The organism is Paraburkholderia kururiensis JCM 10599 = LMG 19447 (assembly GCF_003986935.1).
Classification (GTDB): Bacteria; Pseudomonadota; Gammaproteobacteria; order Burkholderiales; family Burkholderiaceae; genus Paraburkholderia; species Paraburkholderia kururiensis.
Map to the genome: position 1 here is coordinate 1 of NZ_RJZE01000033.1, position 57,671 is coordinate 57,671.

48 protein-coding genes (1 of these 48 running past the window's edge) are annotated in these 57,671 nt (G+C 63.4%); 28 read left to right on the top strand and 20 right to left on the bottom strand.

All coding sequences use genetic code 11. The features are described 5' to 3' along the window. The 5 genes from PKKP23_RS29885 to PKKP23_RS29905 all read right to left on the bottom strand — a co-directional run. A partial coding sequence (locus PKKP23_RS29885; protein WP_126879538.1) for a hypothetical protein occupies positions 1–560 on the bottom strand: 560 nt, incomplete at its 3' end. A 187-nt stretch (positions 561–747) separates the two neighbouring features. Continuing rightward, the gene (locus PKKP23_RS29890) at positions 748–1,050 is read right to left on the bottom strand and encodes a hypothetical protein (protein WP_126879539.1); all 303 of its coding nucleotides are present in this window, start codon (positions 1,048–1,050) and stop codon (positions 748–750) included. A 12-nt stretch (positions 1,051–1,062) separates the two neighbouring features. After that, positions 1,063–1,926 (bottom strand): hypothetical protein, encoded by an 864-nt coding sequence (locus PKKP23_RS29895; protein ID WP_126879540.1) that lies wholly within the window; start codon positions 1,924–1,926, stop codon positions 1,063–1,065. Positions 1,927–2,187: 261 nt separating this feature from the next. Next, the gene (locus PKKP23_RS29900) at positions 2,188–11,106 is read right to left on the bottom strand and encodes a hemagglutinin repeat-containing protein (protein WP_240659189.1); all 8,919 of its coding nucleotides are present in this window, start codon (positions 11,104–11,106) and stop codon (positions 2,188–2,190) included. A gap of 478 nt (positions 11,107–11,584) precedes the next feature. After that, complete coding sequence (locus tag PKKP23_RS29905) at positions 11,585–12,112, bottom strand: hypothetical protein (RefSeq protein WP_126879541.1); 528 nt, start codon at positions 12,110–12,112, stop codon at positions 11,585–11,587. Between the two features lie 1,520 nt (positions 12,113–13,632). On the opposite strand from PKKP23_RS29905, the gene PKKP23_RS34665 reads away from it, so the two are divergent. The 3 genes from PKKP23_RS34665 to PKKP23_RS34675 all read left to right on the top strand — a co-directional run bounded on the left by PKKP23_RS34665 (position 13,633) and on the right by PKKP23_RS34675 (position 15,250). Continuing rightward, on the top strand, positions 13,633–13,869 hold the full coding sequence (locus PKKP23_RS34665; protein WP_240659191.1) for a hypothetical protein: 237 nt from the start codon (positions 13,633–13,635) through the stop codon (positions 13,867–13,869). A 32-nt stretch (positions 13,870–13,901) separates the two neighbouring features. Beyond that, positions 13,902–14,108 carry a phage integrase family protein gene (locus tag PKKP23_RS34670; protein WP_240659192.1) on the top strand — a complete coding sequence of 69 codons (207 nt, stop codon included), beginning with the start codon at positions 13,902–13,904 and terminating at the stop codon, positions 14,106–14,108. Positions 14,109–14,656: 548 nt separating this feature from the next. Further along, entirely contained in the window at positions 14,657–15,250 is a 594-nt protein-coding gene (locus tag PKKP23_RS34675) for a tyrosine-type recombinase/integrase (RefSeq protein ID WP_240659196.1), read from the top strand. 445 nt (positions 15,251–15,695) lie between these two features. Here the strand turns inward: PKKP23_RS34675 and PKKP23_RS29915 are convergent, their stop codons facing one another. Together PKKP23_RS29915 and PKKP23_RS29920 are read right to left on the bottom strand one after the other, a co-directional pair. After that, complete coding sequence (locus tag PKKP23_RS29915) at positions 15,696–16,664, bottom strand: ParB/RepB/Spo0J family partition protein (protein ID WP_126879542.1); 969 nt, start codon at positions 16,662–16,664, stop codon at positions 15,696–15,698. Further along, on the bottom strand, positions 16,661–17,869 hold the full coding sequence (locus tag PKKP23_RS29920) for a ParA family protein (RefSeq protein ID WP_126879543.1): 1,209 nt from the start codon (positions 17,867–17,869) through the stop codon (positions 16,661–16,663). The genes PKKP23_RS29915 and PKKP23_RS29920 overlap by 4 nt, the downstream gene beginning before the upstream one ends. A gap of 788 nt (positions 17,870–18,657) precedes the next feature. Between PKKP23_RS29920 and PKKP23_RS29925 the strand changes: the two genes are divergently transcribed. The 15 genes from PKKP23_RS29925 (at position 18,658) to PKKP23_RS29995 (ending at position 35,684) form a co-directional block, all read left to right on the top strand. Further along, complete coding sequence (locus PKKP23_RS29925) at positions 18,658–20,040, top strand: replication initiation protein (protein ID WP_126879544.1); 1,383 nt, start codon at positions 18,658–18,660, stop codon at positions 20,038–20,040. A gap of 768 nt (positions 20,041–20,808) precedes the next feature. After that, a complete protein-coding gene (locus tag PKKP23_RS29930) occupies positions 20,809–21,513 on the top strand; it encodes a VirB8 family type IV secretion system protein (RefSeq protein ID WP_126879545.1) in 705 nt (234 codons plus the stop codon). Further along, entirely contained in the window at positions 21,510–22,412 is a 903-nt protein-coding gene (locus PKKP23_RS29935; protein ID WP_126879546.1) for a TrbG/VirB9 family P-type conjugative transfer protein, read from the top strand. Before PKKP23_RS29930 ends, PKKP23_RS29935 begins: the two co-directional genes overlap by 4 nt. A 3-nt stretch (positions 22,413–22,415) precedes the next feature. Then, positions 22,416–23,693, top strand: a complete 1,278-nt coding sequence (locus PKKP23_RS29940) for a TraB/TrbI/VirB10 family type IV secretion system protein (protein ID WP_126879547.1) — start codon at positions 22,416–22,418, stop codon at positions 23,691–23,693. Continuing rightward, entirely contained in the window at positions 23,686–24,495 is an 810-nt protein-coding gene (locus PKKP23_RS29945) for a transglycosylase SLT domain-containing protein (RefSeq protein ID WP_126879548.1), read from the top strand. The genes PKKP23_RS29940 and PKKP23_RS29945 overlap by 8 nt, the downstream gene beginning before the upstream one ends. Then, positions 24,492–25,718: a TrbG/VirB9 family P-type conjugative transfer protein gene (locus PKKP23_RS29950; protein ID WP_126879549.1), complete on the top strand. Its 1,227-nt coding sequence runs from the start codon at positions 24,492–24,494 to the stop codon at positions 25,716–25,718. Before PKKP23_RS29945 ends, PKKP23_RS29950 begins: the two co-directional genes overlap by 4 nt. Further along, positions 25,715–26,134 carry a lytic transglycosylase domain-containing protein gene (locus PKKP23_RS29955; protein WP_126879550.1) on the top strand — a complete coding sequence of 140 codons (420 nt, stop codon included), beginning with the start codon at positions 25,715–25,717 and terminating at the stop codon, positions 26,132–26,134. The genes PKKP23_RS29950 and PKKP23_RS29955 overlap by 4 nt, the downstream gene beginning before the upstream one ends. Before the next feature lie 24 nt (positions 26,135–26,158). Further along, positions 26,159–26,776: a toxin co-regulated pilus biosynthesis Q family protein gene (locus PKKP23_RS29960; RefSeq protein WP_240659193.1), complete on the top strand. Its 618-nt coding sequence runs from the start codon at positions 26,159–26,161 to the stop codon at positions 26,774–26,776. Positions 26,777–26,778: 2 nt separating this feature from the next. Then, on the top strand, positions 26,779–28,395 hold the full coding sequence (locus PKKP23_RS29965) for a type II secretory pathway protein (RefSeq protein WP_126879551.1): 1,617 nt from the start codon (positions 26,779–26,781) through the stop codon (positions 28,393–28,395). An 8-nt stretch (positions 28,396–28,403) separates the two neighbouring features. After that, positions 28,404–29,705 carry a hypothetical protein gene (locus PKKP23_RS29970; RefSeq protein ID WP_126879552.1) on the top strand — a complete coding sequence of 434 codons (1,302 nt, stop codon included), beginning with the start codon at positions 28,404–28,406 and terminating at the stop codon, positions 29,703–29,705. Continuing rightward, positions 29,692–30,477, top strand: a complete 786-nt coding sequence (locus PKKP23_RS29975; protein ID WP_126879553.1) for a hypothetical protein — start codon at positions 29,692–29,694, stop codon at positions 30,475–30,477. The genes PKKP23_RS29970 and PKKP23_RS29975 overlap by 14 nt, the downstream gene beginning before the upstream one ends. Before the next feature lie 558 nt (positions 30,478–31,035). Then, positions 31,036–32,718 carry an ATPase, T2SS/T4P/T4SS family gene (locus tag PKKP23_RS29980; protein WP_338120183.1) on the top strand — a complete coding sequence of 561 codons (1,683 nt, stop codon included), beginning with the start codon at positions 31,036–31,038 and terminating at the stop codon, positions 32,716–32,718. Continuing rightward, a complete protein-coding gene (locus PKKP23_RS29985) occupies positions 32,715–33,851 on the top strand; it encodes a type II secretion system F family protein (RefSeq protein ID WP_126879555.1) in 1,137 nt (378 codons plus the stop codon). The genes PKKP23_RS29980 and PKKP23_RS29985 overlap by 4 nt, the downstream gene beginning before the upstream one ends. 126 nt (positions 33,852–33,977) lie before the next feature. Further along, on the top strand, positions 33,978–34,457 hold the full coding sequence (locus tag PKKP23_RS29990; RefSeq protein ID WP_240659194.1) for a type 4 pilus major pilin: 480 nt from the start codon (positions 33,978–33,980) through the stop codon (positions 34,455–34,457). 12 nt (positions 34,458–34,469) lie between these two features. Further along, the gene (locus tag PKKP23_RS29995; protein ID WP_126879557.1) at positions 34,470–35,684 is read left to right on the top strand and encodes a hypothetical protein; all 1,215 of its coding nucleotides are present in this window, start codon (positions 34,470–34,472) and stop codon (positions 35,682–35,684) included. A 774-nt stretch (positions 35,685–36,458) separates the two neighbouring features. Here the strand turns inward: PKKP23_RS29995 and PKKP23_RS30000 are convergent. The 5 genes from PKKP23_RS30000 to PKKP23_RS30025 all read right to left on the bottom strand — a co-directional run bounded on the left by PKKP23_RS30000 (position 36,459) and on the right by PKKP23_RS30025 (position 41,674). Continuing rightward, entirely contained in the window at positions 36,459–37,475 is a 1,017-nt protein-coding gene (locus PKKP23_RS30000) for a CAP domain-containing protein (RefSeq protein ID WP_126879558.1), read from the bottom strand. 196 nt (positions 37,476–37,671) lie between these two features. After that, entirely contained in the window at positions 37,672–38,037 is a 366-nt protein-coding gene (locus PKKP23_RS30005) for a hypothetical protein (protein ID WP_126879559.1), read from the bottom strand. A gap of 190 nt (positions 38,038–38,227) precedes the next feature. Then, positions 38,228–39,430 carry a FlhC family transcriptional regulator gene (locus PKKP23_RS30015; RefSeq protein WP_126879560.1) on the bottom strand — a complete coding sequence of 401 codons (1,203 nt, stop codon included), beginning with the start codon at positions 39,428–39,430 and terminating at the stop codon, positions 38,228–38,230. Positions 39,431–39,500: 70 nt separating this feature from the next. Continuing rightward, positions 39,501–40,745: a hypothetical protein gene (locus PKKP23_RS30020; RefSeq protein ID WP_126879561.1), complete on the bottom strand. Its 1,245-nt coding sequence runs from the start codon at positions 40,743–40,745 to the stop codon at positions 39,501–39,503. Positions 40,746–40,927: 182 nt separating this feature from the next. Beyond that, positions 40,928–41,674 carry a nuclease-related domain-containing protein gene (locus PKKP23_RS30025; RefSeq protein ID WP_161978163.1) on the bottom strand — a complete coding sequence of 249 codons (747 nt, stop codon included), beginning with the start codon at positions 41,672–41,674 and terminating at the stop codon, positions 40,928–40,930. A gap of 563 nt (positions 41,675–42,237) precedes the next feature. Between PKKP23_RS30025 and PKKP23_RS30030 the strand changes: the two genes are divergently transcribed. The 6 genes from PKKP23_RS30030 to PKKP23_RS30055 all read left to right on the top strand — a co-directional run bounded on the left by PKKP23_RS30030 (position 42,238) and on the right by PKKP23_RS30055 (position 46,237). Continuing rightward, positions 42,238–42,585 carry a hypothetical protein gene (locus tag PKKP23_RS30030; protein ID WP_126879563.1) on the top strand — a complete coding sequence of 116 codons (348 nt, stop codon included), beginning with the start codon at positions 42,238–42,240 and terminating at the stop codon, positions 42,583–42,585. Positions 42,586–42,696: 111 nt separating this feature from the next. Beyond that, positions 42,697–43,128 (top strand): hypothetical protein, encoded by a 432-nt coding sequence (locus tag PKKP23_RS30035; protein ID WP_126879564.1) that lies wholly within the window; start codon positions 42,697–42,699, stop codon positions 43,126–43,128. Between the two features lie 8 nt (positions 43,129–43,136). Then, positions 43,137–43,943, top strand: a complete 807-nt coding sequence (locus tag PKKP23_RS30040; RefSeq protein ID WP_126879565.1) for a hypothetical protein — start codon at positions 43,137–43,139, stop codon at positions 43,941–43,943. Between the two features lie 12 nt (positions 43,944–43,955). After that, positions 43,956–44,540 (top strand): single-stranded DNA-binding protein, encoded by a 585-nt coding sequence (locus tag PKKP23_RS30045; protein ID WP_126879566.1) that lies wholly within the window; start codon positions 43,956–43,958, stop codon positions 44,538–44,540. Positions 44,541–44,893: 353 nt separating this feature from the next. Further along, complete coding sequence (locus PKKP23_RS30050) at positions 44,894–45,931, top strand: primase-helicase zinc-binding domain-containing protein (protein ID WP_240659195.1); 1,038 nt, start codon at positions 44,894–44,896, stop codon at positions 45,929–45,931. Positions 45,932–46,030: 99 nt separating this feature from the next. Next, the gene (locus PKKP23_RS30055) at positions 46,031–46,237 is read left to right on the top strand and encodes a hypothetical protein (RefSeq protein WP_042303608.1); all 207 of its coding nucleotides are present in this window, start codon (positions 46,031–46,033) and stop codon (positions 46,235–46,237) included. A gap of 73 nt (positions 46,238–46,310) precedes the next feature. Here the strand turns inward: PKKP23_RS30055 and PKKP23_RS30060 are convergent, their stop codons facing one another. From PKKP23_RS30060 to PKKP23_RS30070, 4 genes are all read right to left on the bottom strand, one after another. Further along, a complete protein-coding gene (locus PKKP23_RS30060) occupies positions 46,311–46,562 on the bottom strand; it encodes a hypothetical protein (RefSeq protein ID WP_126879568.1) in 252 nt (83 codons plus the stop codon). Further along, complete coding sequence (locus tag PKKP23_RS33840; RefSeq protein ID WP_156125940.1) at positions 46,559–46,711, bottom strand: hypothetical protein; 153 nt, start codon at positions 46,709–46,711, stop codon at positions 46,559–46,561. The genes PKKP23_RS30060 and PKKP23_RS33840 overlap by 4 nt, the downstream gene beginning before the upstream one ends. Positions 46,712–46,814: 103 nt before the next feature. After that, positions 46,815–47,186 (bottom strand): hypothetical protein, encoded by a 372-nt coding sequence (locus PKKP23_RS30065; protein ID WP_126879569.1) that lies wholly within the window; start codon positions 47,184–47,186, stop codon positions 46,815–46,817. Beyond that, positions 47,183–48,193 carry a PRTRC system protein D gene (locus PKKP23_RS30070; protein ID WP_126879570.1) on the bottom strand — a complete coding sequence of 337 codons (1,011 nt, stop codon included), beginning with the start codon at positions 48,191–48,193 and terminating at the stop codon, positions 47,183–47,185. Before PKKP23_RS30070 ends, PKKP23_RS30065 begins: the two co-directional genes overlap by 4 nt. 1,152 nt (positions 48,194–49,345) lie before the next feature. Here PKKP23_RS30070 and PKKP23_RS30075 point away from each other — a divergent pair. After that, positions 49,346–50,476 carry a helix-turn-helix domain-containing protein gene (locus PKKP23_RS30075; RefSeq protein ID WP_126879571.1) on the top strand — a complete coding sequence of 377 codons (1,131 nt, stop codon included), beginning with the start codon at positions 49,346–49,348 and terminating at the stop codon, positions 50,474–50,476. A 281-nt stretch (positions 50,477–50,757) separates the two neighbouring features. Here PKKP23_RS30075 and PKKP23_RS30080 read toward each other — a convergent pair whose 3' ends face one another. The 4 genes from PKKP23_RS30080 to PKKP23_RS30095 form a co-directional block, all read right to left on the bottom strand. Beyond that, a complete protein-coding gene (locus PKKP23_RS30080) occupies positions 50,758–51,306 on the bottom strand; it encodes a DUF2199 domain-containing protein (RefSeq protein ID WP_161978164.1) in 549 nt (182 codons plus the stop codon). A 102-nt stretch (positions 51,307–51,408) separates the two neighbouring features. Next, the gene (locus PKKP23_RS30085; RefSeq protein ID WP_126879573.1) at positions 51,409–52,080 is read right to left on the bottom strand and encodes a Lar family restriction alleviation protein; all 672 of its coding nucleotides are present in this window, start codon (positions 52,078–52,080) and stop codon (positions 51,409–51,411) included. A gap of 350 nt (positions 52,081–52,430) precedes the next feature. Then, entirely contained in the window at positions 52,431–53,648 is a 1,218-nt protein-coding gene (locus tag PKKP23_RS30090; RefSeq protein WP_126879574.1) for a DUF1173 family protein, read from the bottom strand. Between the two features lie 25 nt (positions 53,649–53,673). Beyond that, positions 53,674–53,871 (bottom strand): hypothetical protein, encoded by a 198-nt coding sequence (locus PKKP23_RS30095; protein ID WP_126879575.1) that lies wholly within the window; start codon positions 53,869–53,871, stop codon positions 53,674–53,676. A 633-nt stretch (positions 53,872–54,504) separates the two neighbouring features. Between PKKP23_RS30095 and PKKP23_RS30100 the strand changes: the two genes are divergently transcribed. The 3 genes from PKKP23_RS30100 to PKKP23_RS30110 form a co-directional block, all read left to right on the top strand. After that, the gene (locus PKKP23_RS30100) at positions 54,505–55,515 is read left to right on the top strand and encodes an N-6 DNA methylase (RefSeq protein ID WP_126879576.1); all 1,011 of its coding nucleotides are present in this window, start codon (positions 54,505–54,507) and stop codon (positions 55,513–55,515) included. A 208-nt stretch (positions 55,516–55,723) separates the two neighbouring features. Then, a complete protein-coding gene (locus PKKP23_RS30105; protein ID WP_126879577.1) occupies positions 55,724–57,391 on the top strand; it encodes a PRTRC system ParB family protein in 1,668 nt (555 codons plus the stop codon). 81 nt (positions 57,392–57,472) lie between these two features. After that, positions 57,473–57,671, top strand: partial view of a PRTRC system protein E gene (locus PKKP23_RS30110; protein WP_126879578.1) — the beginning only. It continues 272 nt past the right edge of the window; the window shows 199 of its 471 coding nt (coding positions 1–199); it begins with the start codon at positions 57,473–57,475; its stop codon lies off the right edge, out of view.

Sequence of the window (57,671 nt, forward strand, 5' to 3'; positions counted from 1 at the left end):
TCATCGAGCCCGTTTGCGTCAATGTGGTGGATGGTGATTGAGCAGTTGTATGAGCGCCGGCCGCTTCGTTCCAGTGCGAGGAACACGTCGTAGTCCTGACCCGCCACAGGCGTAAAGCTCACGTCGGTGGCACTGCAGGACCAGTGGTCATAGTCCGTACCGCCCGCCGTGCTCATCGAAAGCGTGAGGGGCTTGCCAGCGTCGACCACGTATTCGCGGATCAGGTCCTTGAAGTGCAGGCCTTCGATGCGCATCGAAGGGCGCGGACTCGGCGGCATGCCGATCGTGACGCTGCGCGACGAGTACTTGTATCGGGAGAGAAAACCATCGTCCACATTGATGCGCAGCGGGTCGTTCTGCCACCTGGGCGTATAGCAGGTGCCCGGTCGGAATGACGCGGATTGCAGGTCGTTTCCCGTCAGGATGCGCATACGCGCCGACATGGTCGGATCGTAGCTCGGCGTTTCGGTAGTGACGTGGTGAGTGGGCGTACAGGCCGCGGTGGCAGCAACCATACCAACGATCGCCAGATGTATGGCATAAGGGGGTTTCTTCATCATCGCGGCCTTCGTGTTTTTCGTTTATTTTTGCGCCAGCTCATTTGCGCGCTCACATCCAGTGTGTGATTAGCCAACCTCGTAGACTGGGTCAAATCTTTGACTTTTCGTCCGGATGAAGTTGCCGACTGTGCAGATCTATTGTACTTGTCGGGACAAACGTGGCAGATCGTTACATCACGGTCCAAATTTAGTTTGCTTTGTCTCTTTCATCTTTGGAGTTCTGAATTGCAGTCCGGCCCAACACCGCGATTAAAGTAACTCCCAGCGATAACGCAACGAACAGGCCTATCGCAAAAAAAGTAAGAAATTGTGGGAACGTTGCGATGGTTCTTTTGTATCCAACTCCCACCAAACCCATTATCAATAGCCCAAGGTATATCGAAGATAATGTCGCGACGAACACCTTCCATGGACGGAATCGGCCGAGAACTTTGCCGATTATCGTGCCGAACAGTCCGCCTATAAGCCCGCTAAAGATTTCGCCAGACATCTTTGAATTCCCTCAGTCCTTTGACTCGCTTGATTTGACAGCCGCTTGGGCCGCCTTGCCGACTGGCTGACCCAAGGCGAGCTTGGTTCCTCGGATCACTATGCCAGGAATAGTGGTTACGTTTCTAATCGAATTCGGAACCCCCGCCCACCCGTACATCGACGTTGCGAAGATGTTGCTATATGCACCAAAGACGGACGCGGCGGCAAGCCCTACAACGGAGAATCGGTTGTTGAAGCTATCACTGAAATTAGCCCCATGAAAGTACGTATCCGCTGCTGCGCCAACACCGGCCACACCTGTGTACGTTACTCCAGTCCCCAGTGCTCCTGTTGCGGCCGCTGCCGTAAGAGAATAGCCCGCCTGCGCGGCTTTATAAGCAGCGAACAAGTCTTGTGCGTACGAAGCCGCCGCTGCGCCGCCTGCAACGATTTCCGGTCCGACCCCAGCGGTCACAACACCACCAGCTATGGCCAGCCCCACCTGGGGGGTTGCCGTCGACCCCGGCAATGCTTTCTGCTCCGGTGTCAGCGAATGATCGGCATTGCCATACAAGAACGGACTGTTGTATTCGGCGGAAGTAGCCCGGAACATGCTGCCGCCATTCTGGCTGATGAACGCCGTCGCATATCTGTTTCCGTCCGGCGCAGGGCCCGCGCTCGCTGCCGCATCAACCAGCCGATAGCCGCTTGCCAGCAGCATCTGCTGCGCCTGGTCTGCCGTGATGCTTTGTCCAGTCTGGTCCTGGTAGAACTGCGCGAATTTTCGCGCGTTATCCTTCGCCCACTGCCGCTCATCCGGGTGCAATTGCCGGTTGAAGGCATCTGCGCCAAGCGTGCCATTCGCGCCATTCATCGCCCCCGACGTATCACGCATCTACATTTCATCTACCAAACCTCCTAAGATCAAGGACTCGAACATTTTTCCTGTACCCCCAGCCGAACACAACACCGCCGAGGAGCAACGTGAGCTCAATCATATTTAGCACGATGGAATTAGAAACGCGCCCACTGCGAATCAAGATCATTAGGTACAAGCTCAATGCGATAAGAACGAATGCAGCATATTTGTACACTCTTTTTTCGATGGTAGTTAGTTCGTCCCTGTTATCGAAGCCGTCCATCTTGAATCCCCTATTCACTTAGCTGGCACTACATACGGTTGCGCAGCAGCTGTTCCGAAACCGAACAAGGTCTGAACTGCATGTCCTTGAGGAAGAGCAGCGCCAACCCCTGCATTCGTTGAATCGTAAACGACAGTGGGCAGACTGGGTGGACTGTACAGGTAATTTAACGATTTAAGCGTCGCCGAGCCGATGACTGCGGCCACGTCGAATGGTGGCGGCGCCCAAATTGCAGCAATTCCCAATCCAGTTGATCCCAAATCAGTGATAGTCGCTGGCGACGGAAGAGACAGCGAGCCATACGCAATCCCACAGTTCCCGTTCGGGCAGATCGAACCTGCGGACGTCCTCATCGGAATGCCCTGTGCACCGTACTGCGATCGTGCACCCACTGGCGACGCCGTGTATTGCTGCACCAGCGGCACGTCCGCGCCGTTGGTATTTTGCAGGATGAAGGTCTGCAAGGTCGGGTTAGCGGGGCCGGGAACCTGCGTCCATATTGTCTTCCCCGTGTTCTGGTCAACCCCGGCGTTCACCCACGTTGAGCCGTCGTTCGGTTTCGCGCCTTCCACCGTGGCCGCCGCGCCACTTTCGGTTATGCCGTTCGCCTGATAGCCCATCTGCGCGAGCTGGTTGGCGATGTCCGTCGCCGTCACCGGCGATCCGTCCGCATTCGTGATGCCCTTGGCATTGGCCGCGGCTGCCAGTTGCTGCGCGAGGGTCTTCTCCTGCGGGTGCAGCTGCCGATTGTAAAGATCCTCATTCGACGCTGCAAAGGCTCCGGCATTTCCGCCGACGAGTGCTCCCGCCGCACCGGCCACAACGTTCGCAACCACGTTACCGACGATCTTGTCGGCGGCGGCATTGCCGGTTGACGCTGCATCGGCAACAGCGCGGCTCAGATCGTTCAGCGTGGGGGCCAGGGCAGCCGATACGCCGGCACCCGCTGCCCCGCCTGCTGCGGCCATCACACTGCCACCACCCAGCCCGCCAATGACTGCACCCGCAACGATGTGCATGCCAACGCGATAGTCGCCGCCTTCCGCCCAGTGCGACGCATCTTCCCTGTACTGCGCAGCCAGATCCGTTTCACCCAGCAGGTTGGCCGCCTTCGCCCCGTCCTTCAGGGACGCTTCACGATAGGACGCGTATGTTCCGATGTCCTTCGCCACCGCCTGACCCGCCGCATTGGCCGCGTTCATCACGTCGGCCTGGTTCGTCAGCAGGTTGTTCACGTCCGGCAGCTTCGACACCGTGCCGTTCGTGTCCGTCGTGTCCCGGTTCAGGCTGGCGATGTCCTGTTTCTGGTTCGCCGTGTCGGTGACCGTGATGGTTCCGGCGCTCACCGCGCTCTTTGTCGTCGCGCTGGAACTGCCGCTGTCGTGCTGCGAGAGCATCGGCATGGCGCCGGACGTGCCGGCGCTGAAGCCGCTCGACGACGCGCTGTAGTCCGAGTGGTTCTGGATGTCCGAGTACGTCAGCGTGCCCGTGGTCAGCGTGTTCTTCGACGGATCGGCGGTGCTCGCGATGGCCGCACCCTTCAGGTCCGTGTTGCCCTTCACGTTGACGTCGAACCCGCCGTCGCCCGCCTGGATGCCGGCCTGTTCGTTCACGCCGGCATAGTTGCCGTGCGCGTCGCCGTGCTGGCTGCTGAAGCTGCCGCTGCCGCCGCCCTGCGAGATGCTGAAACCGCCGCTGGTACTCGACTGGTGCGCCTCGCTCACCGTCGTGTCCTGCACACTCGCGATGTTCAGGTTGCCGCCCACGTCGGCCGACACGTGCTTACCGCTCACGTCAGAGCCGATGATGTTCGTGTCACCGCCGGAGGTGATGGACACGCTGTTCGCGCCAGTCACGTGCGTGTTGTTCTGCATCACGGCATCGCTGTTCGCGTCGCCGTGCGCGTTGGCCATCGACGCCGATACACCCCAGCCCTTGGTGCCGTACGACACGCCCACGCTCGCGCTGCTCGATTCGTTCGTGCTGCGCGTCGAATCCGTGTTCGTCGTGTTGACCAGGTTGACCTGGTTCTTCGCGTTGAGCACCACGTTGTTTGCGCTCACGTCGGAGCCCGCGATCGTGACGTTGCCGCTGCCCGGCGTGCCGTCACCCGTGGCGATGAACGCCGCCGTGCCCCCTGCCTTCACGTTCGATCCGGTCTGCGTGGTCTGGTCTTCCTGCGACGTACTCTTCGATTTGCTCGTACCCCAGCTCAGCTGAACACTCACATCCGGCGTACCGCCCGAGGCCATCTGCCCCATGCCGTCGCCGGCATTGCCCACCGCCGCGATGGTGTGCAGTGCCTTCGCACGGCCATCCTGGCTGTTGCTGGCCGCATGCGTCTGGTCGACCACGCCCTGGATGGCCTGCACGAGCGAGCCCGAAAGCGCCAGCGTGAAGCCGCTGGACTTCGTCTCGTGCGTCTCGTCGTGATGCGTGGTGCCCGCAGCGGAGTCGATGGTGACGTTCGCGGCCTGACCCGTCACGTCCTGTGCCGCGATCACGTCGCTGCCGGTGACGTGCAGGTTGTTGCCCGCCGTCATCGACACGCTGCCGCCCGTGCTGCCCACGAGGCTGCCGTTCTGCGTCACCGAACCGTCGTGCGTCGTGTCCTTCTGGTCGCTGTTGCCGTACGAGATCCCGTTGCCGCCGAGGGCGCCGAAGCCCGACTTCGTTTCCTCGTGGAAGTGGCTGCTGGTGCTGGTGTCCTGCGTCGTTGTGAGGTTCAGGTCGTGACCGGCCGAGAGCGCCATGTCTCCGGTCGAAGCCACGGTCGAGCCAGCCACCGTCAGGTCATGCCCGGCGCTTCCGGTAACCGTATCGCCCGCGACGGTTGAGCCCACCGACACCACCTGGTGCGAGTGCTTTTCGTCCGTCATGGTGCTGCCCGACATGAAGCCCGATTTCGTGTCGTGTACCCAGCTCTGCGAGTCGTGCGTCTCCGTCACCGCGCCCACCGTGACATCGCCCGTGGCCGCGAGCTTCGTTGCGCCACCGCTCACGCTGCCATCGGCTGCGGTCGTGCCGGTCGTCACACTGGAGCCCAGCACGGCGAGATTACCCGCGCCCTGTGCGCCCGGCGTGGTGCTGATACCGTAGGACGACAGGACGGACGAGGCGGCCGCCTGGCCCGCTGCCAGCGTAAGGTTGCTGCCGGCGTTGACATTGCTGCCCTGCGCGGCCTCGTCGTACGAGGAGGCCGTGTGCTTCGTGTTGGCGCCGCCGAGCGAGCGCTCGTCGTGCGCCTGCGTATCCTTCGCCGCCGTGACCGTGAGGTCGCCCCCGGCGAGCATCGTGGCGTTGCCGCCTGCCTTCACCGTCGCATCGGTGAGCGTCGTGTCATGCCCGGAGACGGTCGTAAGGCTGCCGCCGGTGGTGACCGCGCTGCCCACGTTGTGGATGGTGCCGGTATGACCGCCGTTCAGCCCGTCGTCGGTGTGCGCGTCCTGCGCGGACGCGAGCGTCACGGTGCCCACGTCGATGTTCCGTCCGGCGGCGATGAGTGCGCTGCCACCCGTATCGATCGCCGCCCCCGCGAGCTTCACGTCACGTCCGGCCAGCACCGCCGCGTTGTCCGATGCCGAGATGGTGCCGGTGGCCTGCACGCCCTGTGAGGTCGCAGACGAGACGAGGTTGCCGTCGCGCAGCGTACGCGACACACCGACAGTCTCCGTTTCGTTGATGACGTCGCGCCCGGCCTGCACCAGCGTATCGACGCCACCGATGCGACCGCTCACGTTGCGCACATCCTGCACGGCCGCCACGGTCGTCATGCCGCCGCTGCCGATCACGCCCCGGTTGACGATGTTGTCGCCCAGCACCGTGGTGGCCACATCGCCGACGACATGGCCGCTGTTGTTCACGTCGCCCGTGGCATTGAGATTTACCGCGTTGCCCGCCACCAGCGCGCCGCTGTGCTGGAGGTCGACCGTATCGGCCTGCGCGAGATACAGCTTCGGTACCAGCACCGTCTGGTGCGTGCCGTCCGGCAGCGTCACGTCCTGCGACACGAGCCACACCAGGTCCGTGGTGAGCTGCTGCATCTGCGCGTCGGTCAGGCCAATGCCCGGCGTCAGGCTGAATTCCTTCGCGTACGCGACGCCGTTGTTCATCAGCGCCGTGTACTCGGTGAGGTTGTCGGAGTAGCCGGCGAGGAACGTGCGGCCAGTCAGCTGCGTGACCTGGTCGCGGACCAGCTTCTCCTCGTACGAGCCGTCGCCCAGCCGCTTCATGGTGTTCTGCGGGTTCAGCCCGAGCTGGCCCAGCATGTAGTCGCTCGAGATGAACTTCGAGTAGCTGGTGAAGCGCGGGTCGGTCGCGATCAGGTACGTCGCGCCGGGCGCCGTGCGGTAGCTGTACAGGCCGTTGACGGGCAGCGTGAGCCCCGGAATACCGCCTGCGGCACCACCCAGCGTCTGCGCGCCCAGGGCCTGCCCGGACGGCCCGCCCAGGCGCGTGCCGGTGGCGTTACCGCCCGTCACGCCCGAGCCCGACACCGTCTGCCCCACCCGGCTCACACTCCCGACCGTGATCGTGGCCGCGTCCGTCTGCACCGTCTGGTTGGAGGTTGCGATGGCCGGAAACGCCCCGATGGTCGTCGTGCTCTGTGTGATGCCATCCTCGACCGTCTTCGTATCGCTGTTGCCGCCGGTCTTCTGGTGCCAGTAGAACGTGGACTGTGCGTCCTGCGTCACCGACTGCTGGAGCACCGTGCCCGTATCGTTGACACTGCCGCCGTTCGCGCGCCGGACCAGATCGCCGCCAGCCGCCATGGTCGACGACTGGTTGTTGATGCTCCCGCCGTCCGCGTTGATGCGGATCGCGCCCTGCGCCTGGATCTTCGCCGCCGTGCCGGCACTGGTGGCCTGATCCGCCGCCGTGGACGTTGTCACCGTGCGGGAGAGTTCCACGTAGTCGTGGCTGTCGACGCCGAGGTCCGTGCGGACCGTCACGTTGTCCGGGCGGATATTGACCTTCGGGTCCCAGTCCGGCCACAGCGTGATGGTGTACGTGCTGCCGTTGTCGGTGATGCTGTTGTAGTACTGCGTCGGGTTGTTCGTGATGGTGCGCGTCTGGAGCGACTTCACCGGGCGGCAGCGGTCCCCGTTGCAGTTTTCCTCATAGTGCGTCGCATCGTAATACCGGTCCAGAAGCGGCTGCGTGAACGACAGGGTCTGCGCGCCGGTATCCAGGTTCGTGACCTGTGACTTCGGCACCGTCACCGTGATGGGCTGCGCCAGATGGCCGATGACGCCGCCGCCAATTCCGCCGTCGTTCCATACCCACTGCGGGTAGAGGGTGCTCTGGTACCAGCCGATCGTATCGCCCATTGGATCGATACCGGCGCTCCACAGCGTGAGCCTGGTCGTAGCCGTGGTCTGCGGCGTACCGCCCTGCGTCGCCATGCCGGTGCGGATGTTGTTCACCGTGTGCGCGGCGATGTCGAGATTGCCGTCTGCCTCGATGTTCGCCGCGCTGTTGGTCAGCGTGCCGGTCTGGTTGGCGAGCAGGCCGGAGGCGTCGCGCGTGCCGTCCTTCGCGATCTCCATGTTGCCCGCGCTGTAGATGAGCGCGCCATCGGTGTTCGACACCGAGTTCGACGCGTACAGCTTCACGCTGTTCGCACCGGCGATCACGGCCGCCGCGCCGCTGTTCTGCACGTCGGTGGCGTTGACCTGCACGTCGTTGCCGATCACCGCGCCGGTATTCGCGAGCGTCGCGCTGTTCGTGGTGACCGAATCGCCCTCGATGCGGCCCGCGTTGGTGATGGTGTCCGTCGCATTGACCGTGGTGGTGGTGCCGTTGATGTCCGCGCCCGCCGTGTTGACCACGTTCGCGCCCGAGGCGGTCAGTGCGCCACCCGCCGTCAGTGAGCCGCTGTTGGTCAGCGTGCCGGTGGCGGAGACAGTCATGTTGCCGTCGGCATGCAGGCGGTTCGCCGCACCGTTGGTGTAGTCGCCCGTGACCGCGAGACCGAGGTTGCGGCCCGCTGTCATCTCGCCGTCGCCGCTCACCGCGCCGCTGGCGGTGATGTCGCGGTTCGCGCGGATGGCGCCGCCCGCGTTGGACAGCGACGCGACCCGGACCGAGACATCCTGGCCGCCTTCGAGCGTGCCGCCATCGTTCGTGACCGCAGCGCCCGCCTGGTTCAGCTCCAGCGCCGTGCCGCCGTAGATGAGCCCGCCCGTGTTGCTCACGCGGTCCGACACGGCGAGGCGCGCCGCGCGGGCCGCGACGAACCGTGCGCCGGCATTGTTGGCCAGCGTGCGCGCCCTGAGCGTGACGTCGCCGTTGCCGCCCAGCACGCCGCCGGTATTGGTCACCGAGGTGGCCGCCGTCACCGTGGTGGCGCCGTCGCCCGCGTTCACGAGCCTGCCGGAACTGTTGTCGATGCTGGCGGCCGACACCGTCGCCGTGCCGTGCGCGCCGTTGGCCGATATCGTGCCGCCCGCGTTCGACAGCGCTCCGCCCGCCGTCACGGCGAGGTTGCCACCTGTCTGCGCCGAGCCAGCGCTGTTGTCGAAGTCGCCCTGCGTGGTGGCGGTAAGCCCTGTGCCACCGTAAAGCGTGCCGCCGTGATTGGCGATGCCGCTGGTTGCGTTGATCCCGGTTGTGCCCTGGCCCGAAACGGTGCCGTTCGTGTTGTCGAGACGGCCGGCCTGTGCGTCGAGCGCGCCGTTCGTGGCGATCTGGCCGCCCACGTTCGAGAGCGCGCCAGGCGTCGCCATCCTGAGCGTGCCGGCACCGGCGTGCTGGATCGACCCCGCGTCGTTCGTGATGGCCTGCGCCGAGACGTTCAGGTTCGTCGCGTTGCTTGCGATGGTGCCGCCCGTGCTGTCGAGCGTGCCGCCTGCCGAAATGCTCTGGTCGGCCGTGCCGTACTGGCGGATGGCGCCGCCCCGGTTCACGAGGTTGCCCGTGGTCGAGAGCGCCAGCCGGTCGCCCTCGATGGCGCCGCCGCTGTTGTCGGCGGAGCCCGCGGTGACCGTGGTCGCCGAACCGGAGAGCGTGCCGTGCTGGTTGTTGAGCGCTCCGGCCACGTTCGTGCCGAGACTGCCGCCGGCCACGATGCTGCCCGAATGGTTGTCCAGCGACCGCGCGTTCACGGACGCATCGCCCTTCGCGGTTATCTGCCCCTGGTTGGCGATGTCGCCGCCCGACACGGCGACCGCGCCGTTGCCGCCGATCACGCCACCCGCGGCACCGGTGGCCGTCGTGCCTGCTGCGTTCACCAGCGCGCCGGTGGTGGCGACTGACAGGCCGTCGCCGTTGAGGGACGTGACGCGTCCCGCCGTATTGTCCAGCGAGGCCCCGCTGACGCTTTCGTGGCCGGCGGCCTGCATGATGCCCTGGCGGTTGTTCACGGCCCCGGCCGACTTCACGTCGAGCGTGGACTGCGAGACCATCTGGCCGCCCTGGTTCGATACCGAGCTGCCCGCAACCGTTTGCGCGCCCGTCGACGAAAGGACACCGTTATCGTTCGTGAGCGTGCCGCCCGCATTCGCAGACAGCGCAGCGCCTGCGGTGGTCGTTGCACCCGAGAGATTGAGATCACCGCTTCCCGCATTCAGCGCGAGACTGCCGTTCGCCGAGGTCTGCGCGCCCCCGAGGTTCACGCCGCTACCGGAGAGCGATGCATTGCCGCCTGCCGCGTTGTGACCGGTAGCCGAGAGCGCGCCCGAAGTCGAAACCGTCAGGTCGCCCGCGTTCGCAACCGTGCCGTCGCTGTTGATGCCCGCGCCGAGGGTGCCGGTCGAAGCAACGCCGCCGGCGTTGACGGTCGTATTCTGCCGCGCGGCGAGCGTGCCGCTGTTCGTGAGGTCGGCCGCCGTGTTCACCGCCACGTTCTGCTGCGCATACGTGGTGCCGCTGTTGTCGATGCCACCAGCGGCCGACAGGGCCATGTTGCCGCCCGCGTTCGTGCGGCCCGACAGCACGAGACGGCCCTGCGTGGTGAGCGTCAGGTCGCCCGCCTGCGCGGCGAGCACGCCCGCGTTCGAAACGCCGACACCGTACTCGTTGCTCGCCAGAAAGATGCGATTCGCGTACATCCCACCGAGCTGGCTCACGTCGATGGCGCGCGTGGGAGCCGCGCCAGTGCCCGCGATCGGCGTGGCCGCGAGCGTGTCGTGGTCGACGTGGTTCGCGCCCATGATGACGTTCAGCGTGTTGCCATAGAGGGCGGCATTGGCCCGCACGGCGCGGGCGACAATATCAACCTGGTCGACGTTCGAGGCATTGAGCCCCGCGCCCTCGACGGTCACGAGGCCGCCGCGCACGTCGTAGCCGGTGAGCGCGCCATCCGCGCCGAAGGTGGGTGTACCGGTCGTTAAAACTGCCTTCGACGTGTTGATAAAGCCCGCGCCGTCCAGGATCAGGCCCGAGCTGTTGGCGATGACGACCTCTGCCCGTTGGCCCGCAATCTCAACGTAGCCCCGGAGGTAGGTGGGGTTGTTGCTGTTGACCTGGTTGACGATGACCTTCGCGGACTGGCCCGGCGCATAGTTCGGATTGCCATTGATGTAGCCGGCCTGCTGGGTCCCCACCACCGAGGATGAGTTGTTCAGGATCGCGCCTGGGCGACCCACATCGAACTGGCTGTACGTGTTCATCGACACACCAGCCCCGGACGGCCTTGCCACATTGACCTGGGGGAGTCCGTTCTGTGTCTGGACCACGCGCGTGCTGGTGCCCGGCGTGGGGACGATCTGGGCGAGAGCCACGGGCACCACGCCCGCGAGCATCAGCGCGCCGAAGGCGGCATGGCGCATCGCGAACAGCGAAATGGCCGCGCCCACAGCGGCGTGCATGGACGGACGTCCCGCCGTCGTTTCTCCCTGACCGGTCTTGCCCGCCGACGTCGCGGTTTCCTCAACGGCAACCAGCATTCCCCGCAGCCGGCTGAACACCAGCCGGTAAGTACCCTTGTTCATTGCGTGTAACCCACACCCATGCGTAATGGGCCGTAAGCTACGCAAAATGCGGATAACACACTGTTAATTTACGTTAATTCCTTCCTGAAACAACAGATATATGCGCTTTGAATTGAATGCCAGATCATTCCGTGAGTCCGTGCGGCCGGTCGTGATAGCTTAAAGAAGCTAGCGGCTGTAACCACGGATCCGCGTGGGCGTGGCCGGTAATGGGAGTAACGGTATTCATGACCGCGATCAGCTGGTCGATGCAGCGCGGCTCGAGGCGGCAGAAAGCATGGCCGGCGCGCGCGGGGAACGTTGCGCGGCAACCGGCCGGGCTGCACTGCCCGCACTGCGGCCACGCGCTGGCCGACGCGGATTTTACGGGGCACCGGGCACCCGCCGCGCCGCGCGAGATCCCGCGGGCCCGCGCCACCACGGCAAACCATGGATGTTCACCCGTGCGGCCGGGGTCTTGCGGAGCGGGCACGGAGGGCTAGCGGGGGAACCCGCAGTCCTGCAACACCTGGGCCTGAAGGCCCGCGAGCCGCATCCTGAGGGTCTCGATGTCCTGCCTCGGGGCGTCGGCCAGAAGCCCCGGTGGCTCGCCGTCCTTTCGCGGACCGTCGTATATCTCCGCCATGACAAGGCGGTGGGAAGCGTTCTGCAGTTCGGCGGCAACCGACTGGGCCTCACTGTTCCACTGCGCGCATCGCCCTTCGAGGGCGCTGCGATCGTTCAGGCTGGTAACCAGCTGGCCGTTCCGCGCGCGCAGCTGGTCCCGCTCGGTCTGCAGGGCATCGGCGCGCGAGCGCTGTGCCTGCAGTTCATCGACGAGCCGGGTGCGCTCGGCCACGGGCATCCATCCCCACGGCTCGAAGCGGTCGGGCATGGTCTTCGCCGCGAGATACAGCAGAAAGCCGCTTGCCAGCATGCCGGCCGCCACGCCCACCATGAAGGCTACCGGCGCGCGGCGGGCGACGCCGTACCCGTCGTTGAGGATTTTTTCGCGTACATCGGCCACTGCTGCCCTACCCCCGTCTGTGTTGTGTCGCGGGCTGTTCCCGTGACGGGCATCGTACCCCGCCGGACGGTTCCGGGCGACAGGTGCCCGGGTCCGCGAACCCGAAGAATGTCCCATTTCGCGCGAAAACGGACACCCTGCGGGTGATACAGGCGAGACCATGCCGGGCCAGAAGACATGCGCCCGGCGGCCCGTAACCCGGAAAATGCCCCAGTGGGTTAAGACTGAAATCAACAATCGAACCAATGAGTCCCGAACAGACAACCGTCATTGGTCGTCCTTCTGAAGCGTGGCGGAATCATGGCCACTCCAGTCAATGTTCCCCTCGTAGTACAGAAGCGAACTGAATACAGACCCCAAGAGGCATATGAAGCGAGCATTGGCGATGATGGATCTGACTACAATTTACGTAGCAGTTGATACATTTCGCCTTATCCGGGCTATCGCGTGCTGACGTCGCGACGATTTGGGCGTGTTTTGGCCTTTCAAAACGCGCCCTACCGTGAAACATCCTCGGAAAGTCATCTCCTAAACCCTCACTCTTGCTTGTTGCACGGCCCTCCCACAGGATTCTCGATCACGCAATCATTGTTTCACGGCGGCGAGGAATGGCTCGCATGCTTACTGGGAGGTTTCAGCGATTCCTATCGGACCCATGACATCTCTGATATTCGCTTCCCTCCACGCCGAAGCGAAGGATACGGCGCGGTTGCGCGAGGTCGTCCTCGATCAATACGCTGCCTAAGGAACGCGCCGCTGCTTTTACTTCTCTCCACGGGAACCCGAAACCCGCGACGCGCGCGCTGACGAGAACGACTTCGTCGAATGCGTGCGGCTGCTGATCTTCAGCGCGAAACGGCGCCTCGCGTGGCGCGCCCTAGACGTGGAAAACAGTAGCCGGTTCACGGCGCCAGACATCCGTGCGTCGCACCTGGCTCTCGTGCGCGCCACATGCCGGCGCTGACGCCTGCTGAGGCCATCGTGCGTGCGATGGTTAAGGCGAACGCAATGCGCTGTTCGGCAGCGGCAGTGTCTCAGCAGGCGTGCGTGCCGTGATCTGGTCCTGCAGCGTCGGTTTCGCCCAGACGACTGTGCTGGTGGAACGGTATCCGCGCATGCCTGCGGAGGTTCTGGCGCTGATTGCGCGGTTCCCGGAGATATTCGGGCAGCACCCGCATGCGCCTCTTGCGCTAGCGGCGACGCGCTCGCCCCCCTCGGCGTGCCTACCGGCACACGACCCGATGTAGGCTGGCGAGCGGAAACCGCCGCCCGTCCTGCAAGCCATGGCTGGACGGGCGCCGCAAGGCGCCTCACGCCATCCCGTAAAACCAGACGGTTAGTTGCGTTTAGTGACACCCAAACGGAAACCCGCCATGCCAGAACGGCTGTACCTGCAACGTCAGTTCTCGTCAAATGACTTCGCCGCGTCGTGCGTCTTCGTGCAGCGCCTGCCGTCGGCGACCATCGCACGCACGTACTGAGACTCGGACGACGGCGAACAGGCCGGCGCACTTGGCACGATGAAGTACTGCCTGCGCGGCAGGCTCCCCACTCTGCTAGACGTTGTTATTGAGCACGGTTCGACCGCGCTCGCCGACCATCTGAAGACCCTGATCGGCAGGCACGGAAGCGCGAGCGCGACCACCGGCACGCTGAAGGTAGTCGAGGGCGCCGCGCGTTTCGCCGTGGCCACGCCGGCGGCCAGCCACGTCACCGCCGGCATGTGGTTCCCTCCGATGGCGGCCCGCCCCCCCTGAAGGGTTACAGCATCGCGACGCTCGGCGACTTGGTGGCGTACAGCAACTCGCGCGGCGGCAGCTGGTGGCGCTCGGTAGCGCGCATCGGCCCCGGGCGCGCGCGGCGCATCATGGCCTGGCTGCCCGCCACGAGGCCTCGATCGGCCTGCACGTCGAGGCCGACGCGGACATCATCGCCATCGGCGGAGCAGGCGCACAGATCGCACCGATCGAGCGCATCGCGCTTCGTGAGGTCCTGAACGGGTCGAAGGGGATCAACCGGGCCGCCGGATTCCCCTTCTTCCAGGCACACGACGATCTCGCCGCGATCCGCGCCTGCCTGCATCTGTACCGTGACCAGCCGAAGACACTGCGCGCGTATACCAAGGAACTGGAGCGCTTCCTTCTGTGGGCCGTAACGGTTCGCGGCAAGGCGCTCAGCTCGCTGCTCGTTGACGACTGCGAGGCATACAAGGACTTCCTGAAGCTGCCCTCGCCCGCCTTCGTCGGCCCCAGGGCACCCAGAAGCTCGAGGCGCTGGCGACCCTTCGCGGCAGACAGTCTGAGCCCGGAGTCCCAGCTGTACGCGGTCCGGGCGCTGCGCGCGGCCTTCACGTGGCTCGTCGATGCCCGCTATCTGGCGGGCAATCCCTGGAAGCTCGTCAGGAACCCCGTGACGGTGGAGCGGGAGGTCACGCTGCAGGTGGAACGGGCGCTGCCCGAAGCCCTCTGGAATGATGTACGCGCGCATGTACGTCTGCGCAGCACCACACCCGGCAACCATCACTGGCGGATTGTCCATGCGCTGATGCTGCTGCTCGGCGATTCGGGACTGCGCCGGGAGGAAGCCGCAGGGGCCAGGCGCGAGGCCCTGCATCCCGTTGTGGCCGACGACGGGACGGAACTGTGGACGCTGCGCGTGATCGGCAAGCGCAGGCGCGAGCGCACGGTACCGGTAAGCCCCGAAACGGTCGAAGCCATCCGCGCTCACTGGCGTGACCGCGATGAGGACTTCGACACCCCGGCCGCGGCAGGTCGCCTGCTCTCGCCGCTTGTCATCCCGAACACGCAGACAGCGCGCCGCAAGCATGAGGGCGACCACCGGATGCCCTACTACACCAACGCCCTGAACCGGCTCATTGACTGGCTGAGGCGGCGGCTGCTCGTCGAGCTTGAGACGCTCACGCCGGCCGCGCATGCTGCGCTCGTGCAGATGTCGCCGCACGCGTTCCGGCACACCTTCGGCACGCTCGCAGCTGCCAGTGATGTTCCTATTGACGTTGTCCAGAAGGTCCTCGGACACCAGTCGGTGCAGACGACCTCCATCTACGTCCAAGCTGAACAGCGGCGGGTCATGCGAGAGATCGGGCTGATGTACGTGAAGCGGACCGCTTCGGAGTGAGCGGTCGTGCGGCAAACGGGCGGGGGGCATATTGCGCGGCGGGGTGTCATTGGGGCCGTTGGAGACTCAATCCCGATGCCCTCGGGCGACGGTGCTGCCCTACGCTGGACCTGGCCGCCGTGACGGCGGCTGGGCATACCCAGGCCGCAGAAGACACAACAGCACCGCTTGATAGGCCGGTCGCTAAAGGCCTTGTCTCTAATAGAGACACAATGCGTCCTACGGATGATAGATGGGGACGCCCGTGGCCAAACTTGAGCACAACCTCGTTTGGCGTATCCAATCCTCAAGGCGGCTGCGTCGAAGGAATGGGATCCAGCGCCACGCACAGTCGGGAGCCGCACGTGTGTGTCTCTAATAGAGACACACACCGAGATGGAGGTATCCAGTGCCAGTCAACCTTGAGGCAGGCCCCTGCGCACTGCGGAATACCGGCCGTGCAGCGCTACTCGTCGGCCGTGAACAACTGGCTGATCAATGCCCGAATCTTTTGCTCCTGATCGGCGGTCAACATCCCCGCTTTGATCTTGACGGTGAAGCCGCCGTGGTCCTTCGTGATCGACCCAGCCTGCTTCTTTCCCGCAAAAATTTTCTCAATATTCCGGTCGGTTACGGCGGTCGATTTGCCATCGCTCTCGATGGATTGTTTGATCGCCCTGGCGAGCTTCGTTTGCTCCAGATCTCCCGCGACCACCTTCGCCCAGAGCTCCCGGGCAAGTTCGTGCACTCGCGTGCTGCCGTTGCGAAGCACCGACACCACATCCTGCGCGGCATTCGCTCCCAACAAACCGGGTGCCAAGTCCAGGTCGCTCAAAACAAAGTCCGGCAGATCGGCGTAGGAAAGGTAGCGGTATAGCTCGGACCGTGCGATTCCCAACGTCTCGGCCAAGCGCTTGCGATTCGGAAACTCCCGCTCAGTCTCGCGGATTGAACGCGAAATTTCGTAGTCAGCCAAGCCGTCACGAACGACGTTCTCGACGAGGGCAAGCATCGCCATATCCTCGTCGGAAATATCGACGACGACGACCTTAATCGTCTCCTTACCGATCATCTTGTGCGCACGCCAACGCCGCTCGCCTGCCACGATCTGGTAGCCGGTAGATGCGCGCCGGACGACAATCGGCTGGATCAAGCCGGCCTCGCGGATAGACTCTGCGAGTTCGGCGAGCTTCGCCTCGTTGAACACCTTTCTCGGCTGCCACGGATTCGGCGCGATATTCGACACATCCATCTCAGACGTCGAACCCGCCTTTTCCAGCTCCGCGACGCGCTGCTGCGCGGCCGCCAAAGCGCCTGCCATTCCAGGCGCGGTACGCGGAGGCGCCGCTTTCGGTTGCTGTGAGTCCAGTTGGATGTCCTTTGCCGACCGCAACTCGGCAGTCTTGTTCATCATCCGTTCACGAAGGTTGCTCATTGCCCCGATCTCCATTGAGCCACGTATTGATCGTCGATCCACTTGCAATAATCCATCAACGGCTGCTTCACCCGCGCCAAAGTTTTCGCGACCGCGTCGGAGCGCGAAAGGTCGAAAACGGTAGAGAACGCCAGCGCTCCATTACTCATTACTGAGCTGGCAGGAATTTCCGTTGTGTGAAGCCACTCGCCATACGCGCGCTGAGCCCATGAACGGACTACCGGCGCCGACGATGTGCTCCCGTAGTCGACCTTCGATAGCAGGACAGAGATGAAGTCGTAGGTCTTATCGACTTCGTGCTCCACGAAACCCGTTGCCACCTCCGCGAACAACGACCAGAACGATACTGAGGAGATAAAGTCGAGGCTCTCAGGAACCAGGGGCATGATCATCGAATCCGCGGCCATCAACGCGTTCAAAGTCATATATGAAAGAGCCGGCGCGGTGTCTAGCACGATGTAGTCGTACTGAGCCCGCAGAGGCTCGATGCCCTGCCGCAAAACCGACCAGAATTCGAAGCCTGGGTTCGACTTCTGCGCCGTAGGGAGATGAAATTCGGCATCGTGCAAGTAGTTGTGAGCAGGTATCACGTCAATGCCGTCCCAGTACGTACTCTGGACCTTTGCGCCGAGACCACCCTCGATATCCGGCTCATAAATGAAAGGCAGGACCGTGTCTTCCCAAGTCACGTCCTTCTCGGCGTATAACCCACACAGTTCGGACAAAGACGCTTGCGGGTCCAGATCAATGACCAACACCTTACGCCCTCTGAGGCTCAAGCCTTGGGCGATACACATCGTTGTTGTGGTCTTACACGATCCGCCCTTGAAGTTAGCGGTTATCAGCACGCGCCCCCTGTGTTCACGCGTGCCAGTGACTAGCGGCGTCTGGTAAATATCCGAGACCTGCTGGACCCAGGCCCGGACGTCCTTCAGTGAGAATATCCGCGCCCGCCCGGTGCCATTCGTTTGCCCAGCGGGAAGTTCACTGCCTTCCTTCGTCGCGAGGTAGTTGATTTTCTGACGGTCAATGCCACAAAGTTCTGACAGCTCGCCTATCGTGAACGACGGCGCGCTTTTGCGTGGCCTGGGTGCCAGAATCTGTTCCCGCAGTTCGTTCGTCATGACAGATAGGCGCTTTGCAAACTCTCCGAGATTCGAGAGTTTCACGCGCCGCTCGATGCCCGGCAGTTCGCTCATTTTCATGCGATGGTTCCTGTTGGTCTCAATGGTGAGGTGATTTTTCGAAGCCGACCTATGATTTCCACGGTTTATGCAGATTTTCGGATCAACCGTAGAATAGCCGTATTACCTTCGAATCGCCAACAGAATCTTCGAACCGTGCTCCTTTTCTGGTTTTTCCCACGGTAGACCGCGTTATTCCAAGCGTATACGAGTAAGCGAGTCGTCCGAAGGTGAGGTGAACTGTGCATTCCGGCGGCTGCGGACGCGTGAATGGGACAAGTTCATCACAAATTCCCTCACCTTATGGGCTCCCATAAGGGCCATTCTGTGTGTCACAGTGAGTCCAGCACAATTCACCTCACCAATCGTCGCGGCTCCCTTCCATCATGCTTCGGGCGCGAACGTTCAGGGATACCCTTTACGCGACCGCAGCGCCCCTGCAATTTCTCTCTTACATTGCCGCCGCGGTTTGTACGTTTTTGATAAGACAAAAAACCACCACACCACCAACAAGCGCAGGAAAATCTCAGACAATCAGTGGGTTAGCTCTACAAGGTGAGGTTCTCTGTGTGTGAAGTGCTGTTGATTGAGCAAAGACGTGCGGCCTTTTTCCCAATACGGTGAGGGAAATTGGCGCGAAAGGTGACCTAATTGGGCGCGACGGTGAGGCGAATTGTGCGTGGAGCGGAGGCAGAGTGAGGTTATCTGTGAAACTGACGGCCCGAAGGTGAGGTAATGTGTGTTGACACTTCACCTTGACCTCGGTACCGTACCGCTCGCGATGATTGAATAATGAGCAAGGAGCTCGCATGGCAACAGCGGGGCAGGTGGCCACTTCCCGACAACTGGCATTGGCGTTGTTCGACGATGCCAACGCTGAGGGATTGTCCGTTGATGCAGCCCGCTCTGATATCGGCTTTCCGCGCAAGAACGTCCTCATCCGGATCGTTGATCTAGGCGTTGCCGCCCGACGCCTGGTCGATGCAGCATATTTCATCGTAGCGCAAGAAGAACGGGTCCACGATCTCTACGATGTGGAGCTGGACTACTTCAAGTGGCTGATGCGCTACTCGAGCCGCAACAACACTCACCTCGAACAGGTCATCACGGAGGCTCAGAAGGCCTTAATTCAAGCTACTGCCGCCCCGGTCGATGGTGAAAAACCGTTCGGCTCCGTGCAACTGATTGGCCGCATTACCTACCAGGGTGGGCGGTTTCAGTTTCGGGTTTCACCCGAAATGATTTCGATCATCCGCGGCCCGGGCAAGTCCCACTGGCTGAGTCTACGAATCACCTCACTCTTCACCCTTAGTTACGCGCGGGTTATGTACGACCACCTTCTTCCTTACGCGGATGACGGTATCACCGACTGGTTCACACTCGACGAGTTGCGCGCATGGCAAGGTGAAATGGGAGCCAACGCGCAGGTGTTCAAGTATTTCAAGCGCGACTGGCTGGAGCCGGCGGTAAAGCAGATAAACGAAGTATCGGACCTCACGCTCTCATATGAGACGCGAAATGAGCCCGGATCGCGCAAAATCGGGCGCTTACGCTTTCGCTTGGAGCGGAAGGACATGGCCGAGCGCATGCTGCACACGCATGAAGAAGCTCAAGCGATCTATAAGACCCTGAAACAGGAGTTTGGCCTGTCGAGCGACCAATTCAATCAGATCGCTGCGAATCGAGGCGTGTACACGGACGAACGGATCCAGCAGGCGATTGAGCGAACGCGGTTCAGTCTTCGTCTGGGGAAAGTCACGAAGAGCCCCGCCGGCTTCTTTATGAAAGCCTTGAAGGAGGGATGGGTCGTATCAGAAGCAGAGCGTCAGATGATCGACGTTCAGCAGACACTCGCCTTGTCCGAACAACGTGCGACTGAAGAAAAGGCAAAGGCGCAAACTCTTGCCGCTGTACAGTCAGCCGCGCTCGAAACGTCGGCGCGAGATCGTATGCGTGAAGAAGCTCGGCTCGGTCGCGACGCATACGAACATGCCGATCAGAAGCAAAAGGACGACTGGCTTCGATCGTACCTGTCATCAGCTGCCGGCAAGCTGACCCTCAAGCGCCTAAAGATCGACCCTTCGAGCGTCAATGAGGCGACGGCACTCAGCGACCCGGACTTAGCCGGCGATTTCGCGCGCTTCGTGTTCAACAAGGCAAAGCCGAAGACATCGACGGCGCGGCCACTGTAGCCCGGAGCGGACGATTGGCTGCGGATTGTGCGGCATCCGTTTTGTGCGCCAAATGGCGAATCGTCACTGATCGAATCACTCTGTACACCTAATTGATTGGCGCAGTGACGGCTGCACCAGCAGCGCTACGTTTGGACGCGGCGGCGCCGGCCAGTCCATACGGTTGTTCCTCGTCTATCGCCGCCTCATTCCATTCCGTTCATCGGAACTCTTTTCGCGACCGTCTACAGCGGGCCATAGACTTTCACCCGCCGTTCGACACTAAGAGCTGTCTTGCGTCAGCGCATACGCATCTCCGGGATTTGCTCAGACTTTATCTCCGACGTCGAGCTGCTCTCGCGCCGTGTCGGCAATAGCGTCGAAGATTCCGAACGAGGCGTAGTCCACGGTATCCGGCGTCGTCGAGTGTCAAGAGGCAAAAGCTCTACAAAAACTGCACCATTCCGCCTTTTCCCGTTCAGGCGCCTGAACGCGAATTTGTCTATTCTTTGTGCACGCCCCAGTAGAATCAAGCACTTGGCGCGCAGTGCGCTCCGCGAAAGGTGTGAAACCGTGAAACTGGAATCTCGCCGCTGCTGCTCAGATTGGCGAAGCCGAAAAGCTCCACAAAAACTGCACCATTCCGCGTTTTCCGGTTCAGGCGCCTGAACACAAACTCCCCTCACGGCGGGCCGGGCGCAATGGTATGCAAATTGACGGCCCTTTTGCCCCGAAGGAGCCGGTGCCCGACTGTTCCAATTGACGCGAGCCAACCTGTCCGCGCGCGTCATGCCCCTCTTTCGTCGTTCCCGTAAGGATGTCGCCCTCTCGACCGCACCGGGAGGGTATTCCGAAGAAGATCCGGAGAAGATCATCTTCGATCGCGGCACGCGCCTGCGCGTCGAGGCCAATCACTGGAAGACCCTCTGCTTCGTGCTCGCGTTCGTCGCGGTCGGCGCTGTGTGGACGCGCAAGCCGCCACCCTCGGTCGTCAAGGCTTACGGCATAGCTGCCGACGCGGGAGGCCGACCGCTCATCAAGCAGCTTGCGGCATACAAGCCGGACGACCAGGCGCTGCGCTCCTCGATTGCCGACTCGGTCCAGCGCTGGTTCACGATCGAGCCTGTCCTCACGCCGACAATCGAGGATTCGCGCCTGGCCCGCAACATCAACGCCGTGAAGGCGCAGATGACGGACAACGGGCGAAACCAGTTCGCCGACTGGCTGCATCAGGACGCGCCGTTCCAGTCCATCACGAGCAACCCCAAGTTCGTGCGCGAGGTGAAGGTCAGCAGCGTGTCGGTGCTCGACGACTCCACCGTCGTCGTCGAATTCTCGACGTCCACCACGCAGTTCCCGTCCGACAAGCCGGTCGTACAGCGCTACGCGCTCACGCTGCGTTACCAGATCGTGCCGGCCAGTTCGGACGATGCCGTGGGCACCAATCCGTTCGGGATCTTCTTCCCGTTCTTCACCCTCCAGAAAACGGTATGACGACGCACGCCCCCCGAGCCCTGCCACTCGCCGTCGCGCTCGCAGGCGCGCTTGTCCTGTCGGGTCCAACGTTCGCCGCGTCGCGGCAGGCGCCTGCACCCGCCGCAGGGGCACTGGACGTTGGCGCGATCGTGGGTGATCCGATGAGCCCGGTGAATCCCTACAACTCGGGCACCGACCCGATCACGATGCCCAATGACGCGCGGATTGCGGTCTTTCCGTATAGCCGCGACCAGATCTTCCGCATCATCACCGCGCCGGCAAAGAACACGACGATCGAGTTCGCGCCGGGCGAGAAGCTCATTGCCGATCCCGCGATGGGCGATTCGGTTAGCTGGACCATGGACACCGACGGCGCGAACCACTTCTTCATCAAGCCCATGCGGCCCGGGCTCGTGAACACCCTGCACCTCACGACGAACCTGCGCGAGTACGACATGACCCTCGTATCCTCGCCGCTGGGCGGCTTCTTCTATCAGACCGTGCGCTTTAACTATCCCGGCTCGCTGATGGCAAAGGTGCGTGCGAGGGCAGGGGCTGATGCGTCCGCCGGCGACAGGGCAGAGGACGATGCTGCTGGCGGGAACGGCAGTGCCACTGATTCGGGACCGCTGGGCGTTTCACCCGACAAGCTCAACTTCGACTACAAGGTCGACGGCTCTGCACCGTTCAGGCCACAGACAGTGTTCGACGATGGCCGGTTCGTGTGGCTGCGTCTGCCGCCCGATGCGCCGTTTGCCGTGCCCATCGTGAAGGATCATGGGGACGACGTGAGCCCGAATTTCATCCGGCGCGGCCCCTACATCGTGGTCCAGCAGATGGCCGACCGGATAGTGCTGCGCGCGGGCAATGACGAGGTGACCGTCACGCGCCGCAAGCCCGGCCTTTTCGGGTTCTGAGCCATGTCGAGCCAGAACCAGGGAAGCCCGTCGGATCAGGAGCGCGTGGTCAAGGGCAAATCGCCGCGCAACGCGCTCATGGCAGTGGGGGCCATCTTCGCGTTTGCCATCGGTGCGATGGGCTTCTACTACCAGTCCAAGGTGAGCGCCCGTGACGCGGAAGAGGCGAAGCAGGACAAGGCCGCAAAGACGGCTGCGTCGGTAGACCGTACGCCCTCGAGCGATGACATCGACCGGATCATCCGCGACCAGCAGGCCCGCGCACGCGCCGACGAGGAACGCGCGCGCCGGGAAGCCGCTGCCGCATCGGATGCACGGCCCGCGTCCTCGAAGCCCGCGCTGTCGCTCGACCAGTACGAGCGCGAGTCCACCGGAACCAGTCTCGCTGCCAGTGCGAAGCAGGACAACCTGTACGCATCGCCGATCTTCATTCCTGGACTGAAGATCAAGGAACAGGCTGTTCAGCAGACCGGTACGGCGGTGCCGGGCGGGATCATGACACCCCAGCAGATGGCGATGCAGCAGCTCGTCGCGCAGCAGGCGGCAGTGGGTCAGGCCGACGCGCAGGCGAAGGCGATCGCGGCGGCAATGGGGCAGGGCAACAGCCGCACTACTTCCGGGGACCGCGACCAGCAGTTCCTCAGGGATGCAAAGGCGCAGTCGGCTTCGGGCGAAGGTTTCCTGAGCGCGGGCTTCGTTGGCCAGGAAAAGCCCTGCACGCTCGCGCCCCCACACCACATTCCGATACTCACCGCCGAAGGCGAGAACTCGGACCGGCCGGGTACGGTTTCGCTCGTCGTTGAGCAGGACGTGTACGACAGTGTGACCGGCACGTGTCTCATGATCCCGAAGGGCACAACCATTACCGGTCCCTACCAGAGCGATATCCAGGTCGGGCAGGAGAGCATCGAGGTGGCCGCCACCGAGATGCGCCTGCCGAACGGCAAGGAGGTGCCGCTGTTCGGCGCACAGGGTGCCGACGAGAACGGCTATGCGGGCTTCTCCGGGGACGTCAACAACCACTTCCTGAAGATCTTCGGCGCCTCAGCGCTCACGGCCGTGCTGCTTGGCAGGTTCGACAACAACGGCGTCTCGTCGTCTACGAGCGGTCCGTATGGCGTGACGCAGGTGGGCAGTACCGCAGGTCAGGTCGCAGCGCAGACTACGCAGTCGATCCTGAGCCGCTACCAGAGCATCCCGCCGACCATCAAGGTGCCGCCCGGCAAGCGCGGGATGATCAAGGTGAACCGCGACATTCACCTGGAGCCGTACCGTGGCTAGGCATGTGCTGGCTCCGTTCCTGCTGTGGGCCGCGACGGGCTCGGTGGTGTACGCGGCGACCATCGATGAGGTTATCAGTCCCGCCGCGCTGGTGTTGGCCTCGCAGAACACGCGCGAGGTGGCAACACTCGACGGCACGCCGGTCCTTTACTGCGGACTCGCGGCTTTTCGCGCCTGGGCGTCACGCCTCGTTGGCCAGACGATCGCGAGCACGCCGGCGCAGGGCATTACCGTGCCTGTCGATAACCATCAGGTCTCCCTCGCAGGCCTCATGATCCGCAGCGGCTGGCTGCAGCCGGCGCAGCTCGACGACGATGCCCAGGCGGCGATGACCGAGGGCCGTGGGGGCTGGGCGTGCGCAAAGGCCGAGGTGCCGTTCGTGCTGATGCACACGAGCGTCGATCCGAAGGTGCTGGCTGGCATTGCGCTGAACGAGTCGGCATGGCACGGACGGGCGTGGCCGTGGACGCTGAACGTCGCGGGTCAAGGCTACTTCTTCCGTTCGCGCACCGACGCATACGGTGCGATGCGTGCGTTGATAGCGGCGGGTCGCTGCGACTTCGACGTGGGCATCATGCAGGTGAACTGGTGCTACCACCGGCAGCGCTTCGCGTCGCCGTGGGATGCGCTCGCCCCCGCCGTCAATATCCGCGTGGCGGAGTCAATCCTAAACGAGAACTACGGGCGCACCCACTCGGTCGCGAAGGCCATCGCGTACTACCACAGCGCGAATCCGGCACCTGGCAGCGCGTATCTCGCGCGCTTCGCGCATCACCTCAACCAGATCAACGCGGGCCTATGAAGCACACCGTCCTCCGACTCGCCGCGCTCGGGCTCTTCGCCGTGGTCCGTACGTCGCCTGCTGCCAGCACCGATCCGTTCGATTTCGACTACGAGATCGCGGGCGGGATCGCCGAGCGCCCGGCGCTCATCTTCAACGATGGATCGAAGACGTATATCCAGCCGCGCGCTGGCCAGATCATCAACGTCGCCGGCGGCCACGCCGAGGGGCCGTACATGGTCGTCGACGGTACGCCTTCCACGATCCAGTACAGCGTCGCGGGCCACACTGCCGTTGCAACCTGGAACCGCGCCAACGCCTTCATCGGCGGACACGGGGCGGTGCCGGGTGCGGGTGACGACCAGCCGGTTGCCTTCTCCGGCTTCAGCGGCCGGCTCGCGCTCGTGGGCGAGCGGGGCGCGCTTGAGCCGGTACGTGCACTGAATGCGACCATGCCGGTTGCCTCGATCGTGAAGGCTCTCGTGCCGCAGGGTTGGAGCGGTTCTGCGCAGAAGGATGTGGACCTCACCACGCCGGACCGGTTCGAGACGCATCCGGGTGAGAACTGGATGCAGGCACTCGATCGCCTCATGGTGCAGACGGAACTCTATGCCGATGTGGATTTCGACAGGCGCCACGTGCGGCTGCGTCGCGACGCGGGCAAGTCGGCTGCGCTCAACTATGCGGCGGGCGTCGTAACGCATGCCGATCCAGCAAAGGTCGCGGCGGAGTCGGCCTCGCAGCGGGCATCGCTTCTCGCGCAATACTTCGGCGCAAACGCAATCCGTGACGGCGACGACGCCCACACACAGATCCGTTTCGCCGCGAAGCCGCAGGACGTGACTTTCGCTTCGGTCGATGGCGCGTCGCTGCACCCGAAGTGGGACGCGGACGCTGGCGTGATGACCATCGACCGCGCCGAACGCTTCATCGTTGCCGACAGATCCCATCGCGTGGAGGTCGCGCGCCATGCAGGAACGCTGTACGACTTCGCGGGGGACAACGCTGCGCATCTGGAAGCCGTGTTTGACGAAAACGGACAGACGTTTTTCAAGTTTGCCCCAAGCGTCATCAACGTGACCGTCGCGGACGTGCATCACCTCGGCTTCGGCGAACAGAAGGGGCGCTTCTACCGGTTCAACGGAACGTCCGACCAGTTCATCGTGACCGCCGACGGTCAGACCGTGAACGTGGTGCGTCGTCACGACGTGAAGTATGTCGAGAGCGCAGGAGCTCCGTCGTGAAGCGCTACGCCTTCTTTCCATTGGTGGCTGTTGCCCTGGTGCCCGCGTTCTCGCGCGCAGACTGCATCGACGATGCGGCGGCCTACCACCACATCAGTGCGCAGCTCGTACGCGCGATCGCGAGGCAGGAGTCGGGCATGCGGGCGGGCGCGATCAACGTGAACGCCAACGGCACCGAGGACATCGGGCTCATGCAGATCAACTCTTCATGGCTGCCCACGCTGGCGCGCTACGGCATCCGCCGCGAGCACCTCTTCAATGCGTGCACCAACGCCTACATCGGCACGTGGATTCTCGCGTCCAACATCCGCCAGTTCGGGCCAACGTGGAAAGCCGTTGGCGCCTACAACGCGACGTCGAGCACACGCCAGCTCGTCTACGCCAACTCGATCTATCGACGCCTGCAGGGCCACTGAACAATGATGAACAGACACTTCCCAATGAAGGCCAAGCACCGTTACCGCAAGATCGCCTCGGCGCTGTTTGCGGTTGCAGTGGCCTGTGGCACGAGCGCTGGCATGGCGGCCATGGGGCGGGGCGCGCCGACGACCGGGCCGGGTACGGCCGATGGCTGGCAGCCGCTGGTTAGTGCCGCTCCGCCGTCGGCGTCATCCGCGGTGGCGGACACCCGGCAGGCGGACACGCCGCTGTCCGTCCCGGCCGGCCCCGTTGTGGCTGCGGCCACGAATGGCACGGCGTCGAACACAGTCGCGTCTTCAGCAGGCGTTGCTGCCGCGTCCATGGATGTGAAGGCCGTGGTCCTGCCCGGTGCCGTACAGGTAGAGCCCACGGGCACCCTGAGCTTCAGCATCACGCCGCAGAACACGAACCTGCGCAATGCGCTGGACCGGTGGCTCCAGACGCAGGGCTGGCAGCTCGCCTGGAAGATTGACGACGACCTTCCTGTGGAGTTCAACGCGACCTTCACGGGAGACTTCCGCTCGATCCTCACCCAGGTCATGCAGGCGACCGATCACATGCGCACGCCTGCGCGCATCTGCCGCCATACCAACAACGTGATCCGCGTCATCGCGCGCGCGGCGAACTGCAAGGACTGACCATGCGCCTCTACCTGCTTCGCACCCTGACCGCTGCCGCGTGTGCCATCGCCCTCGCTGGCTGCGCCGTCACCCAGGGCGACGTGAACAGAGCCTATGACCAGGCAAACACTGCGGCCACTGCTGCGCTCGGCGCGGCATCGAACGGTATTCCGCTCGTTGAGGACGTGCCTACGGCCTTCCTCGGCGACCGGCCGGTGCCCCTCGCATACGAGGCGACATTGCCCGCCGTGTTTCGCGACAAGAAAGTGACGTTCCCGCCCAGGATTGATATCAGGACGCTCGCCACGCTGGTGTCGAGTGCCTCGGGCTATCCCGTTCACGTGAGCCCCGACGTCTATATCCCGCGCGATTCGCTGATTCCCCGCGTGGGAGGCGACGGCAAGGCCGCCGCGCTGACCTCCGCCACGAAGACCAACGAGGATCCCGTGTACGGGCAGCAGTGCGAGCAGTGCGGCATTGGCCAGTACCTGCACGATGTCACTGAGAACCTCGGCCTCGACTGGTCGTTCGACGGTTCGACCATCACCATCAGCCGTTTCGTCACGCGGATGTTCCAGATCGCGGCGATTCCCGGCAAGGTATCGATCGAGTCGAAGATGTCCAAGGGCACCGACACGTCGACGGGCAACCAGTCGACCGGATCAACGGGCGGTGCGAGCACCGACACGGGAGCCTTTACCGCAGTCACCTCAAGCGGCCGCAAGGGCGACTTCGACCAGATCGCGTTGATCGAGAGCGAACTGAAGCAGCTCGCCTCGCCCATGGGCAAGCTCACGGTCAATCCGCAGAGCCGTCTCGTGATGGTGTACGACACGAAGGAAGCGGCCGACCGCATGGGCGAACTGCTCAAGCACGAGAACGCGATCTCCACGCGCCAGGTGATGCTGCGTGTGCGCACGATCCAGATCGCACTGAACCGCGGCACCCAGTCGGGCGTGAACGCCGATGTGGTCTTCAACAGCATCCAGGGGGGGCTGGCGAAGTGGGCGGTCAGCTTTGCCTCACCCACTTCGCTGGCGTCGGGTGGTGGCACCGTTGGTCTCTCGGTGCTACAGCCGAACGCGCCATTCTCCGGGACGAACGCGGTGATTAACGCACTCAACCAGTACGGGCGCACCGTCTCGGACAACACCATCTCGAAGCTCACGCTCAACGGCCTGCCGGTTTCGGTAGCGAACTTCCACAGCGACGACTACCTGCATTCGACCTCGCCCTCCACCGGCAGCCTCACGGCTACATCGGGAGGCGTGCCGGGCCTCACGCCTGGCACGCTGACGACAGGCGACTTCCTGCACATCCTGCCAGCTGTCAACGACCACAACCAGATCGTGCTGGCCTACTGGCGCGACAGCTCGAAGCAGAACGGGCCGTTCACGTCGGCTTCCGTCGGCTCGGGCCAGACCCAGCAGGCGATCCAGCTCGCGCACACCGTGGGCAGCAAGGACGACGAGACGATCGCGCTGTCGGACGGGCAGACCGTGGTCCTCTACGGCGCGGTCACCGATACAGCCGACAGCACGACAAACGGTGGCATCGCGGGCATCACCGGCTCCTGGAACAACTCGCACACGTTCCAGGTGGTGATGCTCACCGCAACCGTTGTTCCCTCGATGTAGGCACGGGTATGCATATCACCGAACCATTGCCGGGGGAGAGACGCGCGCGGCTCGTCTTTGGTCTGGACTGGCGAGCGTATCCGCTCAAGGGGCGAAAGGATGGCCGCGCGCGCTACGCGGAAGACTTCTCGGCCACGCACTACGTCGAGATGCCGGTCGGCGACGTGGTGCTGGGCGGATTCTGTGCGCCCGATGCTGCCGACCTGAAGCGCGTAAGGCTGTACTCGGGCGCGGCGCGTGTCGCCATGCTTGAGCGCGTGCGAAGCCGGCCCGCCGTGCTGGTACTCATGCAGGACGGGCAGCGGGTGCATCTCGTCTACGTCGTGCGCGGCGCGGTGAACAACGACGAGGTGCTGGGCGTCGCGCAGGCGCAAAAGCGTCGCGACGAGATCGCACAGCAATGCCGCAGGCAGGGCGTTGCACTCGTTGTGCTCGCCGCGGGCGAGGCGGTCGCGCCGGGTGATGAACCCTTCCAGACCGTCGAGCTGCTAGCGCTGAAGAAGGCGGGAAAAATCGCGCGGGTGCCGGCCGGTGTGCCGAATGCCGTTGTGTTCCTGCTCGCCGCAGGCGTCGGCATCTTCACGGTCCGGGAAGCGGTCAGTGTGTTCAGTCCGCCGGCGCTGCCCGCCAACGCCCAGCCCACCTGGACGCAGCAGTACGAGAAGGCGGTACGCCACGAATTCGCCGTGCCGGCTCCGATGGCGTCGCAGCTTGCGCCGCAGATCATCGAGTCCGTTGCCGCGCTCGATTCGAACCGCTGGGGCTGGCAGTTCCGGGACGCGACGTGTCCGCCGTCGGGTTACTGCGCGCTCAGCTACACGCGCATGGGCGGAACCTTCGACGATTTTGCGCGCAACGCACCGGTCTCGATGCGGCCGCTCACATTTGATCGCTCGGGTCGCTCGCTCGGCGCGCGGGGCCCCGCAGTGCCAGAGGTGGCCACGGTGGTTGCGGCGCAGTCCCGGGCATGGCCGGGTGAGCAGCAGCTCATCGACCTGCTGCAGACGCCGGCCCAGCAGCTGTCCACGCGGCCGTTCGAGCTCAAGAGCTTCGGCTACTCCGTGCAGATCGGCGCGTCGCAGCCACTCATCAACACGCCACCGCCCGCGAAAGAGCGCCACGGACCGCTGATCCGTGCAGGGACATGGGAGATCGACGGATACCGCTGGCAGGCGCCGCTGCTGGAACGTCTGCCGCCAAACATGACGCTGCAAACCCTCACGGTGTCGCTCGACACGGCCGCGCCGGAGGAACTGGGGAAGGTCGGAATCAGGTTCATTGCGAAGGGCAAATACTATGTCGTCCAGTAAACATCTCACTGCTGCGCTGGGGCTGGGCTTCGCCCTCGCGACGCTCCCGTCTCTCAACGCGTTCGCGGCGCCCACGCCCTCGTTCGATGGTGCGATCTCAGCCGCGCCAGCCGTCTCATCAGTGAAAACGGCCGCCGCTACCGCGAATGCACCGCACGGGGTATCCGCGGCGCACACCGCCGCATCCAGCATCTCCGCCACGCAGACCGCTGTGGCCCGGGTCGCATCGGCGGTGCCTGCATCGCAGCCGGCTTCACCGGTGGTGGCTCCGGCGAGCGATACGCACCTGACGCTGCGCGATATCGACCAGCTCGCACGCAACAAGGTCGCCCGCGCGCTGCGCGATGGCGATGAACCCGGAGCAGGGGCGGCCGCCGCGGCAAAGGCGGCACCGGCCGCCCGCGCGGAGACGCCACCACCTGTGCCCACTTTCGTTGCGCCCGCCGTCGTGCGTACGCCGCGCGTCGATCCGGTCAACTTCGTCGGCTCCTTCTTCGACGGAGCAGGCGCGCATGTCCTCTACGAATACGACGGCGCGGTGTATCCAGCGCGGCTCGGCGAGAAGCTCCTCAACGGATGGATCGTGCGCAAGGTCGATGGCCTGTTCGTGACTGTTGCGCAAGGCAAAGCCATTCGCACGGTCGCGATGCGCGGGAGTGCTCCGGACAGCGCGGCGCCAGCAGCAGGCGCGGGTCCCGTAGCGGTGTCGGGCCCGCTTCGTGACCTTGGCGCGCCCTTGCCGACATGGATCGCGCCGTCGGCTGCGCAGTGAACTGGACATCATCGGGGGATCAACATGTCTTTCTTTGGGAACGTCGAAAACGAACCGAAACCGCGCGCGTCGATCCTGGCGCGCCTTCGGGGCTTGCGGGCAGGATTCGTCGAGGACAGCGAGGCTGCGCCCGTTGAGCCGAAGTTCGAAGGCGCGCGACCGTTGCGCCGCAACCCGGGAGCGCCCCCCGGATCGCTCGGCGCGCGGTTGCGCGACGGGGATATCACGGATGTCGAACCAATCGAGGTGTCGGAGGGCGAGCCGCCCGGTGCATCGGCGGCCGCGAGCACGGGCTTCATGGATGACGTTGAACCCGACACGGGGCGGACTGGGATCCCTTCCGCGGGCGTTTCGCCGCAACCCGCCGCTGGGTCTTTGCCGGAAACGCCGGGACATGACGCGCACCCGCGGGCGACTGCTGCTGAGACGGGTGAGGCCCGCGCGGCTGCCCCGGACAATGCGCGCGGCGACGATGCGTCGTTGCACGACGAGGGCGGTGCAAAGGTTCCTCCGCAAGACGCTGACACCGGTACGGTATCCGGTGGACGTGCCGTCGCGGTGCCGGACATCGAATACGCGCCTGTCGGCATACCCCGCCTCGTGTCGGCAGAGGCGCTGGCCGAGTTCAAGCGCATTCTGTGCGACACCACGGCCGACGCAACGCTTCGTATCACACCCGAGGCCCGGCGTAACTTCGTGGCCGTCGACATGCAGGCGGGCATGGCAGTCGTGATCACGACGCGAGAGTTTCACCAGACACCGCTCTACACCACGTACCTGCGCGATCTCGAACGGCTGCACATCGTCGTACGGGAAGAAATGATCGCGACCACCGACGTCATTGACGGCGTCTACGAGCGCGGTCGCATCCGCCTGTCCACGCATGTACCGGAGGGCTCGCGGGCAATCGCGCTGTTCCGGGACATCATGGAGGCGGGTAACGCATACGGCGCAAACGACGTGCACTGGGAGTCGCGCGACTACCAGGCCGATGCAGAACTGCGCTTCCGGGTTGACGGTGACCTCTACACCTACCGTCGCATGCCGAAGGAGACCGTGCTGCGCGCGCTGTCGGCTGCATATCAGGACCTCGTCCAGCGCAACACAAACAGCGGCAATGCGTTCCAGCCGAGTGCCGCCCAGTCGGCCATGATCCCGCTTGCGCTCGCGAGTGCAACGTTGAACATCCGCTGGCAGAGCGCCCCGCAGGTCAGCGGTTTCGACGTCGCGATGCGGCTGCTCGACGGCAATTTCCGCAACTACAGCGTGCGCATGCCGGACACGATGGGGCTGGAAGAAAGCCAGCTGGAAATCATCGGGTCGCTCGGTCACGCAAGCGGTGGTGCGGTATTGCTTTCGGGCGAGACAGGGTCGGCCAAGAGCACGCTGCTGCGTGCCCTGGCTTACATGGTGGACGGGCGCGAACTCATGAAGCAGTACGCCGTGAGCATGCCCTCCGAATACCCCATGCCGTGGCTGTCCGACCAGTCGGTCCCGCGTGGACTCGACGAGACGGAAGAAGAGTTTCGCCGCAAGGTGGCAGCGATCATCCGCACGCTCATGCGCATGGACCCCGATGATCTGACCGTCGCGGAAATCCTCGACTCGGTTGTGGCGGGTCTCGTCGTCGAACTCGCGCTGACGGGTCACCCGGTGCGCACCACGATTCACGCGGACAGCATCATCGGTGTGTTCATGCGGCTGCTCGGTGACCGCCTGCGCATGACGGCCGATGAGGTGGCGTCCGAGAAATTCGTCAACGCCGTCGGCAACCAGAAGCTCATCCCGATGCTGTGTCCGCACTGCAAGCTGCCGGCGGGCGATGTGATGCGCGCGGACGATCTGGAGTTGCTGCGCACGAAGTTTGGCCTGGATGTCTCGAAGATGGCCTGCCGCAACGACGATGGCTGCGAGCACTGCCGGAAGAAGGGTCTCTTCGCGCGTGACGGCAAGGTCGCCGCTGGCACGAAGGGCCAGACGCTTGCGATGGAGCTTTACCGGCCGACGCCTGAGTTTCTGGACAGGATCGCGGTGCGCGACTGGCGCGGCGCCGAAGAGGCGTGGCGCCGTGAGCGTAAGGCCGATTTCAACAGCGCGGACATGACCGGCAAGACGATCTACGAGCACGCGCTCTACAAGGCATCGCAGGGCATCATCGACCCGCGTTTCATCGACCGCTCGATGAAACCTTTCCGCACGTACCGTGTGATGCCGGACAGCGACGGGAGGATGCCGTCATGACAGGGCGTTTCATCTATCCGCTGCTCATGCGTCTGCCGTACCGGGACCGCATGAAGATTGCAACGTGGCGCTTCCAGAAGGTTCGAGAAAGTTTCTACGAGGAGTCGAAGCTCGACATCGAGGCGACGAAGGGACTGCGCAACCGTGAAACGCTCATGGAGCGGCTGGGCGTGCTCGAGGAGCGCGCCCGCAAGCGGCGGCAGATCGTGTGGATGGTCTATCGCGCGATCGGCGAGCGGCTTGGCAAGGGCGAAGGTTTCGCGATGTCGATGAAGCCGTTCGTCCCCAGCGAGGAGTACGCGCTGCTCAAGCTGGCGGAATCGTCGACGAAGGAGGATGCCGCGCGGCGCGGGTTTGAACTGTGTGCGATGACCGCCTCGGCGCGGCGGGTACTGGCGACGACGACGGCCATGCAGCTGGCCTACCCGGTGATGCTGCTTGCCTACATGTACGGGCTGGGTGCGATGTTCGGCGCGCTCATCTATCCGCAGGTGCTGGAGATCAGGCCGTTGGACCAGTGGACGGCGCCTGGGCGCTTTCTGTATGTCATCGACACGTTCTGCGCAGAGTACTGGTGGCTGAACCTCTCCGTCATCGGTGCGCTCGTCGTCGGCTACTTCTACGGACTCAAGCGCTGGACCGGGCCACTGCGTAACCGGCTCGATGCCGCGCCGCTGATGTGGCGCAACCGGCGCGATCTGCGCGCGGCACTGCTCATTGTTTCCCTGTCGGGGCTGTTCGACTCGGGCCTCACGCTCAGTGGCGCGCTCGAGCGCGTGAAGGCCGACGCCGATCCCTGGCTGCGCTGGCACGTCACGCGCATGCTGCGCCGGCTGGAGCTGAAGCCGGAGGCGCCGATGCGGGCGCTTGAGACCGGGATCTTCTCGGACCTCGTGGTGGACCGTATCGCGGACGCGGAGCGGCGCGACAACTTCGTCGAAGCAGTCAAATCGCTTGGCCGCGGCTCGCTCGACCGCGTGGTGGATGCCGTACGCCGTAACGCGCGCATTACGCACTACGTGCTGCTCACGATCGCGGCAGCACTGTTTATCGGGGTAGGCATCGGCTCCTACGCCGTCACCGGACTCGTCGGCCTGCAAAGCGCGCTTGGTGCGGGCGCGGGCAACTTCTGACAGGAAATGGACATGGAAAATACGCAACTCACACTGGCCCGCAGGCAGGCTATCCGTCGACTCGCTCGCAGGCGGAAGCAGAGCGGGGAACTCTCGCTCGTTGAGGCAGGAGCGGTGCTCGGTGCGATGGCACTCCTCGCCCTGATCATTTATCTGGGCGTTCCGTTCGTGCGCAACATGGTGCAGGCCGCGCACTTCAAGAGTGAGGCCACGATGTTCCACACGGGTATCCAGAACGCCACACAGAACGATGCGAACTTCGCTGGTGAGTCCCTGACGTCGCTGGCGCAGAACCATGCCTTTGACGCCGCTGGCGCACGCGTAGCGGCCGATTACAGCGCGGTGCAGGGCATGTTCGGCGGGGACGTCACGGCTACGCCCGGCACGGTCACGAACGCAAACGACGCAGTAGTGACGACGTATCCGGTGCCATCGGCCGTGTGCTCGATGTCCGCCGCAGCCCTCGCCAACGTCTTCACCGAGGTCACCATCAACGGCACAGTGGTGCGCAGCCCGAATACGACGTTCAGTAGCCAGACGGCCGGGCGTGCATGCAGCTCGGCGGGGCAGGTGGCGACCGTCGAGATGTACACGACGCGCAGCTGAGGAAGCACGACCATGGGCAGCCTGATCGAGCTGGTGGTGGTGCTTGCCGCGTCAGCCATCCTGACGCTGGTGTCGATCCAGCAGGACGTCGCAAAACGCCGCAGCGAGGTGCTGGCCGCAGAAGGGCAGAACGAGGCGGTGATCGTCAACGCGCTCGCGAGCTGGGTGAGCGACAACTTCTCGAACCTGCTGACGCAGTACGCGGCATCGGGTGGCAATCCGGTGCTGGACGCACCGACCCTCGCGCAACTGCAGCGCGCCGGCGAGCTGAAGCAGAACTACACCGCAGGGCCGTTCTGGGGTGGCGCCTACACCATCCAGATGTCGATGGTGCCCCCTGGCTGTACGCAGAGCTCGGGGACGTGCCATGTCGCCTGGGCTTTTTACCCGTCATTGCCGTACACCCGCAATGGCGTGCCGGACGTGGCAGGCGCCGCGCAGATCGCGCTTGCCGGCAACAACGCCAGCAACGGGCAGTTCGGATACTCGTCAACGCGCAATTCAGCGACGGTGTACGGCATCAACGGTGCGTGGAATGCCAGCAATCCTTTGCCGGGGACGCCGGCCGCCGCGATCCTCGCGACCAACGGTGCGCTCGACGATGGTAACTCGCTCTATATCCGGCGCGATGGCAGCCTCACATGGACCGGTGACCAGAACGTCAACGGCGTGAGTTTGCACAACGTCAACAGCATCGACGCGACGGGGACGATCGCGGCGCCAACGCTCGCTGCATCCAACGTCGCGGTGAGTAATGCGGTCCGGACGCCCGGGACGCTGCAGGTACAGAACGCGGCCGGTACTGCTCCGGCGCCGATCAGCACCGGGGCGGCGACCGTCAATGGCAACGCGACGATCACCGGCACGGCTCAGGTCGGGAACATCGCGGTGCCGCGCACGGGATGCACAGGGACCGGGATAGCAGGCGACGCTGATGGGTCGGGCCTCATGCTCTCCTGCCAGCGCGGCGTATGGCTGCCAATTGGTGGAACGATTCTCCGGTACGGGTACTACACCGTAGCCAACGGCTCTGGGGTGCCTGCGCCGAGTTGCGCCGCGGGCGGGACGCCGCAGATCGTCATTGACGGACAGAGCCTCTATGTCGATCCGACGGCAACTGTGAATTACGGCGTGTCCGGGGCGGGCCCGTGGGTGGTCTCGATTACGGACGGAAGCGGCGCGGGCATCGGTGGATGGGCTGTCGCAACGACCTACTGCGCGTTTTGAGGAGAGAGGGAACGTGATTCCGGGAAAGACCTTGGTGCGCGTCGCGCTACTCGCGTGCACGTTGATGTTTTCTCAGGTGTCCCTGGCGGACCCTGTTCGTTGTTCGCCGGGGTATCAGGATTCCACCTGTACACCCGCGCTATCGAATGCGCCGCAGGCGCAGCCGCAATGTCCGAATTCGGCGGGCTGGACGACCGCCGCGGGATCGACCTGGATCGGATCACGATGGACACCGCCCACGTGCAATTACCAGGCACAGCCGTCGTGTCCGCCCGGTTATGACGAGACCAGTGACCCGATATGGAACGGCTCCGCTTGGGTTGGGATGATATGCGCACCTTCCGTCCCACACGTCAGTATCGCGGACCAACAGGCCGCCTGTTTAAGTTACGGACTCGCACACGACTTCTATCCGATTCGATGGACGTTCACTCCATACGAGTACAACGGCCCTTATGACGGCACGGGAACGAGCGCCTACAACACATCGGTGCCGTTATTGGCATGGGAGGCAACCATCGAGGCTGTGTGGGTGGGCACTGGCAGTTTTCCGCCTCCGGCTAATGCACCAACGCAGATGATCGTCGTTAAAGGAGCGGCGGTGGATGTCTGTTGGTTCACGCCCGGCACTACGAACCTCGTGGGGCAATACAACCTGACCGGGAATAGCGGAGGCGGGAACGGCGGGTAATGGCAGGCAGCTTCTAGATTGGCGTACGCAGCGACAAAGAAAGACGGCGTCCATTGGACGCCGCTCAATTCTTGCCGCTCCGCCTACCCGACTATGTTGCCCGTCGTGAAAGTGAAGGTACGAGAAAAATTCGTACCGTTTATCGTTCCGGTAATCGAGACGGTATAGGTCGTGTTAGGCGACAGCGGCGACGCAGGATATGCCACCGCCTCGAACGCCGGCAGCAGCTTATTGGGATCGTTCGCGGAATCGAGCAGTTGGAGCGTGACGGTGTGGCTCGATGTGTCCGTCATGCTTGCCGAAGACAAAACCACTGTATCAGACGGATTCGCTATGACCGCCACTGGCATTCCCCAATTCCCCGAAGTACCCGGAGGAGTTGGCGACTCTCCGCCGCTCGAGTAGGGCACCCCAGTTGTTCCCTGGCAAGGGAAAGTCAACGGCATGGTGCCCGGCATCGCCTGGAGGGTCGTGGCCATCGCCGAGGCCTGAATTTCCGGGAAACCATTGAACGTCGTTTCATTCCAGCCAAGGCCAATGTTCGTCGTGGGCCAGACTCCGATGCTCATGTGGTACACGCCGGACAACCAGTCGTACGCGATCTGCTGTCCGTACTCGGTTTCGGTCAGCTTGGCGTTGGTGTAGAAACCTCCACTTACCCCGATCGACGAGGTTCCGTTCGGATACCCGAAATGCACGGCGCGGTCGTTGTAGGTAACTCCCGTAAACCCCGCGCTGCCGGACGCCTCACTGTCAGTGATCGTCCCGCCATTCAAGCCCATGTACGCCGCGTGTGCGGCCGTCGCCTGGTCCAACGTGGTGTTCTCGACCAGGGTGGGGAAACCGCACTGTTGCCGCTGGGCGTTAATCAGATTGAACGCAGCGAGCTGGGCGCTCGTCGCAGCATACTGCGGGGTCGGTACGTTGCCGCTAGTAGCTGTCTGAGTCGCGGGCGTCGAGCCGGTGCTCGACGATCCCGAGCCGGACCCCGTCGAAGTGCTGCCACCGCCACTGCCGCTGCTGCTGCCGCCGCCACATGCCGCAAGCAACGCAGCGGCAGCCATCGCGACAGCGGTGAGTGCGGAGATATTCTTCTTCATCGTAAACGTTCCTCGGTTATTGAAAGCCGCGCACCTCGCGCGAGCCTGAGTTCAGTCTGCCAGGCCCTTTGGGAAGTCAAGTCGCCGCCTCGGTTGCGGGGCGCACTGTATCGCTAACGGTAAGACTTTGGAATTTCTTTAAGCGTAAGCAGAAAAAACCCGCCACACAGGGCGGGTTCGATGCGCGTCGCATGGATTAAGCCGACGTACGCCGCTTCCTGTGGAAAATCCGCAGTCCGACGAACGCAACGACCAGCAGCACGGCGGTCGATTGCGGCGCAAGTCTTGCCGCGTGAGGGACGGCCTGCGCCGCCACCCACACTGCGAACAGCCCAACCAGCGCGCGACCGGTCGTGGGCCGGTTAAGTAACCGCATGAGCCTGCTGGGCCGTTCGTTGGCCCACTGCACGTACTCCTCGTTGATCATTTCAAGTCCGAGTTGCTTACCCGGTGCTGCCAGTGCTTCGCGATAAAACTTCTCGTACGCGCCAAAGCGCTCATCGCCGTAGCCGCGAAGCCATGCAGAGGTGCTTTCACGAACCATCCATGCGAGGTCTTCCATCGGCTGCGCCCTCAGTGAATGGCGCCCGCGCACCACGGGATGCCTGCCACGGCGTCCGTGATGCAGTGGCCATCCTGCTCGGCGTAATAGGCACCTGTCTCGGGGTGCTGCCAGCCAAACTGGGCCGAGCCGTCTGCACTGAAAACGACAAGCCCCGTCGGCAGGCAAGCCTGCTCAGCTGCCCCATGCATCACTTCACCCCGCCAGCGCGCGCACGCGAGACAAGCCCATTGCTGCACGAAGGGCAGTAGAAGCTGCGCTGCATTTCGATCTTCGACTCGTTGTTCGACACGATGTAGTGCGTTGCGCAGCTCCGGCACGGGGCGATCGAGAGGCGCGCGTCGGCGGCCATCGCGCGCGTAAGGTTATAGCCTCTGTCAGTGGCGAGCAGCGCGCGTCCACCAGGGAATAGCTGGGTATAGAGATCAGCGGCCGCGATGAGTGCCTGCGGCGAATTTGCACCCATCTGCAGTGCTGCACGATACAGCCAGATGAACACCGTGGAGTGCAGGCGATGCTGGGGCCGCTCAACGGACCACTGGATCGAGTTGGGCAGATTGCCGCATGGCGAGCGCTTGCCGTGAATGGTCATGTACATCTGCCGCGTCTTGCTCTGGGGCAGCCCAAATAGCGTTGCTGCCGTGCTCGCACGGCACCCGTGAGCCATCAGCGCGGCCGCGTACATTTCGTGTGTTTCACGCCCGAGACGCAGTTCGGTCCAGCTCGCCGTGTGAGGCAGTTCGCCCGCGCGAAACGGTGTGGTTGCCATGATGTGGTGAGCCACCTGTTCGACATTCAGCTCGTTCGCTGTGAACTCGAACCAGAAAGCGGGATTCACAAAGCGCCAGCGAAAGAGAGGCAGGTCGCCGATACGCTCGAGCGCAGCGCGAAGCTTGTAGCCCGGCAGACCGCCGAGATACAGCGCCAGGTCTGGCGTCATGCCGAGCAGCGGCGCGCTCAGCACGCTCATGTTGGCCACCGCCTGGACGAGGTCGAGGAACTGGCGGTTGTGGTGCTGGATCGACTGTGTGGTCAGTGCTTCGCGCTGTGCGGGCAGGCGGGCGCGCAGCTCGTCAACCGTGCGCGTCGTCGACGTGCCATCGACGAAGCAGCGCCAGTCCTCAACCGTCGGTAGTGATGGCGAGAGCATGAGAAACGGCGCGCCGAGCAGGGTGCGCAGCGATGCCTCGTTGTGTACCAGATGATCGATCTGCGAGACCTCGACCCCGTAGATGGCATTGAAGGTGGGTCGGGAAATGAGCACCTGCTTGATATGCTCGACCAGGTCGTAATTGACGGCGAGGATGCGCTGTGCGACCCAGCGCGGCAGGTGCAGTCGTGGGATGGCCTTGTAGTCGTCGGCCGTTCTCGTGCGGTTGTTCATGGTTTGCATTTTTCTTTTCGTAACGTGTGTCTCTTCGTGTGGCCAAAAGCGGCCACAGCCCCGGCGCCCCCGCGCGCGATCAGGCGGCCTTGCGTGCTGCGACTATTTCGGTGTGGAACTTTCCGACGAGGTCCGCCAGCGCCTCGAAGAGCGGCGCGAACCGGCGAGGGTTCCCCTCGGCGGTGCAGAGCAGCTGCGCGCTGTGGTAACGCTGCACGAATTCACCGAAATGACGGATGAGTTCGTTCAGCTCGCTTTCCACGCGCCGGCCCGCTTCAAGCGCCGAAGCGTTGGCTTTAAGCTGTGCTTCTATACGGGCGGCTTCGTCGGTGCGCTGTGCGATCTGCTCCTCGAGCTCCTGCGACTTCGCGAGCAGCTGGTTGAAGTGCTCGTTCATCCGCCGGACGTCCTCTTTCACCTTCGGATCGTCCTGGGCGGGTGGCCGCGTCGTCAATTCAGCCACCTGGCGACGCGCGGCGTCGAGTTCATGCTCCATGTCGTGCAACTGCTGATTCAGCGCATTCTTGCTCTGCCCAACCAGCGCAAGCTCGTTGCGCAGCCGGTCGCTCGCTGCCTGCGTTTCTGTCTGCGAGGCCCGCACCTGCTCGATTTCCTGCCGCAGTCGTTCGCTTTCGAGGTTCGCCGAGTTGAACTGCTCAAGCAGGCTTGCGTACTCGTCGTTCGCGGCTTCCAGTCGCTCCTGGTCGGCGGCAATGCGGTCCTGCTGCTGGCGCAGTACCTGCACGAGCTGCTTGACGGTCCGCGTGGACATTTCGGGATTGTCCTTCCTCTTCTCGATGATCGCCTCGACGATGTCGTCGCCAACGTCGTTGCCCAGCAGCGACTGCATATCGGTCAGACGCAGGAATTCGACGGCGTCCGCGTTATCGTGAAATCGGGCATAGGCTCTCAGGTGCACGCGTATCTTCGATTTGGACATGCGATGCAGCCGTTCCAGATAGGCAAGCGCATCTGTGTTCGCGCGCTTCGTTGTCGCGGGCGTGTCGCCAAAAGTCACCGCATAGGCTGTTTGCAGCAGCCTTACTGTCTCGCCAAAACGAAAGCCGAGCGTCATGTGCTCGTGCATGATCCGTCGCACTGATTCGTTGATATCGGTGCTCGTTTGCATCAACTGCTGGATTACGTCAGCCGGCAGCTTGTCCGCAAACATGTCGTGCGCGACTGTTGAGATTTCCTGTCGTGACGGCAGGTGAATGCTGTAAAGATCCTGGATATCGCTTTCGGCGGCCGGAACAATGGCGCCATCCTCTGGGACGGTTGGATCGAAGCCGGGATCGAGGGGCAGCTTTTTCTTCGTGCTCATGCTCGTTTTTCGTGTGCGGTGTGGTGTTGAGGATGGCGGGTGCTCACAGGGCTACGGGCCTTGGGCGGGTGGCCGAAGCGCTCGCCAGTTCGAAGGTGATCGGGCTAGCGTACGCCCGCTTTTCCGTCATGCCGGATCGAAAGATGGTGAAAAACATGCAGCTTTCGCAATCGGGATGCCGATTAATCGGCATTAATTGGACTGACTTGAGGGTTTGCCCGCACACGTTTGCGGTGTTCGTCCAACTTTTCGTCAGATACCGATGCATTAAGCATAATTGCGTCCCATGCGGTCTTTATATTGACCGGCTTCTGTCCCGAGCGAAGGTATTCGTGTCGACGCATACGAAAGAAGTAGGCCAGTTCAGTTACATGAAGCAGCGACGGAGAAAGGTCGCCGTCGAGCGAACAGTCGGGCGACGCAAAGACGCCCACGCCCTCGATGCGCCATACGCGGGGAAGTTTCTCGTTAAGAAAGGCGACCTTGGTGCGGTTCTGTGCGAGCGGCGACCGTCGAGTCTCGCGGGTACCATCGGCACGGACGACTTCAAGATCGTCGTAACCCATGCCGTGCACAATGCGGCCGCGCCAGTTCTTGGTCTCGATGACGAAAAGGCCGAACGGCGTCACGAGCATGTGATCGATCTCGGCGGTGGGGAAGGGCGTGCCCGGGGCATGCTCGATTAGCACCGCTCCTGCATGAAGGTGGAAATCATCGCCGCACAGCCACGTAAGCACGCGTCGCAGTTCGGCGTCGACCACGGCTTCGCCAGTCTCGCCGCGCTGCTGCGCACGGGTGGTTGGCATTGAGCTGGAGGGCGCATATACCGGACCGGAGAAGCGCCAGCCAGGTTCTTTGCGCGGGGTGCCACGCTTCGAATAGCGGTAGCCGATATAGCCAAGGATGATCACGACAATCAGGCCGAACATGTTTTGTTGCTCCAGCATGCAATTGATGGGGTGATTCGAGTGTGCCAGACGCGGCGCGAAGTCAAGCTCCGGGTCAGTGGGATTTTTCGGCGCGTCGAGGTCGCGAGCCGGTCGCTGCGCGACGCGCTATAGCAAGAGCGGCTCTTCCGATCGGGAAACTGGAGCGCACGCGGTAGTGCAAGGTGGCCTTGCACCATCAGGTCGCAGGCGAGGACCGGAAAGCTCAACAAAAAGTGCAGCTTTTCGGGAAAAGCCGTGCAGGCGCCTGCACGCTATTGCCGCCGGCATAAGCCCCCCAGAATTCGCGATCATTCCAGCACTCGTTGTCAACTAGGCTCCGCTAACCTGCTCATATTCCCGCGTCTCCGACGCATCGAGCCTGCCGCACGGTTCTCGTGCAGCCCATTCCCTCCACATCCTCTCTCGCGAGTCCGTTCGCGGTGGCCTCTATCGGGGTTACGGCGTACGCGCTACGCGCTGGATTTCCTTGCCCGATCCGGGCATCGAAACTGCCAGGCAAAGCCTGGTCATCCCCTTGTGCGTTAATTTTTCTGGAGAGAAGGATGCTGGATCTGCTCAATCCGTATTTCAAGGACGTGCTGACCTCGCCGGCCAAGCTGCTGGCCTTGTGTCTCGTCGTCTTTCTTGCGTCAACCTCGTTCGTCGTCAGCCTCTTTCTGGCGATGGCTGTTTGCGGCAAGCTCGCGCAGACGCTCAAGCGTAAGGCGAAGGCTCTCGAAGCTGCTGAAGCCGAAGCGGAGCGCGCGCGCGCCGAGGCTGAACGTGTGGCGGCCCTCGATGCGCTGAAGCAGGCCGCCGCGGTCGCCCAGCCGGCGCCGCCGGCACCGGCCCGGCAATACGCCAGATCGGCTGTCGTCATCCCCCTGAAGCGCACGGGGACCCACACGTAGGGGTCCCGTCATCCCTGCACCGCGGCCTTTGTCGCGGTGCACCCTCTACCCGAACCGGGAATCCATTCCCGGCCAGGGGTGCGATTGCCCGGTCCATTCCGGAGCAATCTCATGAAACAGGACGTCGCTGCCTGGCAGCTTGACATCTTCGGCGGCGAGGCCACTCCGGTACTCGTCGTTCAACCCAGACCCGATCCGCTTCCCGATCCGCGGCACTGGAGTCCATCCGTACGCGAGGCGATGGTAGATGCGCTCGTCTCGCTGGCGCGCGACAGCCGCCGCGGCGACCGCATGCCCGAGTCGCTGATGGACTGCGCAACGATGCTCAGCGAGCGCCTGCGTAACGTGAAAGTCGACGTCGACGACTATCGTGCGACCCTAGGCTGGATCATGGGCTACTGGGCCGGGGCCTTGCCGTATGAGCACGTCTGCAGCGTCAACGGCATCGATCCCGAAGCGATGCAGCAGGTGATCCTTGACACGCCACTACTTGCGCGTGATCTCGAGGAGCTGCGCCGAATTTGTTTCGGCTCCCTGCTTTAGGAGGTCTCATGGCTGCGATTCATCTTCTCCGCGCATTTGCCGAACTGTTTCCTTCCTTGTCCCTGGATCCAGGACATACCGCCCGACCTTCCCCATCACAAACTGTTGCCCCACAGACCCGCGAAGTTGGTCACGGCGCAAGCAACGAGACGTTCGTCTTTATCTGCGGGGTTCCCCATCTGTTCGTTGACGAGGGGAGCTGCATCGTGCAGTTCCGCCCGGCATTCGACGAGGGGCCGCGCGACACGCCCTTCGGCACCAAGATCCTGCCGGAGACCGAGCCGCACTGGTCAGTTCTTCGCGAGCATTGCGGTTCGCTGAAAGACGCGATCGCATCTGCGATCCGCGCGGAGGGCACACCGCAAGTCGTGTCTGCGCCTGGTACCCGGCAGGCGTCGGACGCCGCGGCCCATGCAGGTCGGGTTGAAGCGCCGCTGGCTGCTGGCGACGACGATGTCCGCTCCGAGCCACGCACCGCACGCGAACGCGCGCCACGTCGTGACGGTCACGGAGCGGCGACTACTGGCCGTGTACTCGGTTGGGGCGAGGAACAGTTCCCGAGCCGCAAGCCGCAGGGCAAGCCGTTTTACACCTCGTTTGCCATGCACATCGACACGCTGGCGGGAGAGCGCGTCTTGCAGGGCGAAGGCCTGAAGGACGCAATCGCGCAAAGCGGCTGTTGTGTCGGCGACATCGTCACGGTCAGACGTCTGGAAAAAATCAAGGTACCCGCGTTCACGGACAGTGGGCGCCCCATCATCAGGAACAACCAGCAGGTCCTCTGGGATAAGTGGCTCTGGTCGATCACACGTTAACAGGAGTTTTTCATGGCATCAGTGAACAAGGTCATCCTCGTCGGCAATCTCGGCGCGGACCCCGAGGTGCGTTACATGCCCAGCGGCGACGCCGTGGCCAGCATCCGTCTTGCCACGACCGACCGCTATAAGGACCGGGCGTCGGGCGAGATGAAGGAAGCAACGGAGTGGCACCGCGTCGTCTTCTTCGGTCGCCTCGCAGAGATTGTCAGCGAGTACCTGAAGAAGGGATCGTCGGTCTACATCGAAGGGCGCATCCGCACCCGCAAATGGCAGGCTCAGGACGGCACCGACCGTTACTCCACCGAAATCGTCGCGGACCAGATGCAGATGCTCGGCGGTCGCAGCGGCGGCGCCCAGCGCGATGCCGCAGGCGACAATGGTTTCGAGAGCACGTCGCAGGGCCGCGGCCAGCAGCCGTCGCGGGAGCAGCGTCATGACCCGCGGGCTACAACCGGAACGCGCGCACAGCCGCCGCAATCCTCAGCTGGTGGTGGCGCCGGTATGCGTGTGCCGGCCGGTGGTGGCTTCGACGAGATGTCGGACGACATTCCCTTCGGCCCGGCCTATGCCCGCGCGGCATGGTCTGCCATCTGATCCCGGAACCGCTCACCGTTCGGCATTGTTGATCCCGTAAATCCTCACCCATCGTCTTCGTGGCGCACCCTCCGGTGCGTCACGCGACGATCTTCCTGCCCGTGCGCGGTCCGCTGCGCACCCACCTGCTCTGCACATCGCAACCCTGTTCAAAGGAGTCGCCCGCGAGAGGCAGACGGCTCCTTTGAGCACGCGTTTCCCACGCCTGTCTCAGGCACCGACCCAATCCACTTCCACAACGGAGAGTGACTATGAGTACATCTGGACGCGGGCTGTCACCCGAGCAGTACGAGTGGCTGCAACGCAGGCTGAAGGAATTCACGCTCTCTCCGGAGGCATGGATTTCGACCTTGATGAGTTATGGCATCGCCGCGAGCTACCTGACCGGAAAGGCGTGCGCCTGCCCGGTCTGCGGCGGAGACGACCGTTTTACCTACGACAACAAGCTGGGCCGTGGTGACTGGATCTGTCGTCAGTGTGACGACGGCAGACCCATGGCAGGAGACGGGCTACAGCTTATCGCGCGAGTGAACCGCATCGGGCTCTTCCGATTGATGCGGCAACTCGACGGCGGCTCACCACCGCCGCCAGCGCGCCGCAGTGCGAACGTGAATGCCCCCGCGCCGAAGCGCAGGGCAAGTCCTGAATTCGCCGCGAAATGGCTCAACGGCATCTGGAACAGCGCTCGCCTGCAGGCCGTGGGCGACCTCACGATGCGCTATCTGCACGAGCGGGTACCCGGCCTCACGGCCGGTCCGTCACCGGCGCTGCGCTTGGGCATGCTGGAGTACAGGCATGACGACAAGGTGCTCGGCAAATGGCCTGGCATCGTTGCTCGCTTTGAGCTACCCGACGGGCGGCTTGGAACGCTGCACCGGACGTTCCTCGATCCGGTCAAGCCGGAGAAAGCGACGATCGTGGCGCCGGATGGCGAGATCCTTGATTCGAAGCTCAACGGCATGACGCTCAACCCGCTCGCGGGCGGCGCCGTGCGCCTGATGGACCCGGTCGACGGTGAGATCGGTGTGGGGGAGGGACTCGAGACGGTGTACGGCGCTCACATGGATTCGGGCGTGCCGGTCTGGTACTGCCTGAACCGCATCCACCTCTCCCAGTTCGTGGTGCCCGAAGGGATGGGTATCAAGGTCGTGCACGTCTTCATGGACTTCGACCACGTCGATCCGAAGACGCGACAGTCGCCTGGTGTAGCGGCTGCGATGCTGCTCGCGAAGCGCCTGCGCGCGGAGGGCTACACGGTCGTGCTGCATCGTCCAAGGTTGCGCGGAACCGACTTCGCCGACCAGTGGAAAGCGCGATGGATCGCGGCGCGTGAAGCGCGATCCGCCGTTCGGCTTGCCACACATGCTGAACGTCGCACCCTGGCCATCTGATTGACCGCCGGCCTGTCCGGCGCATTTCGTGAACCAGCCCGGTGGGGATTCGTCCCCGCCGGGGACATTCCGTCGGGCTCTTTTCCTTTGAGGCAGAAAATGAGCTATTTCCAGATGATCGTTGGCAAGCGATTTACGATTGTCGCGACCGACGGCAACCGGCCGGTATGCAAATCCGAGGCGGTCGCGTTCGACGTGTTCGATCGGAATGCGTGCAGGACTGTTGCCGAAGGGCAGCCGTTCGAAGCGGCATTCGACTTCTGCACCGCGCGGCTCGCAATCAAGGCAGCCAGGCCTCTGCAGTAATTTCTCCCCTGAAACGACGGCGGGTCCCACAGCAACTGTGGGACCCGCCGTTTTTTTTCGTCTGTGCTGAGCGCTAGCGTCCGAGTCGCGTCCACCAGACAAACACGCGCAGCGCGCCGAGAAGGACGTACCAGCCGCCTACCGCCCAGAAGAGGGCGATCTCGATAACGATGAAGGCCACGGTGGTGAAGTGCCTGAAGCCATGTTCGTACAGGACAACCATGATGGGGATGGCCAGGAGGCATGCCGCGGCGACGGCCGCGCGACGCGCCAGCCAGTGCCAGCCCATGAAAGCGGCCCATGCCTTTGCGAGGAAGTCCATCATTCGGTCCCGCGTTGCTGATACGCATCGAGCAGGCAGCCGACCTTCCAGCCGGCAACGACGGCGGCCACGCACGCGGCGATGAACAGCCAGGTCAGCGGCTCTGTCAGGCGCTGGCCGTGAAGGATCGCGTTCACAAGCTGGTATTCCATCTGCGTTCTCCGTTTATGCGGTCTTGCACTGGCGAACGATCGTTGATCATATCCCCAGCGCATTGATTTATCTTCGCACACCGCGCCCAAAGTCAACCGCGGATCAGTCGAGGTATCCCGCCAGCTGGCTGCCGATCGCGTCGCCAACCATCGGGTCGACATCGACCGAGCCTCCCAGGCGCAGCGCCTGGATGCCCTGGGCTGGGCCTCCCGGACTTCGCGGGATGGGGAGCGCGTCGCCGCCGACGTCGGATTCAAACGAAGGCTCGCGCCCGGCCGCATGCGATGCTGGTCCGCCCGCCCGTGTGCTTTCCGGCAACAGCTCGCCCGTCAATTCAAGCCGCAACACCTTCTCTGCGAGCGCGCGCAGCACGGCAGCCCGCTCGCGGGCCGTTGCACACTGGCCCAGTCTCGCATGAAGCAGGGGGCAGACGAGTGGATTGATCGTCACCGCCATTTCGTACGTGTCGCTCATGCTGCGCGCCGCTCCCGTGCGAGGAGTGCCTCCCCGATGATCAGAAAGCCGCGGGCGTTCGCGAGGCATGGTGAATCGATCAGTTCGATGACGACGCGCGGGAACGCTTCGCGGATCGCCGCGGCGTAGAGCGCGGCACCGCCTCCCGAGAGGATGATCGAGCGCACGTTCGGGAGCCTTCCCACGCTGGTCTGCATTTCCTTCACGACGCCTGTAATAACCGGCTCCGCGCGTTTGAGGTACGGGGCCAAGGCGATGTCCTTTCCATAGAAGAAGAACGGCTTCTGTTCCCGAAGCGCCTTGTCGATAAGCTCGATGCTGTCCACCTCCTCGCCTTCGTCGCGCGCGATCAGATTCGCGATGCGCTGCGAGATCTGCGATGCTCCGCCCGGCATTCCACCGCTGAGCTTGTCGTCCATGGTCAGGCCGTTCGCGTACACCCAGTCCGTCGTGAAATATCCGACGTCCACGACCAGATGCGCGTCGCTCCCACCGAAGCCTCCCGGACGTGCGCTCGTAGCAAGCACGAGTGACCCCAGGGGCTGCGGGATCACGATGACCTTGTCGATCACAACAGGCCCGAACCCGAAGTCATGCTCACCGGCGAAACGCTCCTTGAGTGCGGCAGCGAACTTCTTCATGTTGTGCACAGGGAGCCCGAGCACGAGCCGGTCGATGTGCGTGACGCCCGCGAAGTGGATCGCACCGAAGAGCAGCGCAGCGTAGTTGTTCGTCAGGACATAGTCGTCGGCGAGTGCGCGCCCCGTCTTGCCATAGGCGGCCGTGAGTGAGACGTCGGGACCGACCTCATACTCGATCTGGTCGACGATGACGGTAGCGACCTTGCGGGACTTCAGGACGCCCTCGCCGTATCCCGCTAGCGCACGGCTCGCGGCGAGCGGCGCGAGCGAAGGGAACATGCCTGTCGCGACAGTACCGCTGGCCGCACGGTATGCATATTTAGTATTGCCGTAGCCGACGTCGATTGCGAAGACGGGGGTTTTCATGGAAGTGTGTTCCTCAGACAGGTTGGGCCGGATTCACTGCCAAAGCCGGACATAATCTCCGGCTTCGTTGGCGGGCCAATGGCGAAGTCGTACATAAAGTCGGAGATACCGATCAGCGTCCGGGGAATCTCCGACATAAGCCCGGAGATTGCGATGGACTGCCAGGCAACTCCGGGATGAACTCCGACATTGCGATGACCAGTCTAGCGAGCGGCGTGAGAAGTCAAGTCGGCGAAAGCAGACGCGTTCCGGCGAGCTTTTGGATGTGTGCACTTGCGGCGGCCGGCTATTCTTGGCAATATCTGCCGCGTCCCTGACGCATCGACCTGAAGTGCAACGCGCTTTCGTGCGTCCTCAATCTGGCCTCCTTGGCCGTCGCCCCCGCCCGCGAGGGCACGCTTTTTCCCCACTGTCCGCGTTCCATTGTGACGCGGCTTTTTTTTCAATCGAATCAAGTCCACGGTGATCCACCATGAGGACCACCGGACAGTGCGATATCCATACGATCGGCGGGTGTCCGCCGCGATGATGCGCAATGAGGAAATGTGGACGCGGACAGCCGGACAGTTCGCGACCTGCCTCATGTGCACTACACACGTCCTTTCAGCACACCACGCTGGGTGCGTTCAGGAGGCCCGATACACCGCGGCTGACGTGAACGTGCTTTGGGACGGGGGAGATCCTGCGCGCTGGCTACGCCGGCGTTTCGCGACTCCCTGAACGGAAGACAGACCGGTTCGCGCGACCGAGACCAGAACAGCGCAACAGGAATTGCCCGGCAGTTGACCCGGGCGCGGTTGGCCCGCGAAAGCGTGCTCCGCGCCCAGACGCAGGTATGCGTCCGGGGTCGGTCGGGTAGCCACGGCAGGCGGAAGTCAGCAGTAGAGGCGGGCAGAGTATGCGCGAAGCGCAATGCCCCGCGCCGCAGCAGGTGGACAGTCGGAACGCATCTCTTCCGTGCGTCGGGCTGATCGGATGGAATCGCTAAAGGCAGGGAAGGCAGCAAACCCCACGCCGGGGGCAACGGCGAAGCCGCGTGGCAGGCGGCGCGTAGATCGGGCTGCGAACGAGGGTACCCGACGCCAGGCAGGGCGTCGCCCGCGCGCAGCATAACATGGCCGGGGACAAGACCCGGCTGGTAGCGGAGTGTGTATGGCAGCGATCCTGAATATACGGGCGGTCGTACGTGGGCATCGCCTGACGCCGCCAATGGCGGAGGCGTTGATCCGGCTGTTCGGCGAACACGTGTCGGCGGTGCACAGCACGACACGCATCAGCACGAAGGCCCTCTCGATCAAGACGCAGGAGCGCCGCACGAGCGCGATCTGCAGGGCGTTCGTGGAGTTGCGCGAAGGCGGCTTCGCGCTCGCGAGCCCGTGGAACCTGCGAAGCAAACACGTGGCCTGGCTGGTGTCGAAGTGGGTCGGGGAGGGCCAGTCCGGTGGCACGATCGAAAACAAGCTGACGTACCTGCGCGCACTGGCGGACTGGATGAGCAAGACCGGCGTCGTGGGTACGCTTGGAGACTACGTGGACCGGCGTGAGCACGGCCTTGTGCGCTCGTATGTCGCCGAGGCGGACAGGTCGTGGGCAGCCAACGGCGTGAACGCGACGGAGAAAATTGAGGAGATCGCGCAGACGTGCCCGCGCGTCGCCGTGCAGCTGAAGCTGCAGGCGGCGTTCGGCCTTCGTCTTGAGGAGAGTTTCATGCTTCAGCCGCTGCGTGCAGTCAGGGATACAGGGTTTCTGGCGGTCACACGGGGAACGAAGGGAGGGCGGGCACGCGACGTTCCGCTCGATGCGAAGATGGCGGTGCTCGAAGAGGCCGCGCGCTTCAGCAATCCGGTTACGGGTTCGACCGTACCCGAGGACCGCACGTTGAAGCAGTGGCGTGACTGGTATTACTACGTGATGGACCGGCACGGAATCACGAAGGCCGGACTTGGTGTGACAAGCCACGGTCTGCGCCACCAGTATCTGCAGGAGCTGTACGAGAAGATGACCGGTGTAGCGGCACCGGTCAAGCAGGTGGGGACGCGCCCTGATCCCGCATTGCATGCAGAGGCGATGCGCAGGGTGGTCGAAGCGGCCGGCCATAGTCGCGTGACCAAGGCCAATGCGTACCTGTCGACGTTCGCCCGGCAGGAGCGGCTCGCGAAACCATTGGTGACATTGGCGCAAGCCGCGATGGCGCTCCAGGCTGCGGGCGGCAACAAATCGCACGCGGCGGCTGCACTTGGGATTTCGCGCCAGGCGCTTTACCGGCTACTTGCGTCTGGATGAGCAGAGCAGTTCGTGAATGGGCGCCAAACAACGAACGATATGGGATAGGCCCATGACCCCGCAGGATCGAGAATATGACCTGTCTCTCGGTTCTGGCGCCTCTCCGACAAAGCCAGAACAAGCTTGGACCGGCCCGCGTGGCCGGTCCTTTTTTTTGAGATATTCCGGGATCTCCGCAGACGTGGAACTTCCCGCCAACAGAGGTTCAATCGTCAGCGCTCAGGTATCGACCGAAATGCGAACTGCGTCGATACTGGCGGAGTATCAAGGCATCTACCTCATCAATGCGGAATACCTTGCGGGTGAAGAACCAGGGCGAAAAGCTCTTGCGCTCGCGTTTCGCTGATTCCGCTATGAAAGTCGATCGATAACGGATGGTTCGTCTGCTCAAGCTCGACAAGTGGCCTGTTCGTCCCTGCCTGTGGGAACGTGCGAGCCTTTAAGCCCACCATCGACGGATAGCCCGGAAGTTGATTTGCTAGCCAGCTGAAGTACGGTCCGCCGGGATCGCCCGATGCAAGCCTGGTCTCATAGTCCCTGAAGTTGTGCTCGCTAAGCGAAACCCATACTCCCCACAAGAACGGCTCTGCGGCACCCATGATCGGAATCTCCAGGCATGCCCGCGCGAAGAAATACCGACCGTCGATGACACAAAGGTCTTCACTCCACCAGGCGCGCGCCTCTCTGTCCGCCTCCGCTATCTCCAGTAAATATCCGGGGACCTTGAAGCCGATGCTGGGCTCCCCTTCGTGCCATTCCGAACATTGCGAGCACTTGAATCTCAACACACCCATTCGATCTCTCGCATTATCTGTGTTGTGGTCCGCCATTGTCGCCAGTCCTGGAATCGACGTCGAACGACCCTTCATTCCAAACGCCGACGTTCCTCCAGTGCGGACCCCATGGTATGAACGCTTTGTTCGCGTTGCTCCCTACCAGCGGTCTCGGTCGGGCAGCGAATCGACTCCGACCGCGATCCGGTCCTCGAAGAGCAGCTCGTCGTCGTCCGACGGTGAGTAGATGCGCGGGAACTCGGCGTAGCGCTCACCCTCCATTTCAACCCATTTGGCGAGCTGCACGAGCTTGCGGTATCGGGCGGCATCCATGAGGACGGGCGCGATGGGCCAGCCGTCGAAGGTCACGATCGTGGCATCGATCAGGCGACGCGCGATCATCGCGAAAACGGGGCCCATCTCCTCCCAGTTCTGCTTTGTGCGTGATAGCAGGTCGAGGACGGCCGGAATGTCGGCCGCACCGATCTCGCGTTCAACGAGCCGCTGCAGGTCTGTCTTGTCGGTCTCGGGTCGGTTAAGCCGGCGGTTCCATATTTCAGCGACGCGGTCCTTCGCGGCGCGCTCGTCGGGTTCAATGGGCTCCCACGGTGTCTGCATGCCACACTCGGCGCAGTAAACGCACACCAGATGCTCCGTCGGCGGAGCTTCGGGGGGCCGTGGCACGCGGTCCCCAATGCGGGGGGGGCCAGCGAGCCGTCCCCACTCGGTATAGTCGAATTTGGGGTCGGGAAGGAAGGAGGTAAGGCGTTGGGAGCGGCCGAGGGTGGGGCGGCCGCCGCAGTGGTCGCAGGGGATGAGCTGCTCGTACATGGCGATTGGCTTGAATGGTTGCCCGCCATTATCCACACTGTGTTTCAAAACCGAAAGGTGGGCGTCAACTCCCGGCTCGCGCCATTCAAACTGGATATGGAAGCAACCGGAGAAAGCGAGGGCATCCCCGTCTGAGCGTGTGGAGCTCGTCACCGAGCATTATGTCGTCCATCGTTACGCCTGCGCTTCGCGTGGACCGAGTATTTTGTCCCTGGTGCCCGTCATGCGGTTCGCATCCGACCCTTGGTCGCGAATCGAGGTGCTACGTCGCCCATTCGTATATCGCTGCTTCGCAGACAGTGGACGGGACCGGCGTGAGCGCTTTATGGCCTCCCGCGTGCCGGGCAAAGTCAGGTGTTCCGTTGGGCTGCTGGCAGTCGTACCTCTTCGAGCCGCTCCCGGTCGGTGTCCCACTCCACGACCGGCACACCACTGACCTCGCGAAGCATCTGCTTTTCCAGCTTGCGGTGCTCGTAACTGGCCATCCCGTTCATTCCGTAGACCTCGATGTGTGTCGCCGGCGTCGTATCGAGCAACACGAAGTCGGGCAGCATCGTGTCGCCATCGGACAGGCGCATCGGCTTGTCGAAGGTCCGGCGCTCCGCGACCAGACGGTTGGCCATCGCGACCTCATGCATGGAATCGCAGGGCAGGAACGCAGCTGAGCAGAGCATCGCGGCGAGATCGACGACGCGAAGATGTCCTTTGGGCGTGCGCTCGATGAGTATGAGCGCGACGACGCGCGCGCTTGCCTCTCCAATGGCGCGCCACGCGTGCCCATACTTCTTCGCGGCAGCGGCGATGAGTGTCGGGGTAGTGAAATAGCGCTGCCTGCGCTGCCGCAGCGTGATGGATTTGCCGTACTGGGTGTCCGCGACCTCTCCGATCTCCCCGAGGATCAACGCGCGTCGCGAAACCTTTCCGTCGTTGTGTATCCCGTTGAGGAAAACATCGAACTCGGCGTTGATTGCATCGCGCTCGCTTTCCTCGTAGCGGCGCATGACATGCAGCGAATCCTGCGCACGCGCGCCGTTAATCAGGGCGTTTTCACCGAGGCCGCCGAGCAGCATTGCGTTGACGGCACCCCAGCCGCGTGCCATTGAGGAACCGCGCCATGCGTTCAGCCGGCCGTTAGCCCACAGAGCCTGCAGAAATGCGAGAAGCGAAGCTGTCCGACGGGACATGCCGCCAGGGCTTCCGGCCGCACGTGGGCCGGGGGATGAGGTCGCCTCGCGTTGGACGAGGGAGGCGTCGAGGCGGACGTTCATACCGTTGGGACCTTCGAGGATGGCAGCGCGACCGTCATTGCCGGCGGTGCTGCTGGCATCGTGCGTCTTGCGAAAGTCACAGCCGTCGGTATGGTGCGGTCCGTCATCGGGCCACCCGGCGAGATGGTAGAGCGAGCCGTACCTGCGGATCACTAGTTTGCGCGGTGAATCCGGGCGGCAGTGGCAAAGTGCGTGGCCCGGGTTGATCTTTGCCCGTTCGAGGCGTCGGGCGAAGCGCGCCGGGTTCTCCTGGATGTCGGACAGTGCGAACGTGCTGCCGTCGAAGGATACGTTGGGCACTGGCGATTCTCCTTGCGAACGCGGGTCAGACGAGAACCACGATTGAATCTGCGAGGCCGCGCCAGAAGGTACCGTCGTCAGTATCGAGGACGGTCACCATGCCGCGCGAGAGCTCGTGTTCGATCACGACGCCCGCCCGGCTTTCGCGGGAGCGGCCGGGGTAGCGAACGCGGCGCAGGCGCAGCGATGCGGCACCATCGTGGTGGTCGGTCGCGAAGTCCATCCCGTTATCATCGCGCGGCTCCCGGCACGCTGACGCGCGAAAGAGGTGGGATTTGGCAGCGTTTGCGGGATGGAGTCAGCAGGAAAGCTCAACAGAAAGCGCAGCTTTTCGGGAAAAGCCGTTCAGGCGCCTGAACGAAAGGGGCTCGCAGGGGCGACTGCATGCCGGCCACGCCGAACGTCCGCAAAGAACGGAGCGCAAACGCCGGGATGGCGGCAATGAATTTGATTGAGCCTGCCCAGGCCCAAGGTCTTGTCAGGTCCAGCACGTATATCGCCGCAGAGCGCGGGCGTGATTGTCCATGCGCGATCATTCTCGAACGCGCCGTAGGCCCCGAACCGCCCGAAAGCCCGCCGATATTGGCTCCATAGGCTGACGTCGCCGCGTATCGGAGATTCCTCTCCACAGCTTTGCCAACAGAATCTGTGGATAACGCCGTGTCGGCTGCGAGCGAAAGCCCGCGCATGTTCGCACTCTTTGAAGGTCTCTGTCAGAGGTATGCGGGCTTAACATGCCCTCATCACCAGCGTCATCGACGCATCGACATGGGCCGGCTTTGCCGGAACTTCCTTTCTTTCCCTGTGGGGCATCGCGCCCGCAGGGGCAATGCCCCTCGTTTGTTATGGAGTGGGCATGAGCAAGAAGAGCACGCAGCGCAAACATGATCTGACGGCCGACGGGCACCAGCGAAACCTGGTCGCGCTGTTTAGGGAGTTTTCGTACGGCCACCACCTCGACACGGTGTTTCGCGATTTCGTTGAGCTGGCCGCGCTCGCGATCAGCAATAGCGTGGACCGGACACACTTCGAGACCCGCGAGAAGCGTTATCTCGAGATCGTCTGGAAGTACAGGCGAGAAGAGGTCGCGAGGTTCCCCAGGATGCTGGCCGAACTCACACTGTCGTTCGAGAGGCGCGTCGAAACGATGCTCGCTGCGAGTACCGTGGGCACACGCGGCGGTGGACTGGCGGACGTGCTAGGCGAGACCTACATGATGCTCGGGCTTGGCAACGACCGGAGCGGACAGTTCTTTACGCCCTACCATGTCTCGCATCTCATAGCGTCAATCGTGACAGGCGGAAGTGTTGAGGTCGCACGGTCGCGAGGCTTCGTGCGCGTACATGAGCCGGCATGCGGCGCCGGCGGCATGGTGATCGCAACGGCCGAAGCCTTCCGCGATGCAGGCCTCAACTACCAGAAGGCGATGCACGCGACGTGTATCGACATCGACCCGTGCTGTGTTCACATGAGCTATCTGCAACTTTCCCTGTTGCACATTCCAGCGATCGTCGTGCACGGCAACGCACTATCGATGGAGGTGTGGGGACACTGGTTCACCCCCGCCCATGTGCTTGGTGGGTGGAGCGCTCGCCTGCGAACGCGTCGCGCTGAGGACGCCATGCGCGAGATGATCGGTCGCGCACCGGACAGCACAGCCGACGATACCGCATCCGCTGCGGAGCCGGCGACTGTGCCGGCGATGTCGACCGATGAATCGCCCGTAGAACACGCAACGGAGGTCGCGCTGGTCGAGCCGGTACAGGTGGACACGGCCGGACTGGCCGATCTGTTCGACGATGCCGTGCAGCCGCAGTCGGGCCCGCAACAGTTTCTTGAGCTCGTCGACCAGTTAACCCTGTTCTGAACGATGGTCCGGACCTGTTCCGGGCCATCTCCCGAAAGCTCCCTCGCATCGGCGATCTTTTCGCGACCGGGTACAGCATTCGCGCGGTATCGTCTCTTTACCTACTGCGCCTCGTGCGCATCGACCCTGGCCCTCGCGGCCGCTCTCTGTTCACCCTTCGGGAATCCTCTTCCCGTTGGGAGCGGGTTCCCTCTCCAGGAGACCTGCAATGCAACAGCAACCCACCATGCGACTCGGCGACATCAAGCTGGGCCGCAACCCCCGTCGTTACTTCGATGCGGCGAAGATGGCCGAGATGGTCGAGTCCGTCCGCCTGCAGGGCGTCTTGCAGCCGGTTGTCGTGCGTCCGCTCGATGACGGCTCGCGCGAACTCGTCTGCGGCGGCCGTCGCTACCGTGCTGCGATGGAGGCCTGCGGGCCCGACTATCCCATGCCCATCGTTCTCAGGGAACTGGATGACTTCCAGGCGCGCACAGTCGCCCTCATCGAAAACATCCAGCGCGACGACATGGCTCCGTCGGAAGAGGCCGTGGGCGCCGCGGAACTTGTCGGCATCTGCAAGGGTGACCGGGACGAAGCGGCCCTGCAGCTCGGCTGGACCCGTCAGAAGCTCGACTCACGCCTCGCCCTCATGAACTGCAGCGCCTCCGTGCTGGATGCGCTCGATACGCGCACCATCAAGCTCGGCCACGCCGAGCTGTTCGCCGCCTTCACGAAGGACCAGCAGGAGAAGCTTCTGCCTGTGGTCGTGAAGGAAAACCGTACGGTAGCGGATCTGAAGAAGACGCTCGAGCAGGTCTCATGTTCGTTGCCTGCCGCGATCTTCGACAAGGCCGATTGCTCCGCGTGCCCGCACAACTCTGCTGCCCAGGCCGAGATGTTCGGCGAATCGATCGGCACGGGGAGCTGTACGAACCGCGCCTGCTACAACGCGAAGACGGAGAAGCAGCTCGACGCGATTGCCGCAGGCCTGCGTGACGAGTACCAGACCGTGCGCATCGTCCGCCCCGGCGACAATCACACGCGCATCCAGCTCGTGGCTGACGGTCCCAAGGGCGTCGGTGCCGAACAGGCGAAAGCCTGTTACGGGTGCCAGAACTTCGGCGCGGCGGTGAGCGGTCTGCCGGATTCAATGGGCAACGTCTACAAGGGCCAGTGCTTCGACACGGTCTGCAACATGAAGAAAGTCGCCGCGCGTATCAAGAGCGAGAAGGCGCCAGCGACGGATGCGGCGAAAGCTGCGACTGCGCCAGGCGCTTCGAAGGCGGCGGGTGCCGCGAAGGACGTCAAGTCATCGACGGCAGCCAGTCCCGAGCCGACAGTGGTGGCCGAGTCCGACCGCGTCAAGACGTATCGCGTCGCGCTCTGGCGCAAGGCGTTGCGTCGCGAGGTCAGCTCGGACGTGGCGCTCGCTCGTCAGTATCTGATCGCGGTGGTTGCGACCGGTCAGGCGAGGAGCATCGCAGCTGAACCGCTCAACACGATCTGGGAGCGTCTCATCGACGACAAGCCAGGTGTGTCTGACTTCCCAAAGGCCGCGTCGGCTGCCGGACAGTTGCACTCCGACGTGCAGGTCAAGCTGCTCGTTGCGCTCACGATGTCGGCCATCCAGGGCGTCGACGTCGAGTATCTCGTGAAGATGTGCCGTCACCACAAGCTCGATCTCGCAAAGCATTGGAAGCTCGACAAGGAGTTTCTGGAACTGATCACGAAATCCGAGATGAAGGTGGTGGCCGACGAACTCGGCCTTCGCGCCGCGATGGGCGACAACTTCAAGAAGGTGTTCGCCAAATCGAAGTCGGAGGTTATCGATGCCCTGCTCTCGGTCGAAGGCTTCGACTACGCGGGCAAGGTGCCGAAGGTCCTGAAATACTGATGCTGGCCGTGGCGGTTGCCACGGTTCCCTTTTCTTCACGCCGCCTTTGCGCGGCGTTTTTTCATTCCCGTGAGGTTTCATATGTTCCAGCAACTCGAAGCGTTCGTGCGCGAGACCGGCAAGGTCACGCTCACGCTGAAGATGGCGGGTGACCAGATGGCAGTGGTCATGGTGCCGGGCAGCGACTCGAAGGAGGCCGCGATGCGGCAGCCACTGGTGCTGACAGCGAGCCCGGCCGAGCTGGATGAAGGCTTCGCTGACGCGCTGCGGACGTTCGAAG

What these genes read in the sequence shown, in the direction of transcription:
- PKKP23_RS29890 (WP_126879539.1), bottom strand. Translation starts at nt 1,050, where the DNA reads ATGTCTGGCGAAATCTTTAGCGGGCTTATAGGCGGACTGTTCGGCACG.
- PKKP23_RS29895 (WP_126879540.1), bottom strand. Translation starts at nt 1,926, where the DNA reads ATGCGTGATACGTCGGGGGCGATGAATGGCGCGAATGGCACGCTTGGC.
- PKKP23_RS29900 (WP_240659189.1), bottom strand. Translation starts at nt 11,106, where the DNA reads ATGAACAAGGGTACTTACCGGCTGGTGTTCAGCCGGCTGCGGGGAATG.
- PKKP23_RS34665 (WP_240659191.1), top strand. Translation starts at nt 13,633, where the DNA reads ATGAAGTACTGCCTGCGCGGCAGGCTCCCCACTCTGCTAGACGTTGTT.
- PKKP23_RS34675 (WP_240659196.1), top strand. Translation starts at nt 14,657, where the DNA reads ATGCTGCTGCTCGGCGATTCGGGACTGCGCCGGGAGGAAGCCGCAGGG.
- PKKP23_RS29915 (WP_126879542.1), bottom strand. Translation starts at nt 16,664, where the DNA reads ATGAGCAACCTTCGTGAACGGATGATGAACAAGACTGCCGAGTTGCGG.
- PKKP23_RS29920 (WP_126879543.1), bottom strand. Translation starts at nt 17,869, where the DNA reads ATGAAAATGAGCGAACTGCCGGGCATCGAGCGGCGCGTGAAACTCTCG.
- PKKP23_RS29925 (WP_126879544.1), top strand. Translation starts at nt 18,658, where the DNA reads ATGGCAACAGCGGGGCAGGTGGCCACTTCCCGACAACTGGCATTGGCG.
- PKKP23_RS29930 (WP_126879545.1), top strand. Translation starts at nt 20,809, where the DNA reads ATGCCCCTCTTTCGTCGTTCCCGTAAGGATGTCGCCCTCTCGACCGCA.
- PKKP23_RS29935 (WP_126879546.1), top strand. Translation starts at nt 21,510, where the DNA reads ATGACGACGCACGCCCCCCGAGCCCTGCCACTCGCCGTCGCGCTCGCA.
- PKKP23_RS29940 (WP_126879547.1), top strand. Translation starts at nt 22,416, where the DNA reads ATGTCGAGCCAGAACCAGGGAAGCCCGTCGGATCAGGAGCGCGTGGTC.
- PKKP23_RS29950 (WP_126879549.1), top strand. Translation starts at nt 24,492, where the DNA reads ATGAAGCACACCGTCCTCCGACTCGCCGCGCTCGGGCTCTTCGCCGTG.
- PKKP23_RS29960 (WP_240659193.1), top strand. Translation starts at nt 26,159, where the DNA reads ATGAAGGCCAAGCACCGTTACCGCAAGATCGCCTCGGCGCTGTTTGCG.
- PKKP23_RS29965 (WP_126879551.1), top strand. Translation starts at nt 26,779, where the DNA reads ATGCGCCTCTACCTGCTTCGCACCCTGACCGCTGCCGCGTGTGCCATC.
- PKKP23_RS29970 (WP_126879552.1), top strand. Translation starts at nt 28,404, where the DNA reads ATGCATATCACCGAACCATTGCCGGGGGAGAGACGCGCGCGGCTCGTC.
- PKKP23_RS29975 (WP_126879553.1), top strand. Translation starts at nt 29,692, where the DNA reads ATGTCGTCCAGTAAACATCTCACTGCTGCGCTGGGGCTGGGCTTCGCC.
- PKKP23_RS29985 (WP_126879555.1), top strand. Translation starts at nt 32,715, where the DNA reads ATGACAGGGCGTTTCATCTATCCGCTGCTCATGCGTCTGCCGTACCGG.
- PKKP23_RS29990 (WP_240659194.1), top strand. Translation starts at nt 33,978, where the DNA reads ATGGCACTCCTCGCCCTGATCATTTATCTGGGCGTTCCGTTCGTGCGC.
- PKKP23_RS29995 (WP_126879557.1), top strand. Translation starts at nt 34,470, where the DNA reads ATGGGCAGCCTGATCGAGCTGGTGGTGGTGCTTGCCGCGTCAGCCATC.
- PKKP23_RS30000 (WP_126879558.1), bottom strand. Translation starts at nt 37,475, where the DNA reads ATGAAGAAGAATATCTCCGCACTCACCGCTGTCGCGATGGCTGCCGCT.
- PKKP23_RS30005 (WP_126879559.1), bottom strand. Translation starts at nt 38,037, where the DNA reads ATGGAAGACCTCGCATGGATGGTTCGTGAAAGCACCTCTGCATGGCTT.
- PKKP23_RS30015 (WP_126879560.1), bottom strand. Translation starts at nt 39,430, where the DNA reads ATGCAAACCATGAACAACCGCACGAGAACGGCCGACGACTACAAGGCC.
- PKKP23_RS30020 (WP_126879561.1), bottom strand. Translation starts at nt 40,745, where the DNA reads ATGAGCACGAAGAAAAAGCTGCCCCTCGATCCCGGCTTCGATCCAACC.
- PKKP23_RS30025 (WP_161978163.1), bottom strand. Translation starts at nt 41,674, where the DNA reads ATGTTCGGCCTGATTGTCGTGATCATCCTTGGCTATATCGGCTACCGC.
- PKKP23_RS30030 (WP_126879563.1), top strand. Translation starts at nt 42,238, where the DNA reads ATGCTGGATCTGCTCAATCCGTATTTCAAGGACGTGCTGACCTCGCCG.
- PKKP23_RS30035 (WP_126879564.1), top strand. Translation starts at nt 42,697, where the DNA reads ATGAAACAGGACGTCGCTGCCTGGCAGCTTGACATCTTCGGCGGCGAG.
- PKKP23_RS30040 (WP_126879565.1), top strand. Translation starts at nt 43,137, where the DNA reads ATGGCTGCGATTCATCTTCTCCGCGCATTTGCCGAACTGTTTCCTTCC.
- PKKP23_RS30045 (WP_126879566.1), top strand. Translation starts at nt 43,956, where the DNA reads ATGGCATCAGTGAACAAGGTCATCCTCGTCGGCAATCTCGGCGCGGAC.
- PKKP23_RS30050 (WP_240659195.1), top strand. Translation starts at nt 44,894, where the DNA reads ATGAGTTATGGCATCGCCGCGAGCTACCTGACCGGAAAGGCGTGCGCC.
- PKKP23_RS30055 (WP_042303608.1), top strand. Translation starts at nt 46,031, where the DNA reads ATGAGCTATTTCCAGATGATCGTTGGCAAGCGATTTACGATTGTCGCG.
- PKKP23_RS30060 (WP_126879568.1), bottom strand. Translation starts at nt 46,562, where the DNA reads ATGATGGACTTCCTCGCAAAGGCATGGGCCGCTTTCATGGGCTGGCAC.
- PKKP23_RS33840 (WP_156125940.1), bottom strand. Translation starts at nt 46,711, where the DNA reads ATGGAATACCAGCTTGTGAACGCGATCCTTCACGGCCAGCGCCTGACA.
- PKKP23_RS30065 (WP_126879569.1), bottom strand. Translation starts at nt 47,186, where the DNA reads ATGAGCGACACGTACGAAATGGCGGTGACGATCAATCCACTCGTCTGC.
- PKKP23_RS30070 (WP_126879570.1), bottom strand. Translation starts at nt 48,193, where the DNA reads ATGAAAACCCCCGTCTTCGCAATCGACGTCGGCTACGGCAATACTAAA.
- PKKP23_RS30075 (WP_126879571.1), top strand. Translation starts at nt 49,346, where the DNA reads ATGGCAGCGATCCTGAATATACGGGCGGTCGTACGTGGGCATCGCCTG.
- PKKP23_RS30080 (WP_161978164.1), bottom strand. Translation starts at nt 51,306, where the DNA reads ATGGCGGACCACAACACAGATAATGCGAGAGATCGAATGGGTGTGTTG.
- PKKP23_RS30085 (WP_126879573.1), bottom strand. Translation starts at nt 52,080, where the DNA reads ATGTACGAGCAGCTCATCCCCTGCGACCACTGCGGCGGCCGCCCCACC.
- PKKP23_RS30095 (WP_126879575.1), bottom strand. Translation starts at nt 53,871, where the DNA reads ATGGACTTCGCGACCGACCACCACGATGGTGCCGCATCGCTGCGCCTG.
- PKKP23_RS30100 (WP_126879576.1), top strand. Translation starts at nt 54,505, where the DNA reads ATGAGCAAGAAGAGCACGCAGCGCAAACATGATCTGACGGCCGACGGG.
- PKKP23_RS30105 (WP_126879577.1), top strand. Translation starts at nt 55,724, where the DNA reads ATGCAACAGCAACCCACCATGCGACTCGGCGACATCAAGCTGGGCCGC.